This window comes from Thalassoglobus sp., from assembly GCF_048270125.1.
Classification (GTDB): domain Bacteria; phylum Planctomycetota; class Planctomycetia; order Planctomycetales; family Planctomycetaceae; genus Thalassoglobus.
The window spans coordinates 1-55,247 of sequence record NZ_JBLWTN010000037.1 but is presented as its reverse complement, the minus strand read 5'-3'; the positions used below and the strand labels follow the sequence as shown (position 1 = coordinate 55,247).

The 55,247-nt window shown below is 51.4% G+C and carries 33 protein-coding genes; 14 read left to right on the top strand and 19 right to left on the bottom strand.

From position 1 onward, the window contains the following. Positions 1-353: 353 nt before the first annotated feature. From ACN0YR_RS23425 to purM, 4 genes are all read right to left on the bottom strand, one after another. On the bottom strand, positions 354-635 hold the full coding sequence (locus ACN0YR_RS23425) for a transposase (RefSeq protein ID WP_417851637.1): 282 nt from the start codon (positions 633-635) through the stop codon (positions 354-356). A 694-nt stretch (positions 636-1,329) separates the two neighbouring features. Continuing rightward, positions 1,330-2,856 (bottom strand): RHS repeat-associated core domain-containing protein, encoded by a 1,527-nt coding sequence (locus ACN0YR_RS23420; protein WP_417851636.1) that lies wholly within the window; start codon positions 2,854-2,856, stop codon positions 1,330-1,332. A 198-nt stretch (positions 2,857-3,054) separates the two neighbouring features. Next, positions 3,055-3,555: an SRPBCC domain-containing protein gene (locus ACN0YR_RS23415; RefSeq protein ID WP_417851635.1), complete on the bottom strand. Its 501-nt coding sequence runs from the start codon at positions 3,553-3,555 to the stop codon at positions 3,055-3,057. 128 nt (positions 3,556-3,683) lie between these two features. Continuing rightward, positions 3,684-4,733, bottom strand: a complete 1,050-nt coding sequence (gene purM / locus ACN0YR_RS23410) for a phosphoribosylformylglycinamidine cyclo-ligase (RefSeq protein WP_417851634.1) — start codon at positions 4,731-4,733, stop codon at positions 3,684-3,686. Between the two features lie 397 nt (positions 4,734-5,130). Here purM and ACN0YR_RS23405 point away from each other — a divergent pair, with 397 nt between their 5' ends. The 3 genes from ACN0YR_RS23405 (at position 5,131) to ACN0YR_RS23395 (ending at position 10,118) form a co-directional block, all read left to right on the top strand. Continuing rightward, positions 5,131-6,036, top strand: coding sequence for a hypothetical protein (locus tag ACN0YR_RS23405; protein WP_417851633.1), 906 nt, complete (start codon positions 5,131-5,133; stop codon positions 6,034-6,036). Positions 6,037-6,373: 337 nt separating this feature from the next. Beyond that, positions 6,374-7,477, top strand: coding sequence for a calcium/sodium antiporter (locus ACN0YR_RS23400; protein ID WP_417851632.1), 1,104 nt, complete (start codon positions 6,374-6,376; stop codon positions 7,475-7,477). A 382-nt stretch (positions 7,478-7,859) separates the two neighbouring features. Further along, positions 7,860-10,118, top strand: coding sequence for a hypothetical protein (locus tag ACN0YR_RS23395; protein WP_417851631.1), 2,259 nt, complete (start codon positions 7,860-7,862; stop codon positions 10,116-10,118). Between the two features lie 262 nt (positions 10,119-10,380). Here the strand turns inward: ACN0YR_RS23395 and ACN0YR_RS23390 are convergent, their stop codons facing one another. Both ACN0YR_RS23390 and ACN0YR_RS23385 read right to left on the bottom strand, forming a co-directional pair. Then, positions 10,381-11,565, bottom strand: coding sequence for an FG-GAP repeat domain-containing protein (locus ACN0YR_RS23390; RefSeq protein ID WP_417851630.1), 1,185 nt, complete (start codon positions 11,563-11,565; stop codon positions 10,381-10,383). Positions 11,566-11,697: 132 nt separating this feature from the next. Further along, positions 11,698-13,545: a hypothetical protein gene (locus tag ACN0YR_RS23385; protein ID WP_417851629.1), complete on the bottom strand. Its 1,848-nt coding sequence runs from the start codon at positions 13,543-13,545 to the stop codon at positions 11,698-11,700. Between the two features lie 349 nt (positions 13,546-13,894). Between ACN0YR_RS23385 and ACN0YR_RS23380 the strand changes: the two genes are divergently transcribed. Next, a complete protein-coding gene (locus ACN0YR_RS23380) occupies positions 13,895-15,373 on the top strand; it encodes a Gfo/Idh/MocA family protein (RefSeq protein ID WP_417851628.1) in 1,479 nt (492 codons plus the stop codon). Positions 15,374-15,578: 205 nt separating this feature from the next. Here ACN0YR_RS23380 and ACN0YR_RS23375 read toward each other — a convergent pair whose 3' ends face one another. The 6 genes from ACN0YR_RS23375 to ACN0YR_RS23350 all read right to left on the bottom strand — a co-directional run bounded on the left by ACN0YR_RS23375 (position 15,579) and on the right by ACN0YR_RS23350 (position 23,820). Beyond that, positions 15,579-16,058, bottom strand: coding sequence for a hypothetical protein (locus tag ACN0YR_RS23375; protein WP_417851627.1), 480 nt, complete (start codon positions 16,056-16,058; stop codon positions 15,579-15,581). Positions 16,059-16,307: 249 nt separating this feature from the next. Beyond that, entirely contained in the window at positions 16,308-17,315 is a 1,008-nt protein-coding gene (locus ACN0YR_RS23370; protein ID WP_417851626.1) for a DUF1559 domain-containing protein, read from the bottom strand. Between the two features lie 460 nt (positions 17,316-17,775). After that, entirely contained in the window at positions 17,776-18,324 is a 549-nt protein-coding gene (locus tag ACN0YR_RS23365) for an REP-associated tyrosine transposase (RefSeq protein WP_417851625.1), read from the bottom strand. Positions 18,325-19,110: 786 nt separating this feature from the next. Next, positions 19,111-20,220, bottom strand: coding sequence for a hypothetical protein (locus ACN0YR_RS23360; protein ID WP_417851624.1), 1,110 nt, complete (start codon positions 20,218-20,220; stop codon positions 19,111-19,113). A 717-nt stretch (positions 20,221-20,937) separates the two neighbouring features. Further along, on the bottom strand, positions 20,938-22,296 hold the full coding sequence (locus tag ACN0YR_RS23355; protein ID WP_417851623.1) for a DUF1501 domain-containing protein: 1,359 nt from the start codon (positions 22,294-22,296) through the stop codon (positions 20,938-20,940). Between the two features lie 153 nt (positions 22,297-22,449). Further along, positions 22,450-23,820, bottom strand: coding sequence for an enolase C-terminal domain-like protein (locus ACN0YR_RS23350; protein ID WP_417851622.1), 1,371 nt, complete (start codon positions 23,818-23,820; stop codon positions 22,450-22,452). A 238-nt stretch (positions 23,821-24,058) separates the two neighbouring features. Between ACN0YR_RS23350 and ACN0YR_RS23345 the strand changes: the two genes are divergently transcribed. Genes ACN0YR_RS23345 through ACN0YR_RS23335 form a run of 3 tightly spaced genes read left to right on the top strand, consistent with a single transcriptional unit; the run spans position 24,059 to position 27,400 of the window. Beyond that, positions 24,059-25,117, top strand: a complete 1,059-nt coding sequence (locus ACN0YR_RS23345) for an AAA family ATPase (RefSeq protein WP_417851621.1) — start codon at positions 24,059-24,061, stop codon at positions 25,115-25,117. Between the two features lie 4 nt (positions 25,118-25,121). Continuing rightward, entirely contained in the window at positions 25,122-26,036 is a 915-nt protein-coding gene (locus ACN0YR_RS23340) for a DUF58 domain-containing protein (RefSeq protein ID WP_417851620.1), read from the top strand. Beyond that, positions 26,033-27,400 carry an ArnT family glycosyltransferase gene (locus tag ACN0YR_RS23335; protein WP_417851619.1) on the top strand — a complete coding sequence of 456 codons (1,368 nt, stop codon included), beginning with the start codon at positions 26,033-26,035 and terminating at the stop codon, positions 27,398-27,400. Before ACN0YR_RS23340 ends, ACN0YR_RS23335 begins: the two co-directional genes overlap by 4 nt. 63 nt (positions 27,401-27,463) lie before the next feature. Here ACN0YR_RS23335 and ACN0YR_RS23330 read toward each other — a convergent pair whose 3' ends face one another. The 3 genes from ACN0YR_RS23330 to ACN0YR_RS23320 form a co-directional block, all read right to left on the bottom strand. Next, complete coding sequence (locus ACN0YR_RS23330; RefSeq protein WP_417851618.1) at positions 27,464-28,084, bottom strand: 4Fe-4S dicluster domain-containing protein; 621 nt, start codon at positions 28,082-28,084, stop codon at positions 27,464-27,466. Positions 28,085-28,378: 294 nt separating this feature from the next. Then, positions 28,379-31,564: an efflux RND transporter permease subunit gene (locus ACN0YR_RS23325; protein WP_417851617.1), complete on the bottom strand. Its 3,186-nt coding sequence runs from the start codon at positions 31,562-31,564 to the stop codon at positions 28,379-28,381. Positions 31,565-31,577: 13 nt separating this feature from the next. Next, complete coding sequence (locus ACN0YR_RS23320) at positions 31,578-32,879, bottom strand: efflux RND transporter periplasmic adaptor subunit (protein ID WP_417851616.1); 1,302 nt, start codon at positions 32,877-32,879, stop codon at positions 31,578-31,580. A 485-nt stretch (positions 32,880-33,364) separates the two neighbouring features. Here ACN0YR_RS23320 and ACN0YR_RS23315 point away from each other — a divergent pair, with 485 nt between their 5' ends. Both ACN0YR_RS23315 and ACN0YR_RS23310 read left to right on the top strand, forming a co-directional pair. Next, positions 33,365-36,079, top strand: coding sequence for a tetratricopeptide repeat protein (locus ACN0YR_RS23315; RefSeq protein WP_417851615.1), 2,715 nt, complete (start codon positions 33,365-33,367; stop codon positions 36,077-36,079). Between the two features lie 423 nt (positions 36,080-36,502). Then, positions 36,503-37,399 (top strand): TIGR01777 family oxidoreductase, encoded by an 897-nt coding sequence (locus tag ACN0YR_RS23310; RefSeq protein ID WP_417851614.1) that lies wholly within the window; start codon positions 36,503-36,505, stop codon positions 37,397-37,399. 136 nt (positions 37,400-37,535) lie between these two features. Here the strand turns inward: ACN0YR_RS23310 and ACN0YR_RS23305 are convergent, their stop codons facing one another. Further along, on the bottom strand, positions 37,536-38,954 hold the full coding sequence (locus ACN0YR_RS23305) for an MFS transporter (protein ID WP_417851613.1): 1,419 nt from the start codon (positions 38,952-38,954) through the stop codon (positions 37,536-37,538). A 226-nt stretch (positions 38,955-39,180) separates the two neighbouring features. Between ACN0YR_RS23305 and ACN0YR_RS23300 the strand changes: the two genes are divergently transcribed. The 4 genes from ACN0YR_RS23300 to ACN0YR_RS23285 all read left to right on the top strand — a co-directional run bounded on the left by ACN0YR_RS23300 (position 39,181) and on the right by ACN0YR_RS23285 (position 48,030). Next, a complete protein-coding gene (locus ACN0YR_RS23300; protein ID WP_417851638.1) occupies positions 39,181-39,675 on the top strand; it encodes an EVE domain-containing protein in 495 nt (164 codons plus the stop codon). 263 nt (positions 39,676-39,938) lie between these two features. Next, positions 39,939-41,018 carry a lysylphosphatidylglycerol synthase transmembrane domain-containing protein gene (locus tag ACN0YR_RS23295; RefSeq protein WP_417851612.1) on the top strand — a complete coding sequence of 360 codons (1,080 nt, stop codon included), beginning with the start codon at positions 39,939-39,941 and terminating at the stop codon, positions 41,016-41,018. 139 nt (positions 41,019-41,157) lie between these two features. Continuing rightward, positions 41,158-44,049, top strand: a complete 2,892-nt coding sequence (locus tag ACN0YR_RS23290; RefSeq protein WP_417851611.1) for an Hsp70 family protein — start codon at positions 41,158-41,160, stop codon at positions 44,047-44,049. A 552-nt stretch (positions 44,050-44,601) separates the two neighbouring features. Further along, the gene (locus ACN0YR_RS23285) at positions 44,602-48,030 is read left to right on the top strand and encodes a hypothetical protein (RefSeq protein ID WP_417851610.1); all 3,429 of its coding nucleotides are present in this window, start codon (positions 44,602-44,604) and stop codon (positions 48,028-48,030) included. 98 nt (positions 48,031-48,128) lie between these two features. Here ACN0YR_RS23285 and ACN0YR_RS23280 read toward each other — a convergent pair whose 3' ends face one another. The 3 genes from ACN0YR_RS23280 to ACN0YR_RS23270 form a co-directional block, all read right to left on the bottom strand. Continuing rightward, complete coding sequence (locus ACN0YR_RS23280) at positions 48,129-49,883, bottom strand: glutamate mutase L (RefSeq protein ID WP_417851609.1); 1,755 nt, start codon at positions 49,881-49,883, stop codon at positions 48,129-48,131. Positions 49,884-50,040: 157 nt separating this feature from the next. Then, positions 50,041-50,403 carry a 2Fe-2S iron-sulfur cluster-binding protein gene (locus ACN0YR_RS23275; protein ID WP_417851608.1) on the bottom strand — a complete coding sequence of 121 codons (363 nt, stop codon included), beginning with the start codon at positions 50,401-50,403 and terminating at the stop codon, positions 50,041-50,043. 185 nt (positions 50,404-50,588) lie between these two features. Further along, positions 50,589-51,611: a dihydrodipicolinate synthase family protein gene (locus ACN0YR_RS23270; RefSeq protein ID WP_417851607.1), complete on the bottom strand. Its 1,023-nt coding sequence runs from the start codon at positions 51,609-51,611 to the stop codon at positions 50,589-50,591. Positions 51,612-52,123: 512 nt separating this feature from the next. On the opposite strand from ACN0YR_RS23270, the gene ACN0YR_RS23265 reads away from it, so the two are divergent. Beyond that, complete coding sequence (locus tag ACN0YR_RS23265; protein ID WP_417851606.1) at positions 52,124-54,943, top strand: 2-oxoglutarate dehydrogenase E1 component; 2,820 nt, start codon at positions 52,124-52,126, stop codon at positions 54,941-54,943. Positions 54,944-55,247 lie beyond the last annotated feature (304 nt).

Sequence of the window (55,247 nt, the reverse complement as noted above, 5' to 3'; positions counted from 1 at the left end):
GTTGATGAATTAGCGAACGTCCATTGCGCAGTTGCCACGACCACCGTTCCGCTTCGCTACACTTAGATCGTGCCACTCGATCCGCTGCAAATGGATAGAATATTACCAATGGCGGAAGAATGAGAGTCAACACGAAATTCGCCACGCCCATCCTTACGCTCCGCTCCAGTCTGAGCGTGCCACCCGCCGCACCAACTCCAAGATACGAGCGATCAATCGAGGTTCATCTTCCTTGGTCGTCGGCTCATATCGCTGCGTGCTGCGAGGTTGGCCAAGAACTTCACAAGCCCGACGCTCCGAAATCGAACACGCTTCCTGAACGTGCAAGACAGCTTCACGTCGTCGAGTCGGGCTTAGTAGTTTCCCTCCAAGGCTTCCTTTAAGATGCGCTTATCGAGTTCGGATTCAGCCAGCATCTCTTTGAGTCGACGGTTCTCAAGTTCAAGCTCCTTAAGCCGCTTGGCCTCATCCGATTTCATGCCTCCGTATTGCTTCTTCCACCGCATCCAGGTCGATTCCTTGACTTCCAGTTTCTGCAAGACTTCACCCAAAGTCTTTCCAGCTGCCAGCATCACTTCACCTTCCTGGAGAAGTTTCACAATCTGCTCAGGTTTACGTCTTCGTCGCTTCGTCATCAGAGTCTCCTTTGACCATCATCGGTCAGTTAGACTCTCATAACAAATGGATCAGAAAATGGGGAGCATGCCATAGGCAATCTCAAAAAAAGAGTAATCTCAATTCGGTCCGCACTGCGGACCCTACTGTCCCTTAGTAATTCTCCCGTGCAATCTTATTGCCATGCGACTCCCAGCCCGGTAATTTCAATCTGCGGCGATAAACGCCAATGATAGTTCGCTTGTCTCGATGCAAAATATCGACAACAGATACCAACAACCTATCAGGATCGAGCGACGAAGCTGTTATCAAATTTAGTATGATTGGCGAATTGTAGAACAAATTAGGAACCACCCATTCAATGCCTACTTTCTTCGGTTGATTCGCGAAACGGTTTGCGTCTGCGAGAGAAACACTGAATGAATCGGCGAGGTGAATTTCAGGCGTCACATCACAAACCTCGTCATCCAATCGCGTCCAAACTGAATTTGCGTAATGCGGCAGCAAGACGGATTCGAGTTTGTCTCGGCAGTCACATCTAGGCATAACGCTATCAGCCCACGCAAGAAGCATGTCTTCCTGTCGCACAGACCTCCTCCCTGGTATCGCCGAGGAAATCGTTTGAGCATGACGCCAAACCTTGTGGACTTGATCAGTAAACTCTGCTGTGGGGCCTCCATTAAATCTATCGTACATTTTTTTCACCCGCTATGGTTAAATAGGTGTCGGCAAGTCGTCAGGAATATCACCAGAATCAAAGCCAAATACGTCAGGACAATCGAAGTCAGAGCCTTGCCAATCGGTGACTTTTATATAGTCGTCAAAGTCAGGGCAGAAGTAGATGCAGCTACCGTCATCGTTTCGTATATGAATTTCGCAGTAAAAAATTGTTGCGGTGATCGCTCCTGCACAGACTTTTAAGATTGACCTTATCAAGTTCTCCATGCTAGCACGACACGCTGGGATCAACATGCAAGCGCCAATCGCAACAGTTCCTACCAAGGCAATAGCACATGGAGGAAACGCCAAACATGCTGTGATCAATGGGATTATTGGAGTTATTGGAGCTGGAGGTGGGAGTGGGATCGCATAATTCCCAGATGGGTCGGTGAAGTTCAAAGGTGACGAGGTGACTGATTGGTAGAGAGAGATGCCTGCATGGAGTCCTAAAGGGTCGCGTTGCAACCACGTCCCTAATGGACTAGCGTATGCTCGATTCCTCACATGCAACAACTCCGTCCCAGTTTCCCATCGGTATCCAGCGTAGAGAACCCTCCAGTCGTAACTGGACGAACTTCGACTGCCTAACGAAGCAGATAAGAACACTGGTGTCCCATAAGCTGAATAGGCATAACGCTCTTGAACAGTGCCGTTCGTGTTGCTGATGGCGGTGACATTCCAGTTGGCGTCTTGTATTCCGTAGAGGCGTTCATCGAGTGTGCCGTTTCCGGTAGTGTCTCGGTCTCGGAGGATGCAATCATCAATGTAGCGGAGACCCCAAATGTGTTGCTGTTCGGAGTCAGTGGAGGAATCGACACGTTCTTCGATGACCTGCCATTTGCTGGGGTCGGTGTAGTAGAGTTGGCGTGTTTCGTCGAGAACCCCGGAAGCATAGCTTTTTTGGATAGTCCGCCGTTTGGCTCCGTCGTATTCGTATTCACTGACGGTATTCGCACCATCGACGAGTTTCACTAACCGGTTCCAGGCGTCGTAGGTGGCTGTGTATGAGCTTGTGGGGTCAGCTGGTTGCGGGATGGTGGTCATATTGCCTGCTTTGGAGTAGGCAGGTGTCACCCAGCTGGGACCGGTTGTTTCTGTGATATCGGTGATTTCATTCACTTCATTGGCGGTACGAGCTTGCTCTAAGTCCCAGGTTCCATCACCGTCATCATCTTGCAGATATTTTTTCCAGTTCCCGGTTGGATCGAGCGACCAGCATTCGGCGAACGTTTCATCCGTCACTCCATCCTTCTGAGCGTTAAGAGTTCCCCGCTCCAAGTCTTTGAGGCGTTGAATGCCGTCGTTGGAATAGAGTTCATCGAAGTGTTTTGAAAGTGCATCGGCGACGGTGTTTTGCCGCCAGATCCTGTTGCTGGATCGGTCGTAGCCATACTTAATGCGATCAGCATCCGCCATCGCTCCGTAGCCGTACCAACGGTTATCTTTGACTCGACCGAATCGGTCGAATCCTGTGTAGATGTCTCCGGTATCGGGATCATTCGTGCCAGTCAGGTCTGCCATGGTCCATTTGATTTCGGGCTGAGTGAAGTAGGTCAGGCTCTTTTCGCCTGACGCAACGTGAAAGGTTGTCTAGAACCGCTATGGTTATCGTTCAGAGCGGTAAGAGCAAGGTAGATCACAGGCTGTGCCCAATATTGTTCGACAGAGTGGCAGGGAAGCCCTTCGCGGTCGCCGAATCGGCGGTAGAACGAAACTCGATCAGCCAGCTAAGAGCTCATCGATGCGGCAGTATCCCATCTCCATTGCAGCTCCCATTCCGGTCGCCAGGGCCTCATCGCGGGCCGTTGTTGATGCATACTCGATTAACGTGGTGACCGTCGTTCCCAGGTCCGTCTCCTGAAAGGTGAGGGTGACGACCATTTCCTGGCTTGCGTCGTCTGGTGAATCGCCGATCAGGTGCTTTTCGTCTTGAACGATCTTGCTATGAGTTTCGATTTCGCGAAAGTGACCGACCATTGCAATCTTAAAACCGTCTGCTTCATTGCAAAATACGTTTTCGTACTTGCCGCCGACTCGAAAGTCCATTTCGCACACAGGCATCGACCAGCCCGGCGGTCCGAGCATCCATTGACGAACCAAGTCCGCGTCGGTGAAAGGTTTCCAAACCGAGTCAACTGGCGCGTCGAAGCTTCTGACGACCTTAACCTGTGTGTCAGAATCGGAGTTCACGATGGCTGGTTTCACTCTTTTCTTCTCCATAATTGAAATTGCTCTTAAACGTTGAGAAAAGCGGCCATCCCAGAAGTTTTCGGACTGGTTCTGGTCGCTGCGCGGGTTTTAGAAGATTGCATCGAAATGAGTTGCCTGCCAGCTCTCGTGGTCGAGGGTCAGTCGGCATAGACACCGGGTTCTTTACCGGAAGTGATGCTGCCGATTTCCCAGCACTGTGAGCCGGTTTCTTCAATTCGTTTTTTGACTGCAGAGGCGGCTTCAGAACGAACGACGATTGCTAAACCGATCCCCATGTTGAAGACGCGGAACATCTCTTCTCGCTCGATTTCTCCCAGACCTTGAATCCAGTTGAAGATCGCTGGCGTCTCCCAAGCTGAGCGACGAATCGATGCCTGAAGCCCCGCTGGAACGATTCGCCCTGTGTTCTCGGCCAACCCACCACCGGTGATATGTGCGATCCCGGTCACGTTCGGTTTTACTGCTTCATCACCTAACAACGCGGCGACAAGTTTCGCATAGATCTTTGTTGGGGTCAGTAACGCTTCGCTGACGCTCATTCCGAGTTCATCAACGTGAGAATCGATCTCCAGATTGGCGACTTCGAAGACAGCTTTTCGAACCAGGCTGAAACCGTTGGAGTGCAATCCATCCGAAGCTACGCCAAGAATCACATCGCCAGATTCTATTTTCGTTCCGTCGATGAGATCCTCTTTCTCGACAACACCGACACAAAAGCCAGCCATATCCAAATCACCGGGTGAGTAGAGGTCAGGCATGATCGCTGTCTCTCCACCGAGTAAGGCAGCTCCCGCATCGACGCAACCGTCTGAAACTCCTTTGACAAGATTCGCAACGAGGTCGGGATCATCCTTCGGGAGCGCGAGGTAGTCGAGAAAGAAGAGCGGCTCCGCTCCGATACATAAACAATCGTTGACGCACATCGCGACCAGATCAATCCCCACGGTGTCGAAGCGGCCGGCCCGAATCGCGACTTTGACCTTCGTTCCGACTCCATCCGAACCGGAGACCAGTACGGGATCTTTGTACGAACGTCCTTCTCCGAGAAGTCGAAACAGGCCTGCAAAGCCCCCCGCGAGTGGCATGACCCGTGAAGATTGTGTTCGCTTCAATAAAGCTGGAATTCGAGCCATCGCTTCTGCGTAGGAATCGAGATCAACTCCAGAATCTTTGTAAGAAATCGCCATGAATTTTCATCCGAGAAGGGCTGCCGTGCGTTCGTTCAGTGTGGAGTTTACGAGGTTTTCGAGGGAGAACAACTGAGCAAATCAGAATCGCTAGAGCAAATCCGAGATTGGCCTATACGTTCTGCTTCATGGCGAGCAGTCTATGATGTCATGAAAGCGAGTTTACGGGTACGTCAAGCCTCGAAAATGCTCCTGCATGGTTTGGAGTTTTTCTCTCGGTTCCGTAAGCTTTTGTCTCACATGATCAACTGAACATGTCACGGTCCAATTCTCCTCAGAAGTAGAATTCCCAGTAACGCAGTATGCCCCGCCCTGAAATGTGGGGTCCAACCGCAGTTTCCTAATTTCCGAACTCCTTATTCCCGGACTTTCCCCTGCCCCCGGATGACGATCCCCCATGAATGACTCGAACGCTCAAACATCGTTGGATCACAAACTGGCGATGCCGATGTTTGTGGTCACGCTGCTTTGGCTGGGACTGGCCGGGATCGCGATGCATCTGCTCTCGGACATCGATGGTCGGTATGTCCATGTTTCCATTTACTGTGGAGTCGCAATTCTCGTGCTTTGGCTGGCTTATTTCGCAGAGGCCATCACGCATTGGAGAAATGGGTCAGCCCAGATGCGGCAACACCTCAAAATTTGCCTGTTCCCCCCGCTAAGGCTCGGTTGCAGAGATCACCGGACAGGAACCACTGTCTGGATTCCCGGATTCGGATGGCGGGTCGCGACCGACGATCTCGCGAACGAAATCGATTTCAAACTCAGCTATGCAATGATCGCCATGGCATTGCTCGTACTCCCCTTGCTTGGCGTCGAATACGTTTACACAGATCAGATTAAAGCCAATCGAACCTTTGGTCTCGTCGTACAGATTGCACAAGCTTTCATCTGGTTTGCTTTCGCAGTCGAATTCTTGTTGATGATTACTCTTGTCTCGAAGAAAATCCGTTTCATCAAGGAACACTGGCTCGACTTAGCGATCATCTGCCTGCCGATGATCGCGTTCATGCGTATCTTTCGGCTTGGTGGATCACTACGGTTATCGAGGCTATCAAAAACAGCGAAAGTCTTCCGGCTCCGTGGGACAGCTATGCGTGCCTGGAGAGCGATTCTCATTCTGCAAATCGTCGACCGCATCATTCACCGCGATCCACACAAACGTTTGCGAGTTTTAAAGAATCAGATCGCAGAGAAAAAGCTCGAACTGGAATCTCTTCAGGAACAAGCTGCCTTGGTCAAAAATCGGATTGCGGAACTGGAAGAAAGCGAGTCCGCCGTCGAAACTATCTCAGACTCGTAACTCTTCTGGATCGAGGTGCCTCTGTTGAGTAGTGAATGATGCACCACGTTTATGAACCGTGCGAGACGGAAGTAGACGCCCAGTGAAGCACTCGCAGTGGGCCACGACGCCCGAGTTCTCATCACTTTAAAAACATGAGCAACAATGCCTAGAGCATCTTTCGGATTGGTTTGCAGGTCCTGCCTCGTGGCGAACAGCATTTTTGCTAGAGAAATGCGTTCTTCACGGGCAAACGGTAGAGCAAACTGCTCTAACAGCTGGTAAGCGTGGCATTTACTTTTGATACAATCCTTGTGATTTTTCTACCTCGTTCATCCGTCTTTAAGGGACGCACACCGTGGTCACACTGATGCTGATGTTTGGGCTTCTTGTTCTGACGCTCGGCGCCGAACTGCTTGTCCGTAGTGCGACCAAACTGGCGAGTGCAGCTGGAATCTCACCGTTGGTGATCGGCCTGACAGTTGTCGCTTTCGGAACGAGCGCCCCCGAACTTGTTGTAAGCCTTCAATCGACATTGTCGGGGCAGCCCGATGTGGCACTCGGCAATGTGGTGGGCAGTAACATCTTAAACATCCTGTTCATCCTTGGGATCTCGGCTGTAATCGTACCGCTTGTGGTCTCGCAGCAGTTAATTCGATTTGATGTCCCGCTCATGGTGGGGCTTTCTGTTCTCGTCCTGCTACTTGCTCTGGATGGCCAGATTGGAAGGCTCGATGGACTGCTGCTCACTGCAGGATTGATCTCCTACAACTTCTGGGCCGTCTGGAAAAGTCGCCAGGAACAAGCCGTCGTTAGAGCTGAGTACGAAGCGAATCTTGGCGTTGCTGAGAAGGCTTCAGATCTTCGGGGCATTCTGCTGAACCTCGCCCTCCTCATCGCTGGGCTCGCGCTGTTGGTTCTCGGTTCACGATGGTTTGTTGAAGCAGTGACGACGATCGCTCGGAGTCTTGGTGTCTCAGAACTTGTAATCGGTTTGACCGTTGTAGCAGCGGGGACATCGCTGCCTGAAGTTGCGACATCAATCATGGCTGCGATTCGAGGAGAACGGGATATTGCGGTGGGGAATGTCGTCGGCAGCAACATCTTTAATATTCTGGGAGTCTTGGGAATCTCAAGCCTTGTTTCCGCCAATGGCATCGGCATCTCCGAAACGGCACTTCGACTCGATATCCCGGTGATGGTTGCAGTCGCCTTTGCTTGTCTCCCGATCTTCTTTACCGGACACATGATTTCCCGCTGGGAGGGTAGCTTGTTCCTGGGATATTACTTCGCCTACACCGCCTACCTGATTACGGCGGCGACAATCCCTTCCATGACACGTACATTTGGAATCGTGATGCTGGGTTTCGTCATTCCGCTTACGATCATCACGCTTGCCATTACCGTCGTCCGGACGATTCGCCAGCACGATCACTCTGAGAAAGATTCACAAAGCTCGTGAATGTGCAGAACGCTCGGGTCTTTTCACAGTGCGCTGCAATCAGCATAGCTCAATTGCGTTTGAACACTCCTGACTACGATTGTCAGTTTCAAACCAATATCAGCCATGGGGAACCAAGGGATTTCGAGGATCATCAATCATCGACAGCAGATAGAGAGTGTCTGCATACCGGCTGGACTGGAATTTCAACCGGTAAGATGCCAGACTGAACGAACGACTTTTCCTGAAGATTCATTCATGTCCAAAATGAAGAGAGGGGACATTCTTCCCTCTTCTTTGTTGCGAATACCATACAGCATCCATGATCCGTGGGTGCTGTCTTTCGCAAGACATTTCAAACACGTTCTTCATCTCAATCATCTACCGCGTTTCAGGTGCCCCCATGATTCGAAAAGTGATGCGGACTCTTTCGCTGTTCACTCTCATCTTCTCTCTGGGCTGCGGCGGTTCAAGCTCCCCTGCCCCCTCCAGCGACAACTCGAGTGACAATCAGTCAACCCCCAATTCCCCGACTGGTGAAGATGGGATGGGCGAAGGCGGAATGGACCCGGGTATGGCGGGCACCGAGATGGGAACGGAAGGTCCAGAGATGGCAGGCGAGGCAATGACCGACCCTGGAGGATCGTCAGCCGGTGAGCCAGGTGATCCCGAAATGATGATGAGCGCAGAGATGAACGAACCGGGCGCCGAAGGAGGCGTTGGTGGCGCAGATGGAATCGGCGGTCAACCTCGTAAACCGCCTCGCCCTGCGAAAACTGCAGAGTGGACGCCTGAGCAGACTACCGAAGCCATTGCTGAAGGTGATGCCAAAGTGATCGAGATCATCAACACCTTCGCACAGCAGAAAATCGGACAGGCTTCAGCGGTTGGCCAGTTCACAACGTGGATCGCAGCGCTCACGAAAGCACCTCAGGCCGGAGGTGCTGCCAATGGTGGCGAGGGTGGAAGCAGTGGAGAAGCATTCATCGAAGCTTCTGGAGAGATGGAAGGGGCTGGGATGGAGGGCTTTGGCGGAGAAGGGTTTGGAGGACAACGTGGGCCATCCGGAAAAGAAAAAATTGCACGTGCACTTCTTGACGGCCTGGCGCTAAACGGAACCAAAGGGGCGAACGATGCGGTCGAGCAAGTGTTTCAAGGGAAAATTAATCTTGGAGTCCCTCAAGACCAGTCTACGGAATGGGCGATGGTCGCACTCATGAAAAGCCTGTCGCCTGCGAACCAGTCGTCACAAGCTCTGCTCTGGAAAGCCCTCACGGTCCCCAACGCTTCCCTCCCGGAAGTTGCCACAGATCCAAAGGCCCCACCCAAAAAGAAAGAGAAATCGCTTCAGGAACGTGCCAAGGATTTGCATCTTGGATTTGCAGTTGCAGCGATGAACAGCCTGATCGGTGTGGAAGCCCCACCAGCCAACGCGAGGCAAAACAATTTCGGAATGATGGGTTCTGGGGAAATGGGAGGGTTTGAAGCATCCGGTGGAGAAATGATGGAAATGCCCGGAGGCCTCGGAGCGAATGGAAGTCCACAGGGAAACAATCAACCTCCAGCGAAGCCTCTTCAGATTCCGCATGTCTCTCTCAACCATGCTCAAGCCGAAGCTGCGGTCTCTTACTTATGGGGCGAACAGATGGTCGGATTAGCAACATCGATGCTCCAAAAGAATCCAAATTCAGCAGAAGCTCTCGTCTTCGCAGCAGCCATCCCGCTCCCGGAAACTCGCGATGCTGTGGAATCCGTACTCAAAGAAAACCAAACGAAATCACCAAGGCAGTGGCTTCAGCAACAACTCTTCCAGCAACAATTGACTGACCCGGCGATTCACGTTTTCGTTAAGTCCGCCCCGCGAGAACAACATCCCGGTGGGAACAACCGTGGTGGAGGTGGAAGTGGTGAAACTGGAGGTGGCGAAGAGTTTGCAGGATCAGGAGGCGCAGCTGGACCTGCCCGGCCAAGACCTGGACGACCAGCCAAGAAAAAAGAAGATCCAGATCCCGAAGCGATCGCCCGCCAAGAAGCAAGCTATGACTGGATGGAAGCGAGCGAACAAACGCTGATCTCACTCATGGACCGTATGTACGAAGGAGCACTCAAACCGGACGCTCAGACTTATGTCGCTTCCGATCTTCCATTTTCAATTCACAAAGGAGCAGAAGTCACGACTTCACTCCGATTTGCGCTCCCGGGTGAGTCGGGCGCTTTGCAATCAGCAGAGTCAACCATCGTAAACTATGTTCGAATAGAATCGAGCCAGATGAATCAGAGAACGGTTCAGCATTATCGAACTGCCTTACGAGATGAAGACGTGCTCACAATCCTCGGCGGCAACGGAATGTGGATGGATGGAAAAGTGAAGCCGAACAAAAAATCAGGCACTATTCGCTCTCTCGACATCCTGCTTTCTAAAAGCAACGCCCGTCCGTCTAAGTCAATGCCCAAGCAAAATGGACAAGCTGGGAACGGCTCCGGAAGTTCTGACCCTGGATCAGCGGAGACTGGAATCGCTGAGGAAAACTTCGATGGTGGCGGCGGTGGTGGTGCTGGAGGCGGTGCAAAATTCGTCGTCGAGATCCTCGTCGTCGAAATTCCAGATGGCGAAGAACCAGAAGAAGCTGAAGCCCCCAAAGTCTCCTCAGTGGCCAAGTAAGTGACCACAAGTAAGCAATCGAGCAGTTGGACCTCGATAGGACTTCAGTCCTCCACAAAACGTTTACTTTCTCGGTCTTTCCTCAATCTTGGTTCGCTTGTGAAATGCGAACCAAGTCTGATTGCATTTTTCGAATAAGAATGTGTTCACCGTTGGCCTGTGGAGACATCACTGTTTTTTGGCGGTCCTTTTACTCCCGGCGAATCACCGGGAGCAAAATGGGACAACGAAATGGAACAACGAAGGCTTAGAGCAAACTGCTTTATTTTGTTGGGTTCTCGTACCAGATCACCCCTAAATTGTCACGCTCTTCGCAGGTCACGAGATCCAAGTCTCCGTCACCGTCGAGATCGAGCATTTGGATCAAATCAAATTTGATTCCGTGTTTGGTCCCACTGATGTCAGTTGGTCTCCAGTTGCGATTCTGTACAGATTGACCAGCAGACAACCACCCGGCCCCGATTTTCTTCTCTGCATGTTCGCAGGTATAAACCAGATCGTTCTTTCCATCCAAGTCGACATCAGCAATGGCAATTCCTTTTCCGCTGCCGGTTCCTGCAGGCAAATCGACTTCATGCACAGTCCACTTCCTGCCAGAGGAATCGACTCGTTCAAACCAGGTAATTGGGCCATCCTTCACAGTCGTGGCGATGTCGATTTGTCCATCCTGATTGACGTCCCCCAATGCCAGGAACATCACCTCTCGATCGGTTCCCCCTACCGTGTGGCGCTTCCAAGCATGCACCGGCTCAGTCTCTGATTCGTTTTCTAACCAGTGCACACCACGAGTTTTTGATTTTCGGTCGCTGTAGAGAATATCCAGATCACCGTCGCCGTCCATATCGACTGTCTCGATCGACATGACCCAGCCCACATCTGCCAGTGGTTGCCATTTCCACTCTTCGAGATTGCGTGCATCACTCGGGCTCTTCAGCCAGCCAATCTTTGCTCCCGGTCCTTTGGCAGCGACGATGAGGTCAACTCCATTCTCTCCGTCAACATCCAGCGGAGCTGCAAACATCCACATCGCAACCTTTTCCGTAGCGGGGATCGATTGAGTTTGCCACATCGAAGAATCGTGGCTTCCCCAGTGCACAAAAACCGTTCGCGTTTTCCCTTCACAACAGCTGATCACATCTACGTTCCCGTCATGATCGAGATCGACAAAGACCGCATCTTCAGGCGACTTCACCTTTCCGACTGTTACCGCAGGCCATGCTTTTTTTGAAAGCTGAGTACCGGGGTGTGTCGCGACACGAATTTGCCCCCCTTCTTCCCACCCTGTCACCAAATCCGGGAGGCCGTCTCCATTGATGTCCATCACGCGGACACCATCTGCACCGCGAGAGCTTTGATCAATCGTGTGTCGTACCCATTCCGCTTGAACAGGAACCACAAACTCAGCGATGACTAACAACACCCAGCAAGAAACAGGTCGCATGAACATGAGTCCTCCTCCCGTCAGAATTTCGCCGGAGAGTTAGAGTGTCTGGCGAAACATTTCATTTATCCCAAAAAAAGCCACGTCATCTTGATGACGTGGCTTGGGATTCTCAGAGATTATTCACGAATTCAAGGACTACTGCAGATTCTCGTCTGCGAAGTTGGCTAGCAATACGCCGACTGCTTTCAGGATTCCCTGATGCAATTTGCCTGTCCCGATGATCTCGCCTTTTTCATTCACTTTCATCATCAAGCTGACTGTGTCATTTTCACCTTCCATGGTGCCAACGACTTTGTCGACCCAGTCAAATGTCAAAAAGGCTCCGGCTGCCTGCCGAGCAGGACGATCACCTTCGGCTTCGTCCGTTTTCTCTTCCCCTTTGACTTTCTTCCGCTCCGCACGACTGGCTTGTCGTCGATTCACCATTTCCCCAATCACGCTCGATTCGTCTTTGAACAGATTGTTCATTGATTTCACGAGTGGGCCAACCTGAGCTTCCATCGAAAAGACGACACTTGAACTTTTCACGTCTTTCGCAGTCCGAACAGCTTTGATCCTCTTGGAAAGCTCATCTTTGGCAGTCGCACCAAATGCCATCCAGAAAGCTTTGTCGCTGGCTGCCAGATAAATGACTCCGTGCGATTCGCCATACAGTTCGGCAAGTGCCTTAGGGGCTTTCGCTCCCAAGTCGAGCTTATGGATCTTCACACCTTCAACTTCTGCGACATCTTTCTCAACTTTCCAGCCTTCGCGAGACGCCGGGAGTTCGTCAATTGATTTCAGAATTTGCTCCTGTCCCTGGCAGCGAACACCGACCAGAAAAGTGTGAGCATCACCAGATGGGATAATATCGAGGAACGCGTCGAGAACGCCTAATTCAGCACTCTGTTGCAGGACTTCCTTCAGTAGCCCTGCAGACCGGATGCGAGATTTTTTCTCACCTTCCGAAACCGACTTGTCTTCTTCGACCTGTTCCTTCGCAACCGTCTCTGAAAGTTGATAAATCTCTTTCAAGCTGGCGACGACATCGTCACTGAACATGAAATTGACACGAGTCGCCAGTAGCGATTTCTCGACGGTTTCGACAGGTGTGAAATAGCTCGGTTCATCACGAACGCGAAGAATATCTTCTTGCAACTGTGTCTTTTCGATTGCAGAGAAGAATAACTCAGTCAGCGCGACATTCTTTTCTCGATCAAGCTTGCCGCCCAGGACAGTTTCCTGACTCTCGACAAACCACTGCTGCAACACACTCAATTGTTGCTTGAGAACCGCTTTCCTGAGTTCATAAGCCTTTTCAGTTTCGTCAGGACGTTTCTCAATTCCATCCAGTGACGTTGTTTGCATCTTTTCAAATGCAGACTTGCGGGTCTCGAGCTTGCTCTTGGAGTTATCCAGTTTCGCAAATAGCAGATAGCCCTTCTTGACCAATTCCTCATGCAATTTCGCTGGGTGCCCCATTCCTTTTGGAATGGCTTCCTTTCGCGGAAACATCACGATGTATTCCGGGTCTTTCAAGGAACGCAGCCATCCTTCATAAACAGTCCCGCTGAGTTCATAAAGGTCACGATCACGGCGATCCCTTTTCGATTCGATGCCAATCGGATCAAGATTGTCATTCAGAAACTCATCCAGATCTGCGATAGGAACAATCAGCTGAAGTTCCATTCCGTGTTTTTCACTGAAAATCGGATCAAGCCGGACTCCTTTTGCGGGGTCCACACCGTACAGAAAGATATCGATGTTCGGGAAAATGTTGTCTTGAAACGAATCATCCCGACCTGCAACCTTCGAAACGATGTGCTCCAGATCTCCGATGAGCAATTCAGAACTGCCCAGTCCTGAAATCACTCGGATTTCTTCCTCCTGAGCAGCGGCCTCACTGGGAGCAAGGCTGTTCGCTCCTAAAGCAAGCGAGAACAACGCCACAAAACAGGAGGTGGAAACATGACTAAAATATGATTGTGTGAAGAGTGGTTTCACTCCGTTCCCCTCATCGATGATTTGAAATCGCTTCTCGAAATGAGAAGCGAATGTAAAGTGTTTGAAAGATGTCGAATGTGACGATTATCACATATTTGTGAGAATAGGCAAATGCGAATTCATGAACAAGTTGGATGCAATAGGAGTTTTGTCGATCCAAATTTTGGGAGAAGGAAACACTGCTCATTCAGAAACCCTGAATTCGTCACGATCAATGAGTTTCCGCTGATAAACTCGTCAAAACTGGTTCGGATCCCGTAGAATAAATCAATGGGCTGAACGTTCCGGCTCCCCCGACCGATTCAACTCTGACGCGACAACCAAAACTTCCTCAGATCAAGGAATACCAATGTCTAATAGTACACGGCGAAGTTTTCTCAAGACGACCGCCACGGCAGCGTTGGCCACCGGTTCCCTCCCAGCACTTTCGAAGATTGCCTCAGCACAAGCAGTCAACAAAAATAGCGAAATCGGCATCGGCGTCATTGGTCTTGGCGGACGTGGGAATGCGCTCGCTCAAGGGTTCCAAAGCGCAGTTGGAGCAAACGTTGTCGCCGTCGCTGACCCGGATGAAAAGCACGCCAGCGATGCCGCGAAACGATACGAGGCTGCTTCGTACAAAGATCTCCGAAAACTCCTCGATGATCCGAACGTCGATGCCGTCGCCATCGCGACTTGCAATCACTGGCACTGCCTGGCAGCGATCTGGGCCATGGAAGCTGGCAAAGATGTCTATGTCGAGAAACCACTCTCCCACAGCCAGTGGGAAGGCCGACAAGTCGTAAACGCCGCTCGGAAGTACAACAAAATCGTCCAGCTCGGAACTCAACAACGTTCCGATCCCATGCAGGCCGAAGCGAAGAAATTCCTGCACGAAGAAAAAGCACTCGGAAACATTATCTATGCGCAAGCGAACCGGCTCGGACCACGTGCCAGCATAGGGAAACGCGACACACCATTGCCGATTCCGAAGGAAGTTGATTACGACCTTTGGCTGGGACCGGCACAAGATGAGCCGATCTATCGAAACAAGTTTCATTACGACTGGCACTGGGACTGGAACACCGGTTCGGGTGAGATGGGGAACTGGGGAGTCCACGTCCTCGACGATGTGCGCAACGTCGCCTATCAGGATTCCGTCACCACACCAAAACGAATCCTCTCTTGTGGCGGACGTGTCGTCTGGAACGATGCGGGTGACTCTCCCAACGTGCATTATGTCTACTTTGACACCGGCTCGTTCCCGACCATCATCGCGTTGAGCAATCTCAACAAAGCTCCGGGTGAGCGTGGCGGATGGAGTTCAAAAGCAGACCGCCCGATGAACGGACCAAGTTCCGGATACGTCGTCGCGTGTGAAGGAGGCTACTACCTTGGTCAACGTGGAAAAGGAGTCGCTGTCGATAAAGATGGAAAAGAGATCAAAGTCTTCAAGGGGGGCGACATCAACACCCTGCACAAGAAAAACTTCCTCGATGCCATCAAATCCCGCGACCGTGACAGCCTCAACGCTGAAGTCGAAACGGGACATATCTCAACCGGCTGGTGCAATTTGGCGAACGTCGCCTCACGCGTCGGAGGAGCCTACGATGCAGAAACCGTCCGCAGTATCGCTCCCGATTTCAAACCCTGGCACATGCTCCAGGAGAACATGCGAGAGAACCTCAAGCCATTCGGGATTACCATCAACAGCGGTGAAATCAAGATGAGCCCCATCCTCACGCACAACCCCGAAACCGAACAATTCGAAGGCGACCACGCCTACGGAGCAAATGAACTCCTCAAACGCCAATACCGTGAAGGTTACGAGGTGAAAGAAATCAGCTAAGGTCTAGAGCAGTTTGCTCTACCGTTTGCCCGTGAAGAACGCATTCCTCTAGTAAAAATGCTGTTCGCCACGAGGCAGATCCTGCAAACCAATTCGAAAGATGCCCTAGCGTCTCTTTCGAATTGATCCTCATGCTTAGAATTAAAAATAGGGAGCCCCCCTAATAGGACGGCTCCCTATTTTGTTGTTGAAACGATTCGACAGTTTACTTGGACGTCAATTGTAGATCGGCTCCTTCCAAGCCGCTTTCCGGAACAGAGACTCTCAACTCTGTTTTCACAGGATCGCTATACTTCGCAGGTAGAACCTGCTTTGGTGTTTTAGAATTGGTGCGTGCTCTTCGACCGACTGGCCGAACGGCAGCGGCGGCGGCCATTTGACCTGCGTCGAGTCCTTCAGTCGGATCGAACAGCGACAAATCCCCCCCCCATTTGGTCACATAGACTTTATTCACACCCGGCAGAGTTCCGGCGATCAACTCGTAATTTCCCTCCTCATCTGTTTTCGCGGAACTCGATTGCTCATCCGTGAAGAAGTGAACTTCCGCGTTCTGCAATGGAACACCATCGACCAAGATTTTCCCGGAGACCGGGACCATCGATGAATTCGCATTGAAACCACAACCGACCAGGACAAGAGCACAAAGCATCATTCCCCATGGCAGGTAACTTTGAAACCGCAACATTGTAATTTTCCTATTCGAATCTGATATGCAAAAATTTCATCGTGTATAAAACTGACGTTGCAGAGCGTTTAGAGCATCTTTCAAATTGCTTTGCAGGATCTACCTCGTGGCGAAAAGCATTTTTACTAGAACTGATCCTGAAACTTGAAATTGCTCTCTCAAACGTTGAGGAAAGTGGCTATTCCAGAGGTTTTCGGACTGGTTCTAGAGAGATGCGTTCTTGACGGGCACACGTTAGAGCAAACTTCTCTAGAATTCTCCAACCACTTCTCCATCGTGGATGTAATTGAGATAGCAGAACGTTTTATAGTCCATGTTCTCATTGAGAAAACGGGCTGAACCATCCCCCATGAGAAACTGTCCTCCACCGGTATGCAGGCTGTTAAACACCCAGGCATAGCTTCTGCCTAGTGAGTCATTGTTGTAGGCTGCATTCAAGTGCCAGTTTGATGAGTAGGGTGTGAACGATGCCGGATCCCGCATGTCATCTCCACTCACAACGCGACCATGTACCGAGGTATGAGTTCCAGAAAGCCCCCAGGGACCGTAGTGCTCAGAAAGTTTATACTCAGGTCCTCCGACACCCTCTCCAATCAGAACCGTTTGTGAGGTCCCATCGCGAAGATCTCGCATCCGGGCAGCACCGTTGTTCCCGAACGCACCAAGACGCGGATCTCCACTGTTTGCTCCATAGTCCGAGCTGTAATCTGTGAAATACCCAGTCGCAAAGAAGTAATTCGCCCGATTCACATCGTTGCGTGAATAGAAGGTCGTCGTTCCTGCTCCGTAGTCTGAGGTCTCAATCCCAGCTGTCGGACATTCCAACACAGTGAGTTTCGTACTGACTGCCTCTGCGTTGACGGCGTCAGTCTGCTGAACAGGATGCCCGTACGGCGAAGACATACTCGAGCAGGCATTGAAGTCGTACTGGTTATACAAGCCCGCCTGATCAATATATGGCAAGAGAAACACCCAGCCCGTGGTGTTCAAAACCCCTGGACGATTTGCACCATAGTAATTCGCATCGTCGTAGCGTCCGGAATTCAGCAGAGCCGGTGGAAAGACATTCATTGTGTCATGATAGTTGTGAAGAGCCAGTCCCCACTGCTTCAAATTGTTTTTGCATTGAGTTCGTCGTGCCGCTTCGCGAGCCTGCTGTACGGCTGGCAGCAACAGTGCCACCAGAATCGCAATAATGGCAATGACCACCAGAAGTTCGATAAGAGTAAAACCACGTGATCGGTGACGCGTAAACATTGAGAGTTCCTTCGGGGAGAAAGAGTCCGCAAGTGCGGAAAGGATTCAAGGAGGGAGCGCTTTCTTGAATCATCTGGTTGTAAAACAGGAATAAGCAAACGACATACCAATTCCAGTATCCAGCCCCGTTTTCACATTTCCACAGCGCAAGCCAGAAACAAAATCTCGCACAATTCCTGTGGTATCATTGAAACTTTCATGGACTCCACGCTTAAGAAATCCAATGTGTGAGAATGATTTCAGAGAGACTCTCACCGGTCGCCAACGCCCAGCATTTCACCACCCTGCACAAGCGATATGCTCAAGAATGTTGATGCGACGATGTCACTCAAAGTACTCGTAGGTTGGGTGGAGCGAATGAGAGTCTGCTCTGTTTGCGAGAAACGGCTTGAATCGATTCTGGCAACTCTGTTTCAAATGGAGATTAGCGGAACCCAACATTGCTGAGCGCGATGGTGGCTTACTCGAAATGTTTGAATTCGTCTCCGTACCAATCATTGGCGTTTCCCCAGTTAATGTCATAATCTCCGGCTTCAACATAGCGATGAAAAGAAGACCATTCCCAATCTCGAACGCGTGATACGAGTTGATGCTTGAGAGGATTCACGTGGATGTAGTCAACGCAACGTTTCAAGCCCGACTCATCTTTGCATGTATGTTCGAAGAAGCGTTTTTGCCAGATGCCACGTTCTCCCTTGCTTTCCCTGCTGGCTGATTTCCATTGCTCGCTCCCTCCGGCTTTCAGCCACTTCTTTGTGAATGTTGCTTTGATTCGCTTCCAGCGAGTCGAATAGTCCGTCTCACCCAATGGGAGTTCCCAGACCGCATGAATATGATCAGGTAGAAGTACAAACGCCACGTTTTTAAATTGCAATTCACCCCGCACTTCGTGAATCGATTGGCTCAGACATCTCCTTCCAAGATCGGTGGTCAAAATCGGTGCTCGACGATTCGTGACCACCGTAAAGAAATAGACTTGACCGATTCTCGACCGACGATAATTCGACATGAATTCAAAGGCTCTAAATGTTGGGTTCCGCGAATCCCTGCTGTGATCAACGCAACATTTCCTTTCTACTTCAACGTTGCATAGGATCACGTTCTTTCATTCGCTTCACCCCAACCTACGATTACTGTTTGCGTGAAAAAGCATAGAGAGGAAACCAGTAGATTTCACAGAGTTCCGCCAGGGCGTGATTCACCGATGAGGAATCCGCCCCCCGATTCGCAGCTTGAATTAACGTCCAGCGAGTCGATTCAAACCGATGTTGGAACTCGCTCGACGTCATGATGTTCCGATCTGTGAGTGAAGGTGGGCAGGCGCAGGTTGGCAGTGCTCATAGCGGACTGCGTGCCCCGGTCTCTGTGAGCCGTGCGAATGCAGTTTCAACATTCTACAATACGGAGAGGTCCATCAACAGTGACGCAGGTTGGGTGAAGCGAAGGAGAGCTTTCGGGTACTTTCAACACTGGAAACCGGCGCAGGTATGCAGGAGAAGAAAACGTCCCGCTTCAGATGGATAGAACATTACCAATGGTGGAAGAACGAGAGTCAACACGAAATTCGCCACGCCCATCCTTACGCTCCGCTCCAGTCTGAGCGTGCCACCCGTGCCGACTCGCTGGAGAAGTCGTGTTGCCCAGCAATTCCTTGGTTTCACTAGCTGAGGGACCACTACCAGAATTACTAAGAGCAACACACGAAAGTGTTCGTCAGTTCAACCGTTTACGATCTGATCGATGTCCGCGCAACGGATGGCTGGGGACTGATTGCCAGGGACAGTAGCGACTGTCCCTATTTCAGTTCTAATCTTCGAAACTGAAGACATTCTGACATAGAGAGCAATCTATCACCTATCCTCTCATTATTAGGCAAGCATCTTCCAAACAATAGCACCTGAAATGTTGGCGAAACATAATAATTAGCGATCTTGTCGTGCCAAGTAAAATGAAGATCCCTTGCTTCTATCCATCCAATAGGTAAATCAATCTCTGATATAACCGTTTCACCATCCACAGAGACACTACCACATTGTACTTTCGAAGAATAATTCATCACAAAGAAAACTTCCTTATCGTCGGTAGTTGTTTTAATTGAACTACCAAACACTTCAGAACCGTATCTTTCAACAATTAATTCAACACCAGTCGATGTCCAGTAGACATTAATTTCTGTCCCAGTTATAAAACTTTTAGCTGAAAATGCTTTGCAACGAGACACAAAATCATCGATCAATGAGTATCTAAGCACGACAGCTAAATCACCGTCACCAGTCTTTCGAAGCTTCCTTTTATAAACCCCACTCCTGCAAGACTCTTGTAGAACTCGTTCTGCGATCTCAAGAGTGAACTCGGCATCTATCAATAAAATGTTTAAAAATGACGGATTTCCATTTACTTGCACATTTAGCAATCTTACTAAATCGGAATCTATGCCATCATCTTCATGTGCAGACCCCATCTGCTGAGCAATGGATTTTATCAACAATTCATGCGTAATAAACTTATCTTTCAAGGACGACAAATATATTGCTTCGTATTCTTTGACGATCTCCTTGAGTGAGTGAACCTGTGGATGGAACATTTCTGGAACGAGTTCTCCTCTCTGTATGTGAAATAATGAAAAACTCATTGAATGAGTAATTGGATTTTCTCGGTCAATAGCGTATGGTGCCGAGACGTAAATTTCATCACTAACATTCAGAGCCTGAGTTAATCGCCACAGCAAGCCTTCTGTCCCACTACTAAAACAAATCAACGTTCTTAATTCTGCAGCAATTTGTTTTACATGAGCAGATTCCCCGTTTTTCAAACCGTTGATATTTGAGCGAAGCAGAAATACATGATCGTCCAAGTCGCGTAGTTTGCCTGCAAGCGACTTAGGAATTCTATCTTTACGTGACATTTTTCACTCTCCTTAATTGGCTTTCAGTAAGCGGCAGGGTGGCCCGACCGACTTGTTCGGTTGGATTGGGTGGCACGGCCCAGACTGGAGCGAAGCGAAAGGATGGGCGTGGCGAGCACGAAGTAGAGACTCAATCATCGACAAGGTCTCGAATAAAATGAGAGTTCACGACTCAAATAACGACAAGGCGTATTTTCGCAAGCAGTGACGTAGGTTGGGGGTGAAGTGAATGAGAGCCTGCTGTGACTGCAAGAAACGGCTTGAATCGATTCTGGTGACTCTGTTCCAAGTGGAAATTCGCGTAACCCAACATCACAGAGCATCATAACGGCTTACTCGGATTGTTTGAATTCGCCCCCATGCCAGAGACGTAGGGGGGGGAGGGAATTTGAACAACGATTTGGTGGGTTACGTTCTCGTAGTACTTTGTTCAAAGGGTATCATTTCTTTCATAAGTAAATCTCGTGTCCCACCATTAACATAGATCGACGAACTCCCCCCATTCTACTAGCTGGCATTCGTAGGTGTAAGTGGTGATGTCACCGGTCGCCTTTTGCTGAAGTATGTCTTGCCTGTGGTTGAACGACTTGACTCTCTTCTTCGCTCATATGTTGCTGAATCATTCCACGTCAACTCGGCATTCGCCACACCCATTACTCCACTACGTTTCGTGCTGGGCGTGCCACCTCCGGGAAATCACGGGACGTTGCTACAGCCTCAAATCAGTTCTCGTGGCACGACGCCGCTGGGGAGTAAGTGGACTGGGCGGCCGGAGGGGTCGATGATGGTGTCGTCGACGTTGAGGCCGAGTGCGCGGTAAACGATGGCGCAGAAGTCTTCGACTCCGACGGGGCGAGAAGTCGGGTATTCAGCGTTGGCGTTTGTGCTGCCAATCACTTGCCCGTGTCGATAACCGCCGCCGCTGAGCAGAATGCTCTGGGCCTGTGGCCAGTGATCTCGACCGGCGTTCCCGTTGATCTTTGGTGTGCGCCCGAACTCGCCAGCGGAGATAACGAGAGTGTCATCCAGCATACCGCGATCTGCAAGATCCTGAATCAGCACACCGACGGCGCGGTCATGCCGGGGCATTTTGGAATCGAGACCACGTTTGATATTACTGTGATCATCCCAGTACCCGGTATTCAACGAAACAAATCGAACGCCCGCTTCCACTAAACGCCGAGCCAACAAAGCCTGCTCGCCCCAGCCTTCACCGTAGCGGTCTCTCGTCTTCTGATCTTCAGCATCCAGGTTGAACGCCTCGCGTGTACGACCCGACATCAAAATATCGAGTGCTTGAGAGTCGACGTCATCAAGCTGATCAAAGGTTGAAAACGTATCGATCTTCCGCTTCAGCTGGTCCATCTGATTTTGTAACGCAACACGATTCATCACCCGATCTTGCGTTAAGCCGTCGCTGAGTGAAAAGCTTTTGTGATCACCGGTCGGCAATCGCCCCGCTTCGTTTCCGTAGCTGAACTCTCCGTATCGGAACGGATTCCGTGCAACACCCATCCACGCACCGCCGTGATATCCGAATCCACCATCGTTCATATTGACCGAAGTCAGCGCCCCCGGAAGGCGAGGACCGAGCAAGTGCGAAGCGACTGCCCCCATTGATGGCTGACGCGGTGCACGGTCTGACCCGTTTGCCCCCAATCGACCTGTCAACATCCAGTGAGCTGCCGCCCAGTGATCTCCATTCCCGTGCGAGAAACTTCGAATCACCGAGCATTTGTCCATCACTTTGGCTTGTTCAGGACAAAGTTCTGAGACATCTAACCCTGGAAGCGATGAGGCAATCGGCTGCCACGGGCCACGAATTTCCGCAGGAGCGAGCGGCTTCATATCGAAGGTGTCAAGCTGCGATGGGCCACCATGCTGCCAGATCATGATCACAGAACGTTTCGACTGTTGTTGAAACGTGCCTGATTCTGCAGCGGTCGCTTCATGCTTCAGCAGCCCAGACAATCCCAGTCCGAGGCCAAACGCGCTCAGCGAACCAACTTCGATAAATCGACGGCGATTCATTCCATCGCAAAGTTGCTGCCGACCTGAGCTTTCAATTCTTAGCATTGCTGTCTCAATTCCAATTGAACTGGCATTCCAACCTGGGAAGCGCACCCTGCAATTTTATCGTCAGTTGCAGGTCACTGACAATCGTAGAACTTTCTTGATATCCCGAACACTTGAAGTGTACAGCTAAAATTGAAGCATGCTCGGGCGTGACTATCCCGCGATGGGGCCTTTTTTCCTGGCAGATTCATACAACCGCTTCCACTGGTCGCTGCCGTCATTTTCAACAAGACGAGTGTCGGCACCATCTTCGAAGAATGGATAACGTTCGCGATTGGCGGCATCGAGCATAAAATTGACCTTGCCGTTGCTTGCAGTGTAGATCTTTCGACCATCGGGCCAGCTTGTTTCAATGAGGCGTTGCGGCTCGGGCCGTCTTTTCGGCTTCGGCACTTTCAACTTCTCGACAAGATCACGGTTGAGTTCGTAACCAATTCCGGGCGCATCGGGAACTCGCGCGTAACCTTCCTCGACCTGAATTGGCTGAACTAACAAATCGTCCTCGTACAATTGATGACAGTTCACCGCCGGCCAGACTGCCTGCTCCAGCGCTCCACCGAAGTGAAGCGAAAAGGCTGCGGTCATTCCAGACCCGACAAGCTGCAACCAGAACGGCATTTCTGTTTGCTCACAAAAACGTCCTCGCGAGATGACTCGCGTTGCTCCACCTCCGATTACAAACCCGTCGCAACACTTTGACCGAACGACAGTTGTTGGAGAAGGGTCTCCATAGTGCATCGCAACTTTCACATCGGTCTTTTTCGTGATTCGCTGATTGTCCCGGACCATCGATTGCGGTATGGGTGACTCGAAGATGTCGGTTTGCGGATATTCAGCGAGACGTTCCAAGATTGGCATTGCGCGGTCGGCGTCGCGCAAGGTGTCATTGAAATCCATATCAATCTTAAATGATTCGCTGACGAGTTTTGTGGCAGCGTCCATTTGGGCGAAGACATCAAACCAGGGACGCCCCTTGGTTTTATACCATCGGTATCCTGACTGCTCCGCCAACTGACATTCGCTCGCCATGTCTTCAGCGATGGTATCGATATTCCACCAGGAGAGCGGTGTCTTCTCATGCACCTTCTGTCCCATCAATGCATGCACCGGGACGCCAGCTGTTTTGCCGACGGCATCAAAAAGCGCCATTTGCAACCCGGAGCCGAGCGTATCATCCCACATCATTTCAATGGCACTTCTGCCGATCACCCGCTTCACATCGAGATCGGAAGGGACGCCCCAGTTGTAATAGAGCAGTGTTTCACCCGTTCCGGTGACTTGCGACTTGAGTTGAACCTCGCAAAATTCGGTGTATCGCCAGTGAGGAAGTTCACGATCCATATTCCGCCGAGGAGCTGGTCGATACTCCAGCTTCACCGTGGTTTGTTTCACGTCGACCACTTCATAGTGGTTTTCCGAAACCGCACTTCCTTGTGCGAGCAAATTGCTGCGGCTCAGCGATGAAAGAGCGAGAACAGATGTTGCAGCGGATTGTGCGAGGAAGCGTCTTCGGGAGGCAATCATGGTGGGATCCTTAAGGGATGGTGGGACATTGAGTTTAACTTCGCTAGATAAGTCTGCAACCACAATCACTTTTTCACCACCAAGAGTGGCGTTGGAACTGACTTCGAACAGAGGATGTGTCTGATGAAGTGTCCGGCGAAACGGGAGATTCAAGTCCGGGTGAGTTCAAAAGAGTCAGGGTCAACAGCTATGATGGTTGAGTGATTTCAGAGTCGCGAATTCAACCCAAAAACTGAATATGACCACCAGTGACCAAAGCTCACCCACCCTTGAAGACCTGAAAGAGTTGCAAGCTGCAACCGATCAGTTACGCGAGGAAATTTCGAAGGTCATCGTTGGCCAGAAAGACGTGATTGATCAGATCCTGATCTCGCTTCTTTCCGGTGGACATTCTCTTCTTGTTGGTGTGCCTGGACTGGCAAAAACAATGCTGGTCAAATCGCTGGCCGATGTGCTGGCTTTATCATTTAACCGCATTCAGTTTACTCCCGACTTGATGCCCGCTGATATCACCGGGACAGAAGTGATTCAGGAAGACCGCACCACCGGACAACGTGAGTTCCGTTTCATTCCTGGGCCAATTTTCACACAGGTCCTTCTTGCGGACGAAATCAACCGAACGCCTCCCAAGACTCAGGCGGCACTTCTGGAAGCGATGCAGGAACGGCAAGTGACCGCGAACGGTCAGCGACACTCTCTGCCCGATCCGTTCTTTGTTCTCGCAACGCAGAATCCGATCGAACAGGAGGGAACATATCCTCTCCCGGAAGCTCAACTCGATCGCTTCATGCTGGAAATCCAGGTCGACTACCCTGATGAAGAAGATGAATTCGAAATTGTACAACGGCGAACGTCTCGTCAAACCACAAGCCTGAACAAAGTGATTGATCCGCAACAACTTGTCCGCTTTCGGGAAACCATTCATAGCATGCCGATGGCAGAGCACGATGTCCGTTATGCCATCGCCCTCGTTCGCGCAACACGAACCCAAAAGAATGAAGCTCCTGATGAAATCGGCCAATACCTGAGCTGGGGAGCCGGTCCAAGAGCATCGGAATGGCTGGTCCTGGCTGCCAAGGCACATGCTGCAGTCACCGGGCGTGAACTCGCCACCGCCATGAACGTCCAAGCAATGCTCCTGCCGATCCTGCGGCATCGACTTGTGTTGAACTTCAACGCTGAGGCCGATGGACTCACCACTGCGCAGATTGTTCAAAAGCTTATCGAGATCGTCCCCGGTCCCGGTGACGAAGCGTCTCAAAATTTTCTGAAACGCTTCATCACCAAAGTTGGATAAGCGAGTGAGCGCCGACCTGCTGACCCCCGAAGCCCTCGCGCAAATGGAGACGCTCTCCCTGCGCGCCCGCTCTCTTGTCGAAAGTGTTCTCACCGGCACACATCGAGGGAATCAACGCGGCTTCTCCGTCGACTTCGCGGAACACCGTGATTACTCCCCCGGTGATGATGTTCGGTTTCTCGACTGGAAGCTGTACGGCAAACGAGACCGATTCTATGTCCGGCAATTCGAAGATGAAAACCAACTTCAGGCCTGGCTGCTCCTCGATGTAAGTGGCTCAATGCGTTACGGATCGCAATCAGCTCCGCTCAACAAATTGAACTACGCAGCCTGTCTGGCCGCAGCGATTGGCTGGATGACCTGTTATCAAAGAGACAAGGCTGCCCTGCTCTGCTTTGATGATTCAATCGAATCCATTATCGGCCCTTTGTACGGAACTGCCGGGACACAAACGCTGATCAATCAACTCGAAGCACTCCTTCAACTTCACCAAGCTGAGAAGACGAAAAGTATTGAAGACGAAAACTGGACCGGCCTTTCAAAAGCTGCCGAACGTGTTCCAGAGAAGTCAATTGTGATTCTCCTGACCGATGCATTTGGCGATTTGACATCATTCCGGCGAGGGCTGCGATTGTTGCAACTCAAGAAATGCGACGTCCGTCTCCTTCACGTACTCGACACGGCAGAAAAGACGTTTCCGTTTGAAGGCTCCGTTCTGTTTCGAGACCTCGAAGGCTCTGGCGATCAGCAAATTCAGGCTCAGGCGATTCGGACGGGCTATCTCGAAGAGTTTAATCAGTTTTTGCACGATCTCAAAAAGACGACCGGCGAAACAAACTGTCGTTATCACCAAGTCGACACTTCATCTCCTGCGGAAACGACGCTCCGCTCAATTTTACAGTCTGGAAGAAAAGCATGATTGAGCCACTTCCACAGAAAACAGCTCCAACCAGCCGGCAACCTCCGAACTGGTGCGTCGGCCTCTTTTCTTTCATTCTATGCTGGACAATTTTTGTCGGGTACTACCACTTCAAATTTGATTTGAACGGTCCCCCATCGACCTCGGGTGATGAAGTCGACTACGACTCAATCGGTTGGGAACTTGCCCACGGACGCGGATTTGTGCTGAACAGCGAAGACCCCGAGTTTAGAGAGCCGTATGATGTTGCAGCGAAAACAGCAGAGCGATTTAAACTCGAACCCCGGCCTCACTGGGAGGTCACTTATCGACCACCACTTTATCCATATGCCATCAGCTACTTGAACCGTCTTTTCGGAAGGCAGTTCTGGGCAACGAGAATCATGGATGCAGGCTTCATGGCTGGCACGCTGGCACTGATCGTGATGACGCTCTATCCCCGCTATGGTTGGCAAAGTGTCGTTGTTGCCCTCGGACTTTTCATCGTCATCGACGTCCGCACACGGCTTTACGGGCGAGCAATTCTAACGGAACCGATGTCGTTATTTTTCACATCGATCATCTGTGTCGCACTCTTGCGACTTCAACGAATGCAGCGAGCTAAACTCTCCGAAATCTTACTGTATTCAGCACTCATCGGGTTTATATTTGGTTTCTCGCTGCTCGCACGAACGATGATGATTCTCTGGGTCCCTGGAATGTGCCTGACACTTTATTGGATCATTCGGAAGCTGAAATTCAATTTTCGCCAATCAGTTCTTGCGGTCACTCTTTATCTGGTTGGAACCGGAGTGGTCCTTACTCCCTGGGCGGTCCGGAACATCAAACTAACCGAAAAGATGATGCCCCTTGGAACGCAAGGGCTTGTCCAACTCTCCGCAGGCTTTGGTGATTCGATCTGGGAATCAAAAGGAGTGTGGCCCAACATTGAAATCGAGGGTTTTTTTGATGTTGTGAAAGACCCACAGGCGTCGGAGCTTGAGTATGAAATTGCCAAAGCTGAATACAGCAAAGCGGAGGCACTCAAATGGATTCGAGCCAATCCGATGAAAGTCGTCCTGCTCACACCAATCAAGATGTATCAGGAATGCCGGCCACGAGGGATAGGCCAGTGGATCATGCTTGTACCGACACTCCTCGGAGTCTGGTCGATTAGGAGAACTCCGCTCGGCAAAGTTCTACTAGCAGTCTTTGCGATGAACCTGTTCGCAATCGCAGCCACATGGTCTGTCGAGGGCCGCTTTCTCGTCCCAGTGCTGTTCCCGATTCACATCTTTGCAACAATCGGGTTGCTCGTGGTACTCCAACCTTTTCTGAGAAAGCTTGGCGTTGGGTCAACCGGCGAAGTTCCAACACTTCAGTAAGATTCGCTGGCACTCAACTTTGAATAGTTCGCTGGCACTCAATGCTGGATGATTCGTGAGGAATCAATCCATGAAGATTCGTTGCCAGTCGTCAAAGATGCACTCCAACAGGTCGTGGCCTTCTTCTGAGGCTGTGTAGCGGACCTTGTTCTCGCCTCTGCTGGTGACTGATGCGATTGCGATCGTCTCACCATCTTCAGAGAACAACCAATCAGGCTTTGTGAACCAGTCCATGATCTCAAGCAGGTCTTCGCGACCCAGTGGGAGGAAGACTTCGCCATCCAAGCGGAGTTGGTAGCCATACTCTTCAATTTTCGGCCAGGGGAGATCCTCTTCAGATCCCTTCCAATATGGCAAGAAATTCGACTGCTCAGCTGGCTTCACATTCGGATTGTGAAGCATGTCGATGGCATTCCAGGGACAAATCGTGAGTTGGTAAACGCTGGAGCTATCACTTGGAGAGCGGTAGCACATCTGGCAACCAATACAGCGTGACGTATCGATCTGGTGGTAGCTTTGTCCAGGAATCGAGCTCGGAACTTCAAAGATGCAATCGACAGGACAAACAGTTGCGCAGGATTGGCAGCTGGTGCAGGAGTCCTTGTTGATCACGTTCAGATACCGCGTTTCTTTCTTGCGGTCGTCTTTACGTGTTGCGAAATACTCTTCAACCGAGATCGTCATCTCAGAATCTTCCTGGAATTAAATACACGACGATTGATACGAGGTCCGGCACTCACAGAAGGTGACCCCAAGTGAGTGCAACTGGCTCAAAAGGCAAGTTGAGGCGTGTGATCCTGTTCCCCACAGAATAGTGTCGGAACTCAGTTCATGCCACAGCTTTGCGTTTTCGACAGAACCAATTCCCGCACTTGAGAGCGTTTTGAGTCACCTGCCTCAATATATTGACGAGAAACACCTTCTCTGGCGAGTTTCGAGGTACAAGCTTACAAAAGCCTTGACAAAAAACAACGTAAGTCACACTGCAGAAAGGGTTTTTGTTTTCTCGTGCACGATCGCCGGTAGCTCTGCTTCCTCAACAGTTGGCTCTCCCTTTTTCATCGTTACACGCAGGATGAGCGGAATAACTATTAGAGTGATCACCGAACCGGAGAGTAAACCACCAATCACCACTCGGGCCATCGGGGCCTGAAGCTCTCCCCCTTCGCCTGTTCCCATAGCAACTGGAAGCATGCCGAGCACAGTCGTCAATGTCGTCATGACAATGGGACGGAAACGCCGGGTACTGGCCCTACGGATAATCTCCAATGCTGGAAGGTCCGGGTGGCGAGCACGCAACTGATTGGCGTAATCGATGAGAACAATCGCATTGTTCACGACCACACCTGCGAGCACAATCAGCCCGATGAACGACTGCACATTGAGCGTCGTGTCCCAGAAAACAAAGACCAGAATGACTCCGATGGCAGCCAGAGGAAGGGTGAACAGAATCAAAAGTGGATCACGGAGCGACTCAAACTGAGCAGCCATGACCATATACATCAACAGGACCGCGAGCAAAAATCCTTTAGTGAGCAGAACAAAACTTTTCTGTTGCTCTTCCCAGTCGCCGCTGATATCGACTTGAAATCCATCCGGTACCGGAACCTTGGCAATTTCGTCGCGAAGATTTCTAACGACACTCCCCAGATCACGCCCTTCTGCTGAAGCCGAAATGATGATCACACGTTGACGATCCAACCGGTCGATTGCCAGTGGGGTGTTCCCAAGCTGAAACGAGACGAGATTCCCCAGAGGCACAAGTCGTCCCGTGTCTGTCGTGACAGAAACCTGATCGAGATCTGCTTGCCGTGAGCGGTCCTCCTTATTGAATCGAACGAGGACGTTGTATTCGTCGCCATCTTCTCGGAAGACGGTCGCTTCAGTTCCGCGAAAGGTCGTTTCGAGCGTGTCTGTAATGGTCTGCACTGTGATGCCGAGATGGCTCGCCTTGGCACGGTCAATGCGAGTCATAAGTTGCGGACGATCTTTGTCCATCTGCTTTTCAACATTCACAATGCCTGTCACGTTCCTCATCGCTTGCATCACGGCATCAGCCAGTTGATTCGCGGTAGTACGATCATGACCCCGGACGAGTATCGCTAAGTTATCTTCTCCGTTGCTGTTGAACATCCTGGCCATCGGTAGTCCGCTGTAGACACGAGCGTTCACATTCATCCCGGGGATTGGCTTGAGATGTTTCATAAACCGTTTACGGATCTCTTCTGCACTCGATTCTCGCTCGTCCCGTGGGACAAGCTGCAGAATCACCCGAGCTTCATTCCAGTCTTCTCCATCATCAGCTGAATCACCGATAAAGACTGAGCTTGTGAGGGTTTCTGGAATTGCAGTTGCAACGACTTCTTCCATGATCTTTGTTTGTCGATCCAGCGTATCGACTTGAATTCCCGGAGCCATCACTCCCGTAATTCCAATTCGCCCATCATCAGTCTTAGGAAGGAAGTCCGTTCCGACGCGAGGAACGAGCCCCAGAATCGCAGCGAAGAGAATCAGCAACAGAGACGCCGTCACAGGATAAATCTTCAAAGCAAATTCGAGGAATCTTTCGTAGACGCGCTCGATGAACTGAAAGATGAATTCCGTAGAGGCATGCAACCATTTGGCGGGAGTTGCAAGCAGATGCAGAATCTTCCGCCCCCGACTTCTGTTGCTCACTGGTTCTGTAGATTTTGTTGTTTCCGACAGCAAATAAGCGGCAAGCGCGGGTGTCAGCGTGAGACTCACAAACAGAGAGCAAATCATCGCCCCGCACACGACAAAGGCCAGCTGGTGAAGCAAGACGCCAGTCATCCCATGCACAAACGCCAACGGGAGAAAGACGATGAGAGTCGTGACGGTACTTGCTGTAATTGCACTCGCGACTTCATTGGTTCCTTCAATCGCAGCTTCCTTGCGAGGGAGCCCTTCATCCCGTTTTCGAAAGATACTTTCCAGCACAACAATAGAATTATCGACCAGCATCCCGATCCCCAAGGCGAGACCACCAAAGGAGACCATATTTAGCGTAAAGCCCCAAAAGTAAATCAGGACAAACGCTCCCAGAACCGAAAGCGGCATGGAAATCCCGATGATCAACGTACTTTGAAAGCTTCGCAAAAAGAGAACCAGAACCAGCATCGCCAGCCCCATCCCCAACACGGCGGAATACTGCATATTCGAGATTGAATTGCGAATATAGTCCGACTTGTCGAGTCGGATGACGAGTTCGGCTTTGCGAAGTTCGAGGTTCAAATCGGCAACAGCTTTACGAACGTCGTCGCTCACTTGAATCGTATTGGCCCCTGCCTGTTTGAACACGTACACCATCACTCCCGCACGACCGTTCGTACGTGTCCGTTGAGTAATTCGTTCGTGACCGTCGACCACTTCCGCAACATCTTTTACGCGAATCACCGTTCCGGAGGTCCGTTGAATGACAAGGTCCCGGATCTGATCCAATGTCTGAAATTCACTTCGACTGCGAATGAGGCGATGTAGATGCCCTTCTTCGAAATCGCCAGCCGGTTTACTAACATTCCCTTCTTCGAGTGCCTGAACGACCTGATCGACACCAATTGCAAGCGACTCCAGTTTCGCGCGATCGATATCGACATGAATTTCTCGTTTGACCTCTCCCCGCATGCCAACACGAGCCACGCCATCGAGACGTTCTAACCGTGGAATAATCGCTCTCTCAGCGAACTGAGTCAGCTTTGTCACTTCCAGTTCACTGTTCAAACTTAAATAGATGATCGGCGAACCGTTGGCGTCGTAGCGACGCAGATACGGCATCTCGACATCGTCAGGAAATGCCTGCCGGATTTTATCAATCGCCTGTCGCATTTCATCGACGGAAACATCTAAATCCGCTCCCCACTTAAACTGGACACGGACACTGCTGCTCCCTTCCAGGCTACGACTGGTCAAACGCTCAAACCCGCTCACCGAACTCAAGACCTGTTCGAGTGGTCTGGTGATGAGCGTCTCCACTTCTTCTGGTCCGGCGCCCGGATAAAGCGTGGTGACTGTGACTGTGGGAAACTCAAGATCAGGCATCAAGTCGACAGAAAGCTCTGTCAACGAGACCCAACCGAGCAGCGCCATAATAATGCTTGCCATCATCGTGCTAATCGGACGATGAACTGCCAGACGAGGAAGATTCATATCACTCCTCCTTTCACTCACCAGCCAGTGGAGCACTGTCTGCAGTTGGATCAATTGCTGGATCAGCGATTAGATCAGCATCAGGATCATCAATCGAATCCGTTGTGGATTTCATTCCACTTGAAAGCGCTCGTTCATCAAGTCCCCAGGGCTGCTGCTGTTGCTCTGCAATGACCACTTGCCCAGGTTTGACGAGTCGATTCCCAAGCGTAATGACGATTTCGCCTGCTTCAACTCCCTCCAAAACTTCCGTGACCAAGCCATCACTGGAGCCGAGACGAACTTGCCGCAATTCGGTCTTTCCCTCGGAATTGACGAGATAAACGGCCTCGCGACCGTTGATTTCCAACACTGCCGACAGTGGTACAATCACACTCGACTTAGCCTGTTCCGAATTCAGCGAGACTCTCGCATACATCCCCGGCTTCAACAACGAGTTCTGATTCTTGATTTCAATTTGAGCAGAGACAGTGCGTGTTTCCTGATCCAGCACGGGAGAGATACGTTTGACCTCACCAATAAATGTCCGTTCAGGATAGGCATCGACAGTCACCATCGCTGCCTGTCCGACTGCGACTTTCCGATAGTCTTTTTCGATGATATTGACGGTCGTCTTGACCGTCTCCAGGTCAACAATTTGCATCAACGGAACATCCGGCTTAGCCAAGTCGCCAATATCGACCATTCGCGAAGCCACATATCCAGAAATCGGTGTTGAGAGACTAAAATCTTTCAGCCCGATTTCCAGGACGTTCACATCTGCTTTCGCTTCAGCGACGCGCGCCTGTTCCAGTTCGACCTGGGCCTGTGCGATTTCGTTGTTTGAGTAAGCGGTTTCGAGTTGTTCATCCGTTCCAGCTCCTCGTGAGGCAAGTCGCTCTTCACGCTCAACACTTTTTTGTGCGAATCGGTACTGAGACTCTTGAACGCGTAATTGAGCTTCCGCTGCTTTCAGAGTTGCTTTCGCTTTATCGAGTGCCTCCTGCTGTCCAGAGTCATCAATACGGCAAAGCGTTTGAGAACTGGAAACGCGGTCTCCAACATCGAAAGGGAGTTCGACAATATACCCATCCACCCGAGAGCGAATTTCTGTTTGGGCGACGGGGAGCAAGTTTCCGACGAGCTCAATGCGTTCTTCTATCATGTCCTGCTGAGCAGCGACCACTTCGACAGCGATCACCTGTTCCGGCTTTGGCTTCTCGCTCTCTGCAATCGCAGCATGAGATTGCAGGTAGATCACATACCACACGCTCCAGGCGGCAGCGATTGCACAGCAGCCGAACAGGACTCGGCCGAACCAGTTCAGGAAAACCATGGGCAGGTCTCCATAAGGTGGGAATAGGTATGATGTTTGGGGAACATCAGGTGGGGAATTCAATACATTAAAGCGGGTTCTACTGGCCCCATCAACACCAATGGAGAATGGCCTGAGTAAAAACACAAGTTCGCAAAGAACGCCATCGAACAAACTGATACTTCGGGGAAATCCGGAACATTACCGATCATCCGACTCCAAATAAATTGTGACACCGAGAAGAAGTGTCCCGTAAACCCTTACATCACAGCAAGTTGCAACACCCACCAACGTCGCAAAACTTACCTCGACACATTTTCCAATATCCGCTAGAACAACATCTCAACTTGCCAATTCCCGGCGAGTCCCTCCCCTCCCGCCCACTCCGGGCAAAACAATCACATCCAGAATTCAAATCACTACTCAATTCTTAGCCTGCTGCTTCTGCGTGAAGAAAACGGTCTGGAATCGGGTAAGGGCACGATTCGGCATTGCCGAGGTCGATTATGAAACCGACAAACAGACTCATTCTGTTTTCACTTTGTCTGACGATGGGCTGTCGGACAGCGGACACGAGCACATTCTCTCTGAAGTCACTCCCTTTCGGCTCGAAATCGTCGAAGGCAGAGATGACTGAAGAAGAGATCGAGGAGAACTCGCGCAAATTTGTCGAGAACGTCAAAAAGGAAGCTGCAAGAACTGAACAGGAATCTGAAGCGAGCATCAAGCTAGGGCAGCAGGAAATCATTGCCTGGTACCAGGACGAAAATGATCGTCACATCGCGACAGCCCGAAAACATTTCCAGAAGTCTCTCGAACTTCAGCCGACACAAAATGTTGAAGCCCATCATGGGCTGGCAGTTGTGGCTGATCTTGAAAAGAATTTCAAAGAGGCTGAGAAACAGTATCAGTACGCATTGGCTCAAGCCCCCAGCGATTCCAAAATTCTCGGCAACCTGGGATATTCCTATCTCCTTCAAAATCGACTAGCTGAAAGTGAGCGATATCTTCTTCGGTCGACTCAAGTCGACCCAACTAATACCGATGCTGTCAAACATTTAGGTGACGTCTATCTCGCTCAAGGCCGACCGGGTGAAGCGCAGGCCACGTACAGCAAGATCATGAGTTCGGAAGCGGCGCGACAACTCGCCAGTGAACAGGTCAAGCCGACCCCAGAGAAACAAGAAGAGTCGCTTCTCGGGAAATTGATGCCTGGACATCAGCAGAAATCCAACGCTGAAACCACTCCGAACCAACCAAGCATGGCAGAGTTGCAGAACAGGGCTGCCATGAGCAGAGTTCAACAACCGGCCCGTGAAGAATTCTCAGGCCTGCCCAGAATCAGTCCTGACATGCAACACCAGTCGCACAGTCAGTACGCCCCTGAGCAACAACTCAAGGATCAATTGGCTGCAATTGATCGTGAGCGATACCAGAACCACCAGGGCTCAGCGATATCGATGAACAGCTCCACCGGAGCCATCGACCAATCTTCGCTCGGATCTCAACAAACTCGCTCTCCCCAGCCGCTGAACGCCAGAGAGCAATATGCTCAAAACTTCCAGCAGCAGCCTCGTGACTCTCGTCAGGACTATAGAGGCAACGGAAACCGTTCGCAGGGAACAGCTCTGTTCATCGGTCGTGAAGGTGAAATTTCAAACCTTTCCAATCCGCAGCAGCAAGTTGCAAGACAGCAACAGCAACAAGTTGTGCGACAGTCTCCCACTCAACTTCCTCAGATCTCATCTGGGCAATTGGTCAATTCAGATTTCAATCCGCAACAACCTCCTGAGGGGAGCCGTTTTCCAACAGGCACGATCTCACAGACTCAATACCTCACTCAACAAAACGCCTCCCACGACCCGCTCCAAAAGCCGTGGAGCGGTGCCTCGACACCAGAGCAACAGAACAACGCTCAGACCAACCGCGCACAGCAGGTCGGTTACCATCCACAAAATCCCTCATCACAGCAGGGAACGCGTAACCTCGGATACGAATATCCGACCAACGACCAATCAGTTGCGACGCCATCAACTCCGGCACAAGTCTATTCAGGCCGCAGAAACGTCACTGAAACTCCCAACCGGAATTCTCCGGGAGCACCGGCATCGCCTCGGCAAGCCTCGCAGCAGTTCAGCAATCCACCGCAACAATTCAACAATTATTCTGAGCAGTTCAATAACTCGAACCAGTATCAAAAGTCTGACCAATACCAACCGTCGCAAATCAACACGAACTCACCGAAAGCGCCAAGCAGTCGAAACGCGTTTGAAGAAGCGAGTCTCGAGGCAGCACGAATGGGAATGGGACTCGGACCGGGATCGATGTTTCCCACGATGAATCAAACCGCTCCCCAGCAGCAGCCGGGAGCGAATTCACGATGGAATGGCAGCAGCTACTCCCAACCGAACCGCATCCTCCCGACAGACATGGCTCCGGTTGATCTTCAGCAGGCCTTCGACAGGCCGACTGTGAACTCCATGGGGCAACAAGTTCCAACTTCAGAAGTCACCAACAGGCCGGAACAGTTCGGGACGGCCTCTCGGTACGATGCGCATCTTCAGCAGCAAAATTATCAAACACCTGGACACCAGCAGCAACTTCTCCAACAACAAAGAAGCCAGCAGCAGCAAATGGAGCAGCAACTTGCTCAACAGAGAATGCCAGCGAATCAGCAGTTGAACCAACAGATGCAGGGAGCATGGAACCAGAGGCAGATGAGTCTTCATACGCCCGCCCCGAATGCCCCAGCCCTGCGTTCTCCGGCAGAACATGGCGGAATGCTCCCCTACGGAACAACCTCAGACAACACGCCTGAGCTTCCACAGAGGCGGCAGCAGCTTCAAGAGCAACATCAAGAACAGCAATACCAACCGTCGCAACCACAGCCGCAATCACAACAAAATTTCTCAGCTCAGCGTCCACTTAATCAAAACTTCTACGGACAGGTCCAAGATCGCACCTCCGGGGATAATCGCACGACATCAGGGGCAGCAAGCTCGAATCAGAACTTTGTCGAACCACCTCCTTACCACTCATCTTCGAATCAGGTCAATCAGTCAAATTCTTACCAGCAGCAACCGATCATCCAGAGTGGCTATCAGGAGACTCACCCAAGCCAGTACGAGCCAGCTTCAAGAAGCTACAACGCTCCGCAACCATCTTCCTATGGACGGCTCCCTGCGATTGTTCCGGGAGAAAAGCAGACGACGCTCCCGTAAGCTCTTCAGCGAGCAGCAAAGAAAGAATGGCAAACCTCACAGGACTCCGGCACAAACGTCCCGGGGTACTGACAAGTCGTTCACTTATTTCCCTCTCGCCATGGTGATTACCCTTAAACAGAGTCGCCAGATATGGATCTCGGTCTATACTTCTTCTTAGAGCAGTTGGCTCTACCGTGTATCCGTGAAGAACGCGTTTCATCAATAAAATTGCTGTCCGCCACGAGGCAGAACATTTACACCAATTCGAAAGAGGCTCTAATCAGAGTCGCCGAATGTGGATTTCGGTGTGTACCTGTATTGTGTGGCGCGCAGTCAATGAAGTCACACAAGTGAACTTCGCGAGCGTGACAGGCATGTTATCGGCAGTACAGAATTTCGGTTCATCTGATTCAGAGATCGGAATCGAGAGGAACAGAGACAATGAAGATATTTATCACAGGTGCCAGTGGACTGCTGGGACGAAAGCTCGTTCCAATGCTCGAAAACAGCGGTCATCAGGTCATCAAAATGACTCGCAGCGAACCGACTGACGCGAATGAAATTCAATGGGACCCTCTTGCAGAATCGATGGAGGAATCGTTGCTGAAAGGTTGCGATGTCCTCGTTCATCTTGCAGGCGAAAACATTGGTGAAGGCCGTTGGACCGAGGCCAAAAAACGTCGTATCCGCGAGAGTCGAATCCAATCGACCGACTTACTCGCCCGCACAATCGCCAACATGGACGATACTCCACAAGCGATGATTGTCGCTTCAGCAATCGGCTTTTACGGTGACCGTGGAGATGATGTCCTGACTGAATCCGCAGCGGCTGGAACCGGCTTTCTTCCAGAGGTCTGCAAGGATTGGGAGGTCGCAGCCAAGCCAGCACGTGATGCTGGCATCCGTACTGTTCACGTTCGCACCGGGCTTGTCCTGTCGAAAGATGGGGGAGCACTTCAGGCGATGCTCACCCCCTTCAAGTTGTGCGTCGGCGGAATCATGGGGGATGGAAAACAATACTGGAGCTGGATCTCGCTGGAAGATATCGCCCGATTGTTTCACTTTGCCATTGAAAATGAAAACATCTCCGGTCCTGTCAATGGGACCGCTCCGAACTCCTGCACCAACCGTGAGTTCACGAAAACCTTAGGGAAAGTCCTTTCACGCCCGACCATTTTCCCGATGCCAAAATTTGCAGTCAAACTTGTTCTCGGCGAGATGGGCGAAGCTCTCATTCTCCCCAGCGCGAAGGCAGTCCCGGAAGTCGCAACGACACACGGATTTCAGTTCAATCATCCGAATCTTGAAGAGGCACTTAAGGCGGCTCTTAAGAAATAACGAGGCTGCACTGCTCGTTTTCTGCACCCACAAACGAGAGCGTTTGCAATGCTTGTCGTGCCCGCGAAGTTCACTTTCATGACTTCATAGACTGTTCGCCACGAGGTAGAACCTGCAAACCAATTCGAAAGATGCTCTAGCTTGCCTGCTTTTCATCTTCTGATTTCTTTTCTCCAGAGACAGCTGTCCGCAGCATCAAGAAGAGCAGGCCGCTCACCAGCATCACGCCCGCTCCGGTCCAGTAAGGTCCGAACGGGTATGTCTCTTCAATCGTCAATCCAACCATTGGGCCAAGGATACGAGCGAGTGACGACAAGCTCTGGCCGACACCAAGGACTTCTCCCTGTTGATCATCGGATGCTAATCGAGACAACAGCGACTGCAGCGACGGTGTGACAAAAGAAAAGCCTATGACGCTCAGCGGTAACACCCAGTAGAGTGCAGCTGTTGAGTCCCAGGATCCTGACAGACCAATCAGTGCCAGACCGATGGTCATGAGAACCGCACCGCTAACGGCCATCTTGTATTCACCAAGTTTGGGAACCAGTCGACGGACCAATACTCCCTGACTTAGTGTCAGCACGAATCCAATATAGGCAAATACATAGAAGTTGTATCGAGGAGCCATCCCCATGCGGCGTGTCAACAATGACAACGCACTCTCAAACTGTGCGAAAGCAAATGTTGAGATGAAAATCCCGATCAAAATAATCGCGATCGTTTTTATCCCCATCAATTGAGTGAACTGACCGACGTTTAACCAATTTCTCGCTACAGACTTCGACTCTGGAGTCAATGACTCCGGCAGTATGAAGAAGGCAAAAATCAGAGCAATCGCTGAAAGAACCGCAGCAACGTATCCCGGCGCGGCACTTGGGGTCGGATTCACTTCGACGTCGGGGTCGGACATCACATTCCGCAGCAAGGCTTCATCGTCACCTGTCAACGGAGCGATCTCCTTGATCTCGACGACGACATCATCAATCGAACCACCCTCTTCATATCGCTGAAGAACGGCAAATTGATCATTCGACAGGTTTACAACCGGGTCAGCTGAGACGAAACCGGCACCAATGAGGGGACCGAACGTGAACCCGATCCCAAACGCGGCTCCAATGAGTGCCATTCCCTTCGCACGATCCTCTGGACCTGTGACATCCGCGATATACGCTTGAGCGGTTGCAATTGTCGCACCGCCGATCCCGGCTCCAATTCTTGTGATGAACAGCCAAGTCAGGGCGCTCATTCCCAAGAGAGTCCCCTCGCTACCGAGCGAAGTTGCATATCCAAACAACGCATAGGAAATCGTTGACCCTAACAGACCGACAATCAGCACCGGTCGACGTCCAATGCGATCGGAAATGCGGCCCCAGATCGGAGCAAAAATGAACTGCATTGCTGAGAAAGAGGCCATCAACAGGCCGAGTTGCAATCCGCTGGCCTGAAAATGTCGCCCATATCGTGGCAACAACGGCATGACGATCCCGAACCCGAGCAGGTCGATAAAGACCGTCACGAAAACCAGAAACAAACCTGCTTTACGAGTTTTAGACACGGTTGCACATCTTTGCAGCTAAAGAAAAACTGGGAAGTGTGACACGATAGAGAGATCAACAGAAGATGTCGATTGTGCCCGAACAAATGATGTCACAACTTCAACGACTTTTGTCGGAGAGTTCAAGTGTTCAGCTAAGCTTGGCGTGCCGACATCGATGGCCTACATTCCGTAAACGTCTGTTGCAATGTCAACAAATCCTCTCAACGGCTACGAAAGTCTGGCGATGGCGAAAAAAGCTTCAAATAAGAAACAATACTGGTTGTTTAAATCAGAGCCGAGTTCCTACTCGATTGACGATCTCGAAAAAGACAAAAACCAGACCACCTGCTGGGATGGCGTTCGCAATTATCAGGCGCGGAACCTGCTTCGAGACGACATCAAAGTCGGTGATCAGGTCTTCTTCTACCACAGCAACGCCAAGCCCATGGCAATCGTTGGGACCGCTGAAGTCGTTAAAGCGGGCTACCCTGACCATACCGCCTTCGATAAAAACGACCATCACTATGATGAAAAAAGCGACCCCGAGAACCCTACATGGTATATGGTGGATATCAAACTCATTCAAAAATTTGATAAACCTGTCACCAGAGACGAACTCAAAGCAGAAGTGAAAATCGCCGAAATGATGCTGCTTCAACGTGGTTCGCGCCTGTCCGTTCAACCGGTCACTGCGGCACACTGGAAGCACATCCACAAACTCGCGGGTGCGAAAGCTTAGAGCATTTTCAATGCTTTCCTTGTCCGCGAAGTACGTTTCCACAAGTCCACACGCTGTTGCCACGAGACAGAACTGTGAAGACGAATTTTAGATTTGCTCCAGAGCGATCGCCAGAGTATAGCTCAAGACATTTTGAGATCAGTCTTGTGAAATTGCAGTTTGCGACGAGGCAAAACGCGAACGCGATGTCGAAAAGTGATATAAGTACAAGTTGCGAAATTTTGTGATTCCAGTTCGATGACCACTTCAAGGGTTCCCATGCAATGACCGGCAAGACGCCGTTTTACAAGACGAAAACATTCACGCTGACAGTCGGAATCCTGATTGCAGTCGTCTGCATGTGGCTGGCAGCCCGTCCACTGTTCGATAACGAAGACGCCTGGAATCAGGTCGTCAACGCTTTTCAGCAGGCGGACTATCGCTCCCTGCCACTCATCTGGGGAACGTTGATCGTCTTCTACTGGCTCAAAGCCTGGCGCTGGCGAATCATGCTCGCTCCCGTGGGTAATTATCGCCCGGTCAAAGATCTGCTACCGCCGATCATGATCGGCTTTTCGTTGAACAACGTGTTGCCTGCCAGAATCGGAGAAGTCGCTCGCTGCTTTGTCTTTTCGAAACAACAGAAGGTTCCTTTTTCAGTAGCTGTCTCAAGCCTCGTTCTCGAACGCTTCTTTGATCTCATCGCGGTGCTGTTCTATCTCGGCATCGGCTTGGTTTTCATCGAAGGAGTCGATCCGAAAATCCAGCAACAGGCCTGGGTTCTGGCCGGACTCTCCGTGATCGGCGTGTTCACTGGCCTGGCTTACGTGATGTTCACAGCTCCGTTTGTGGCCTTCGTGGAAAAAGTCGCGCACTCGCTGCGCATCATTCCTCACGGACTGACGGACAAAGTCTGCCGGCTTCTTGAAAAAGGGGCGCAGGGAATGTCCGCACTCAAGAGTGCTCGGCTGGTTTTCTTTATGCTGGGGATTTCCCTCGTCAAATGGGGCCTGAACTGTTTACTGATTGGCCTCTCCTTATGGAGCTTCGGACTCCCGACGAATCCGACAATTGCCATGGTGCTGACCGGTGTCGTCGCGATTGGTGTCGCGTTGTTCCCTTCACCCGGATATTTCGGAGTCATGCAACTCTGTTTCGCTGCTGTGCTTCTGCTGTTCGTTCAAGGTGAAAAAGGAGAAGCTGCCATCTTTGCCTCATCGATTTACTACCACATGACGCAATATGTCCCGGTCACGATCGTTGGGTTGATCTACTTCGTCAAATCCGGCCTGACGCTTCACGAGGTCGAAGAGAAGAAAGAAGAACGCGATTTGGTCAAAGCTGCAGCTCCTGAGATCGCCTGATTCTTTGGCGGAGACCTCAAATATCCGACAAACCGTCCACCAATGAAACTGTTCACCCGTGAAGTCTCCAATTCAAACTGCTATTCTCCGCCGCTTGGCAATTCCGCCAAACGTTTGAGACCTGACCAGTTTGAAATCAATGACTGCTGAACCCCAAGTAGAGACCTCCGCCGAAAGCCGCTTTGTCGTTGGAATTGACCTCGGCACGACCAACTCCGCCCTTTGTTTTGTTGACACCCAGCAAGACAACTGGCAGGTCGAAACCTTTGCTGTGCCACAACTTGTGGCTCCGGGGCAGGTCGAATCCCGCGAAACGCTGCCATCGTTTCACTATCAGGCTGCTCAGGACGAATTCAGCGAAAACTCGCTCTCGATGCCATGGGACGACAGCAACGCATCTGAAGTCGTTGGTCTGTTTGCTCGTGAGCAAGGCAAGCTTGTACCCGGTCGAGTCATTGAATCCGCAAAATCGTGGCTGTGCCATGCGGGTGTTGATCGAACTTCTCCCCTGCTTCCCTGGCACGGCTCCTCTGAAGTCGAAATGCTCTCACCGGTTGAAGTCAGTTCAAAGTATCTGAGCCATCTTCGAGATGCCTGGAACGCCGCTCATCCCGATGCTCCACTTGAAGCACAGGATGTCGTTGTCACGCTGCCCGCATCGTTTGATGAAGTCGCCCGGGAACTGACTGTCGAAGCAGCCAGAAAAGCGGGCCTCAACCGCGTTCTCCTCATTGAAGAGCCACAAGCCGCCTTCTACGCCTGGATCAATTCCAATAGTGAAAACTGGGCCGAACTCGTTTCTCCCGGCCAAACGATTTTAGTCTGCGACATCGGCGGCGGAACATCCGACTTCACATTGATTCGCGTGCGCAGCGACGAAGATGATAAAGTTCAGTTCCATCGCGTCGCTGTCGGAGATCACCTTATCCTCGGAGGAGACAACCTCGATCTTGCTCTGGCTCAACATGTCGAACAGAAACTCGATCAGGCAGGCAAGCTCTCGCCCCGTCAGTGGGGAAGTTTGATTCGCATTTGCCGACACGCCAAAGAAACCCTCCTCAGTCCCGACGCTCCCGAATCTTACTCCATCTCACTTTCCGGTGGTGGATCGAAATTGATCGGCGATGGACTGCAATGTGAACTGAAGCGAGACGAAGTCCATAATCTCTTGCTCTCCGGGTTCTTCCCCGAAGCAGACCTCCATGAAAAGCCGCAACAAGTTCGCTCCGGTTTTCAGGAGTTCGGACTCCCTTACGCCGCCGACGCTGGGATTACCCGTTACCTGGCATCCTTTCTTTCCGACCATGTTCAAGAAGATGCTGACCAACAGTTCGGAGCGACTCGCCCCGATGTTGTTCTGTTCAATGGTGGAGCATTTCTTTCACCGCTCATTCAAGAGCGAATCGTTCATCAAATCAAGACATGGTTCCGGGGCGACGACAGCGACTGGGCTCCTAACATTTTAGAGAACGAACGCCACGACCTCGCGGTCTCGCGCGGAGCGGCATACTACGGCATGGTGCGACGGGGCAAAGGTGTCCGCATCGCAGCTGGGCTACCTCGAACATACTATCTAGGAGTTGGTGTCGAAGAAGATGGCGAAGCTCAGCTTCAGGCACTGACACTGATGCCAGCAGGTGCGGAACCCGGTTTCGAAGCAGAACTCGACGATTTTGAATTCGACTTGCGAGTCGCTTCTCCGGTTGAGTTTCCTCTCTTCTATTCCAGCACACGGCTCACCGACTCTCCTGGTGAACTGATCGAAATTGAGCGCGAGCAAATGTCGGCGCTCCCGCCGATTCGAACAGTACTCCGTTCACGAAAAGAAAAGGAAGCAGTCACGATCCCGGTAGTCGTGCATGCCAAGCTGAACGAAATCGGGACTTTGCAACTCTGGTGCAGCGAAGAGGAAGGCAGCCGCTCCTGGCAATTGCAGTTCGATGTCCGCTCCGCCACTCAAACCGATCTGGAAGGCCATACCGGCGAAGGTGAGGCAGCAGGAGTTCTGGATCAGCAAGTCCTCGATGCCGCAGCGATTGTCATTCAGAATTCATTCGGTCGCAAAGCAGCTGAAAAGCCAAGCGGGATCGCAAAACGTCTCGCCCGAACATTGCAGATGTCGAAGGAAGACTGGCCTCCGTCACTGCTCCGAAAAATGTGGGACGAACTGATGGAGTGCGAAGCTTCCCGCACCCTGAGTGCAGACCACGAATCCCGTTGGCTTAACCTGCTGGGCTACTCGTTGCGCCCCGGCTTCGGTGTCGCCATGGATGACTGGCGCGTGATGGAAGTTTGGAAAGGGCTCAAGGGAAAACTCAATTTCACCGGCTCCACTTCGCTCACCGAATGGTGGATTCTCTGGCGGCGTATCGCTGGCGGCCTGCCAACAGGACAACAAATCGCTCTCGCGCTGCCTGTGGTGACAAACATGCGAGATAAAGTCAAAAAGTATCAGCGTGCCCTCGAACTCGAAGCGGAGCTGGATGAAGCTGACAAGAAAAAACGCCCCGGAAAAAGGAACAAAAGACGACTCCTCGGACGTGGGAATACTCACGAAGTTTCCGAATCGTGGAGAATGATCGGCTCCTTCGAACGCTTGCCACTGAAGATGAAAATTGAAGCGGGTGATCTCGCCCTGGCAACATTGGAGGAACACGACAGCAAGGCGATAGAACCGGCGCTGCTGTGGACCATTGGTCGACTCGGAGCGCGTCAACCGTTTTACGGTCCACTCAATGGAGTTGTTCCTATTGAGGTGGTTGAAAACTGGATCAACCAGCTGATGATCCCGAGAAAAACAACAACCGAACGACGCTTTGCCGTCATGCAGCTCGCACGTAAAACTGGCGACCGCTACCGCGACATCGACGATTCATTGCGAGATAAAATCGTTGTCTGGCTCACCGAACAGAAATCGACGACGCACTTCATTGAGCTCGTACAATCGGGTGGTCAACTCGGCAGCCGTGAAGAAGAAATGGCCTTCGGAGAGTCGCTTCCCGTCGGACTGGGACTTAGAAAATCAATCTAAAGCTGTTTTGAAATAGATCTACGCGAACAGTCTCGTTGCATGCAACCGTTGAAATTGCGAACGACAACTTCGAACAACGACTTCAACGGTTGCAGCGTGCTCTTCATAGCCACGCTGTCGGGCAAACTGCGCTAAAAAATTCTAAAGCATCTTTCGAATTGGTTTGCAGGATCTGCCTCGTGGTGAACAACTTTTTTACTAGAATCAGTCTGAAAACCTCTGGAATAGATGCTTTCCTCAACGTTTGAGAGAGCGATTTCAAGTTTCAGGATCAGTTCTAGGTAACTGTGTTCTTCACGGGCACACGGTAGAGCAAGCTGCTCTAATTCATGAGGCTGGGGCAAATTCGGGTCTCTCGCAATTTCTCATTCAATACTCGTTTGCCTTCTCGGCAAACGATTTGCAAAGATACAGTCGTCGTCCTTTTCGGTTCGATTCCAAACCGGACTTGTCGGCACAAGCTTACACTCGTAAGATCGTTTCCTGAGATACAAATCTGTACTCTGCATTCCAATTGAATTCATTCAACTTTTCATAAAGATGGAAATGAAGATGTCACTGCACTCCATCGGCCCATACGCCTTCCTGTGCCTGATCCTTTGCATCCTTGGATGTGGTGGCGGCGGTGACTCCTCCGATCCATATGGTCGTGAAGATGCCCCACCACCTACGGCCGATTCACCTGGAGGAGGCGGAGGCAGCACTGGCGGATCAGTAAGCAAGTTCGATTCAGCTAAAGCGAACGAATACATCCGCAGTACAGCCGAATACCTGAACGGGATGAGCAACGAATATGAGAGCCTTGCCGGGAGCGGAGAACAGCAAGTCGAACTGAAGCGAACCGAGCAACTCTATCAGCTCATGAGTCCGCTTTCTCAAAAAGCACTGGCGCTTCCAAGTCCGGATGTGAGCGAAGCTCAAAAGCTGAAATCGAGTTCACTGGAAAGTCTCCTTGAAGCGATCAAGCGTGCTCAAATCGCAGAGCTCCACTTCGCGAGGAAATACGACACGAGTGGATTTGGATTCATGTCATTCGGTGCAAATCGGGGACATGAAATCAGTCACGGGATAAGCATCGCCAAGAAGTTTCTCATTCACTTTCAGAAAAATTTACCAGTCGCTGAGAAACTCACGACAGGCGCACCACCAACAATCGGTGGACCTCCTGCGACAAACCGCTCCTTCGGCTACCTTCACAGTGTGAAACTCGACCCCGCAGAATATCGAAGCGTCCATGATCGCACGGGATCAGCGGAAATGATCCCCTGGCGATTACGAGTCGATGAACCTGTTCAACCGTATGAAATTGACGAAGCGACCGTTGTCGAAATCGATGCTCCGTCAGCGGAAGTGGCAGGCACACCTTTCTACACTCCGATGAAAGTCCTCCATCCGCTGATGCCGTCGCTCCATGTAGGGCTCGGACTCAACGAACTCCCCTCACACAACCGGCAGATCTGGAGTCTGGAACCTAAACAGCGTCGCGGGATCGTCAAAAAAATTCAGTTGCAGAAAAGCCAACTCATGGCTTTGAGTGCCGATGGATTGCTCTTTGCTGCACGACCGGAAAACACCTCGATCATCGGCCTGTTTGACGTCAAAAAAGGAACTGCGATCGGACAAATCGACAAAGAGTTCGCCCCCGGTGAAACCGGCTCACTCTTTTTCGCAGCGGATAATCGACTGGTCTATTATGACCGTTCAGAGCTCTCAGTCTGGACGACCCCGGACTTAAAGCTGGAACGAACGATTGAGATACCGACCTCACCAATCAGCCGCTCGTGGAACCCCGGACATCCATTTGCGATCAGCCCGGGTGGCCGTTACTTCGCAGCCCCTGGAAATCAAAATTTCCAGAACGATATTCGTTTTTATGATCTCACCACTGGCGAGACAGCCGCTCAGATTTCATTGTCGGGGATTGGTACGATCCGATTTATCGCGACCAGTTTTTCTCTTGATGGAAAAAAACTGGCGGTCCTTCTCGAAGGTCCGTGGAACACCTGGATTCAAGTCTGGGAAGTCGCTTCTGGTCAGCTTCTCGCCTCTTATACCAAAGATGCTCAACTCAGCCGTGCCGTGGATGGAGACACCAAATACCAAGGCCCCGCAGTGGACTGGTTCCCCGATGGACGTCGCATCCTGCTCTATGGGAAAGGAATCTTTGACACACAAACCGGACAGGGAACCCGCCTGATCTCTTCCACAGTTCGCTATCGAGTCAAACCGATCGGTGGCGATAAAATTGGCGTCTTGCAGAAGAAGCAGTTTGTCGCATTCGACCTCAACGAAATTCCAGCAAACCCAACTCGCTGGGAAGCGGAACGAATCAAGACAGAAGTGGTCGCGGCGGACAATCCATTTGCGACCGTCACCGAGGGAGACAAACCTTCTGCTTTGAAGATGAAACGAGAGAACTCAAAACTGATCGAGCCAGTCACCGAAGCGACCTGGAACGTCACCCCCGATCCTGCAGAAATCGCTGCGACTCCTGCTGTGAAGATCGATGGACTCCCCGCTGAAAACTTACACCATGCTGTGATCACTCGAAACCGCATGAGCGCTGTGCTGGGGTATACCGATAAACCGACGAGAATCTGGAACGGAGAAGTACGAGATTCCGACTCGATGAAAAGCTGGGTCTTTGCTTGCCCACTGAATGGATCGGGAACGAAGAACCGCTTTGATTTCTCCTTCCCCTCTGGCTTCATGGCTGCCTCACCCACCGGGGAGAAAGTCCTCACTCGAGACTTCGACGGATTCAATCGATTTGACATCTGGAATACGAACGAGAAAAAACACATCGCCGGCTTCATCCCCTACGGTCAGGGCCGCAGTGATGGCGGAGCCCCAATTCTCTGGGCGGACTTCATTGATGAAGACCGCGTGTTGACCGCCACAGCAGGTCAGATTTCCTGCTGGAATGTTTCCACACATGAATCGCTCTACGAAATTCCCATACAATCTTTAAACTCCTGGCCAGTCTTCAGCCCGAACGGGAAATATCTCGCCGTACTTGGAAAGCAATCCTTATCGCTCATCAACACCGAGAGCGGAAAAATTGAAGGCTACCTGCCTTCCTTAGGCTTGAATGGTGACCTCACTTCAATCGCATTCAATGCACAGGGAGACAAAATTGCGATCAACAGTTCACCGAATGGTGGCGGTGAAATCGCAATTCTCGGCGTTGACTCCGGAGTGGTTGAAACGACGTTTCCAATCCCGCTCTCCGGGAGCCAACTGACCTGGCCGCAGGCAGGCTTCTTGCTTGTCGATGGCGGTTACTGCGTCTCAATTGAAAAGCGGGCCGTCGCCTGGATCTACCAGCTTAACGGAGTTCGCGTGCAATCCGGTCCCGGCGAAATGCAGTTCTACTTGTCGCAAGAGAAATACCGCGAACCGATGACTCTTCAATCGCAAAGTCTGCCGACGACGGAAACGATCAATGCTCTGGCAACCAAAGATCCGCCGAACGAAATTGCCCTTTCTTCTGGCGGGACCATCGCAATGGATATTCAAGTTCTGGTTCCTCCGGGAAGCAGTAACTTTGCCGCTGATGTAAAAGAATCGCTGCGGTCGAAATTTGCCGAAAACAACATCACCGTGGATTCGGCTGCCAAGCTGAAACTGGTTGTCCGTGGAAGCCAGGGGAAAACGGGTGGCGGCATCAGCATTGGAAGAATTGGCCCGTCGTTCAGCGATCGTTCAGACATCGACGAAGAAAGAGTCACCTGGACGCTTTCAATTATTCAAGACAATCAGACTCTCTGGCAGCGATCCATCTCTGCAAACAATACAGGTGGCGTTGACCTCGACGAGGGAGTGACGGGACAAGCTGCCATCAATCAGGCCAATCAGCAACTCAACGCCAAGATGTGGGAGAAGGCAACTTCAATTCTGTTGAATTTCAACGTCCCCAAATACGTCTTCGGGCCAGAATCCGGAAAAGGACTCGGCAGCACTCAACTCGGAGCAAAGTAACTTCGTCGCATCACCACTTTCCCCAAAGCAAGCTGGGTCAGCGACGAGCCCATTGCTTTGCACCAATGATTCGACGCCCCACGTACCTGGCCGCTAAATCAGACTGGCCAGATCGGGCGTCCACGTCCATCAAGAATCAGTCCGACTGTTCCACCACGAACAGTCGCTTCGAGACTCTTACCAGCTCCGTTTCCAAGATCAAAGCCACGCGTCGGATTGAGTTCGACCTTCGCCGTATGATCCAGTCCCAGTTCGAACACCACGTAATCACCAACTGTGATCTCGCCTGACTCGTTCAAACTTTCACCAGTAATCCGGTAGCTGAAGCACTTTTTGCCCGGCTTTCCAGTCCCCTTCGGAGCAATGACTGTCCCCAGTTGGATCAGGCAATCTCGCTCAAAGACTTCAATCGCTGCCTGCGGATGAACGGACGCTAACACACCCAAGTGCGGCATCATGAAGATGCTATCCTTCGCGAGCTCCGTGATCCCCTCTGGCTCGAAGGCGTCAATCATCATCTGCGCGGTCTGTGACATTCGAGGAGCATGAGAAAGGACTCCTCCTGAGGCGACGAGCAGATTCAATTTCAGATTATTGACAATCGAACGCCCTCCCCCTTCCTGAGAGAACGTATCACCAACAGTCCGCTGCTGCTGAATCCCTTTGAGAGTTGTCGCAAATTCCTTGTGCTGTAAATACGCCAACCGCAATGCTTCGCGGGCGACCGCTTGTTCAAACTCAAGAGCCTCTGCCGATTGCGGAATTGTCGTCGGGCGAATCATCTTGTTTTTCACTCGATTCCGCAGCTCACGTTCATCCATCGCCTGCCCTACCCAGCGGAGGACATTCTCCATCCCCGTTTCTGAACAGACATTCGAGATGGAATAGCTCATCCCTAAATTCGCACTCACCGTTCGGTTGAAGACTGGCTTGCCGTCAGCTCCGTCGAACACGCTGAATACATCCGTGGTCGCTCCTCCAATATCGACGCCAACGCAATTGATCCCTTTTGCTTTGGCGATCTGCTGCAAGATATTCCCCACCGCTCCCGGAGTGGGCATGATTGGAGCATCGGTCAGTTTCATCAGTCGCTCATAGCCGGGTGCATGAGCCATCACATGTTCGAGGAACAGGTCGTGAATTTTATCTCGAGCTGGCTCCAGATTTTCGAATTCCAAGGTCGGCCGCACATTGTCAACAATTGAGAGTGCGATTGATTCGTCAAAGGTTTCCTTAACCTTCGGCGCCGCTTCTTTGTTTCCAGCAAAGATGATCGGCATCTGATAGGTATTGCCAAAGCGTGGCTTAGGTTTCGCCGGTGCAATCAGTTCCGCAATCTGAACAACATGCTTCTCGGTCCCGCCATCGGTCCCGCCAGCCATCACAACCATGTCTGGACGCAGTTCACGGATTCGCTGAATCTGCTCATGTGGGCGACGCCGATCGTTCGACGCAATCAGGTCGAGCACAATAGCTCCCGCTCCCAGAGCAGCCCGTTCCGCACTGGCAGCCGACATCTCACGGACCACACCTGTCACCAGAACCTGCAGGCCACCTCCGGCACTCGAAGTTGAGATATAGATATCGCAACCTTCATTTTCAGTCGCAGGCCGAATGATGTTGCCATCGTCGTCAACCAGTCGCCGACCCGCCAGTTCACCGACTTCGGTGGCAGCATTCATGACGCCGACTGTGACATCCGCGACCGGCTCTTCAACCGTCGTTGGAGCTTCGCCACGATGAGTTTGCCTGTAAACTCCGTCGACTTTTTGAATGAGAATTGCTTTCGTCGTCGTGCTTCCGCAGTCGGTCGCAAGAATGACATTGATCTCATCAGGGTTCAGTTGAGCCATGTGGAATAACAATCTACGAAATGTGAACGAACGACGCGAATTCAGCGCAGATATTCAAATCATCGTAGAAAGGAAGACTCAGCGCGCGAAGCCAGATCGATTTCGCACATCAAGATTCGTAGTAAGATTCACTGTTTCGCTGCAAAAGAATCAGCGATTACACCCAGAACTCTTCGCCGCTCCAGTTCATCGGCGGAGTCGATTCCACTTCGCAGTCACCCATCACGCGGGTCTGACATGCGAGGGTCATCTCATCTTCGTGCCCGATTCGAGCGAACAACCACATCGGGTTCAGCAGCAGCAAGACTTTTTCCCACCACTTTTTACGTTTCAGGTTTTCTCCCCCTGAAACAATGCGAACTCGGCAACTGCCACACATGCCGTTGCCATGACAATTGAGAACCTGGTGAATGCCTTCGTGCATCGAAACACCGTTTTTGTGGGCTTCACGGCGAAGATTCGCTCCTTCTGGGACGACGATTTTCTTCTTTTTCAGATTCGTGAATGTAACGGTGGGCATGACTCGAAACCAATCCCTCAACATAAACAAAAGCACTGATGACAAATAGATACGCAGAGATACTAGTTTGCCATTCGAAGAGTTTCCAGCCGATTTGAAAGCGTTCTACGACTTAGGAATCCCGTTTCGCTGTCCACATCAAGTCGACAGCGAAAAGGTCTCACACAGCTAAGGATTCCACTCGTTTAAGAGATCAACCCGCGTCGTTTTAACTCGGAAACAACGGTCCCGACAATCTCATTCACATCGGGAGCACCTGACTGCCCGGATGGAAGTGGACATCCGCCCACCGGCTGATCGGTAAACCCGTGTTCAGACAACATACACTGCAAGGTTCGGCTGAGTGTCGAAAGGTCCGCGAGTTGTTCATCGGAAAGTGGTTGCCGTCCACGCCCCATCTGAAACCCACGCAGTTCAACAGCTGCTCGGAACCCATCGGGGAACTCTGCTTGATAGATCATGGTGTCGAAGAGTGTGACCAGATCGTACTGAATCTTTCTTGCCTGTTCGATTTGTCCAGAGAGGGTTAAATCGTACAGTTTGCGAGTCACTTCTGGCACAACCCCACTCGAAGCGTTCGTTCCGCCATCGCATCCGACCAGAAGCATCGGCATCAGCGCGGCATCCCAACCAGTCAGGAAGCTGAACTCAGGCCGATTCGGACGAACCGCCTGAATCATCCTGATCATATGTGGAATTTCCCCCGAAGAGTCCTTAATGGCGACAATTCGTTCGCATTCTTCACTGAGCCGCTGCACAGTCGGGACATCAATCGGGCTGGCAAACATCGGAATGTTGTAGAGCGTGACATCAATCGGCGTGTTGCGACCAATCTCCCGAAAGTACGCATAAACAGACGCAGGGCTGAGCTTGTAATAGAACGGAGCTACAATCGCGACTGCGCGGACCCCCAAGCTGGCGTAGTATTCGCAAGCCTTTAAAGTTTCCCGAACGTTCGCCTCTGCGGCTCCTGCCAGAATCGGCACTCGACCACGAGTTTGGTCAGCGATGATCGCGACGATCCGCTTTCGCTCTTCCAGGGTGAAGCGCGTGAACTCGCCAGTCGAACCGTTCGGATACAATCCGTGAACGCCCCGCTCGATCAACCAGTCGACGTACTTACGCAATTCCCCTTCGTTGATCTCCTGATTGGAGTCATAAGGAACCAGATTTGGGGTAAAAATCCCTGCAAGTCGCTGTTGAGCCATGGCAACGGGTCGTATTGAGTGACGTTGGATTCGAAATAAACAGACAATAGTCAGCAAGATAAGCTACTCGATCAGGTCGATCGAGCAAACGCAAACAGATGCTGCGGATTTTTTTGTAACAGTAATTTTCAGCAATGAGAGAGGATCATGGTGATGGAACGAGCATCGTGATGCTCTGAACTCTATGAAAAATGCTCGCCGTCCCCTAAACGATGGTGAACAACCAGCCCAGTTTCTGACTCTCCTTCAGCGACAGATCGTCTCACTCTTCGAAAGGTCGTCTTCTGGTCTTCGGATCAACTTCAAGATTCTCTTCGACAAATTTTTCGTTCTCGGAATTCCCCGAAGAATCGCAAAAAAGTGAAGTTGTCCCTTCCCCATCGCACACTTTGACTGAAACTGGTAATTTCAGTCTGTTTTCTATCTGTCGGCATTGAAATCCGGCTCGCTGAGGCATAAATCTCAAGATAGACTTATGTTTCATCCCTTGTGCACATTTTGGAGCACTCATCGTGTCTTCCCCAGTGATTCCGCTCAACAGCCAAAACCTTGTATTTGTTGAGCAACTTTTCTCAAGTTACCTCATTGACCGAGATTCCGTCTCGCCAGAGTGGAGAGAATATTTCGACACTGTCAAGAATGGAGACTCCCGCCTCACTAGTGGATGGAGCCCTGAAAGCCCCTTCCCTGCCCGAAGCATGTTTAATCCCCCCGGAGCCAGAACGCCCACGCTCGGGCATGAGGCCCCGGCAAGTCGCCTCGATGAAGCATCACGACAGGAACGATTGGATCAGTTGATCCGAAATTACCGTGTGCGCGGGCATATTCTTGCATCAATCGATCCTCTCGGTTCCACTCGCTCAAGCCCGGCAGAACTTGATCCAGCCTTCTACAATTTTCAGGAAAGCGATTTTGACCGAGATGTTTCGACCTCCTGGGTGGGGGGACCAGCAACACGAACTCTTCGTGGGATTATCAACTGGTTAAAGCAAACCTACTGTCGCAGTATCGGTGTGCAGTTCATGCACATCGACAGTCTCCAGGTTCGGCACTGGCTTGCTCAGCGAATGGAGGAGTCGGGCAACCGCATCAAACTCGCACGCGATGAACAAATCCGCATCTTGCAGCGACTCTCCGACGCCGTCGTCTTTGAAGAGTTTCTCGCCAAGAAATTCGTCGGAGCAAAAAGCTTCTCTCTCGAAGGAGCCGAAAGTTTGATCCCGCTGCTCGACATGGCTATCGAGAAAGCAGGCAACGAAGGTGTCCGGGAAATCGTCATCGGCATGGCCCATCGTGGGCGTCTCAATGTTCTCGCGAACATTATGAAGAAGTCTCCACGAACCATCTTTCGCGAATTCGACGATGCCGACCCCGAACTCTACATCGGTCGTGGTGATGTGAAGTATCACCTTGGTCACAGTGCAAACTGGGAAACTTCGCGTGGAAATTCAGTCCATCTCTCCCTCTGCTTCAATCCGTCTCATCTTGAATTTGTGAACACTGTGGCCCTGGGCCGTATGCGTTCCAAAATGGATCGCTATCGCGATTTCAAACGAGAACGGGGAGCAACGATTCTGATCCACGGCGATGCAGCCTTTGCCGGAGAAGGAATCGTTCAGGAGACCCTCAACCTGAGCGAACTGGCCGGTTACCGCACCGGCGGAACGATTCACATTATCGTCAACAACCAGGTCGGCTTCACGACGACACCCAAAGAGGGACGTTCGACCACTTACGCGACCGATGTCGCGAAGATGTTGCAAATCCCGATCTTCCACGTCAACGGGGAAGATCCGGAAGCCGTCGCACAGGTCGTGACCCTCGCGCTCGACTTCCGCAAGAAATTCAAACGGGATGTCGTCATCGATATGTACTGCTATCGTCGACGCGGTCATAACGAAGGAGACGAACCGGCATTCACCCAACCGGTGATGTACAAGGAAATCCGTAAACACGCGACCGTTTACGAAGGCTATCTGGAAAGACTGCTTAACCTGCGCGGCATCACTCGTGATGAAGCACAGCGGATCGAAAAAGAACGTCGCGAACGTCTCGAAAACGAACTCAGCGAAGCTCGCCGTGACGATTTCATTCGCTGCGTAGACCACTGGGGCGGAGTTTGGGGAGGTTACCAGGGTGGTCCAGCCGAGGAAGCGGACAATCCTGTCACCGGAGTCAAACGAGAAAAGCTGACGGAATTACTGAATCAAGTCACGCGACTCCCGGAAGATTTCAAACCACATCCAAAAGCCAAGCGTCTTCTCGAATCACGACAGGCGATGGCTCGTGGTGAAGAACCTCTCGACTGGGGCGGCGCGGAGATCATGGCGCTGGCGTCACTCCTCGATGAAGAACGGCCACTCCGAATGAGCGGACAAGACGTTCGTCGCGGAACCTTCAGCCATCGGCACGCGGTCCTGTACGACAATGACACCGGAAAATCCTTTATCACGCTCAAAAACATTATTGATGAACGTGGTTACGTGAATATCCATAACAGCCCGCTTTCTGAAGCTGGGGTTCTTGGTTTTGAGTATGGCTACAGTCTTGACTGCCCAGAAGGCCTGACCATCTGGGAAGCTCAGTTCGGCGATTTTGTCAATGCCGCACAAGTGATCATCGACCAGTTTATTGCCAGTGCGGAAGATAAATGGAATCGCTTGTCTAGCCTTGTGATGCTTTTGCCTCATGGCTTCGAAGGCCAGGGTCCAGAGCACTCCAGCGCGCGAATCGAACGCTTCCTGAACTTGGCAGCAGAAGACAACATTCAGGTTTGCCAGCCAACAACGCCTGCTCAGATGTTCCATCTTTTGCGTCGACAGGTCTTACGTCGCTGGAAGAAGCCGCTCGTCGTGATGACACCGAAAAGCTTACTGCGCCACAAAGAGTGTGTTTCGACCCTTGAAGACTGTGCAGAAGGCCGTTTTCAGGAGATTCTCCCCGATCAACTCGACCTCAAGACTGAAGAAGTCAAGCAAATTTTGTTGTGTACCGGAAAGGTCTACTACGAACTGATTCAACGTCGCGAAGAACTCGGCATCCGCCATTCAATGATCGTCCGCGTCGAACAGTTGTACCCTTTTCCAACTCTGCAGCTGGAAAAACTTCTCGCAGATTTCCCGGCAGAGATCCCCGTGAACTGGGTTCAGGAAGAACCGTCCAACATGGGCGCCTGGGGCTTTTTGCGCATTCGCTTCGGAGAGAAATTCCTCGGCAAGTTCCCCTTCGAAAGAATCAGCCGCCCCGCCTCTGCCAGTCCCGCAACAGGCTCATCGGCCACTCACAAAATGGAGCAGGACAAACTGCTGACAACCGCATTCGAGTTGGAGTAAGCGTCTCTTCTCTACTGCATTCGCAACACGTCCGCAGCCTGCCGCAAAACCAATGTCCCACTGCTGGCTCGTCCAGCAGTGGGACACCATTGCGCCATTAAGTATTGCACACATGAAACGTCGATTCCCCCGGAATTGACCGTTGATGATCTGCTCGCTTCCGGTGTCATAATCTCTGCCGACGTACTCGCTTGGCGTCAAATTTGAGTCGCAGTATATCGGGGCGAGTGGCACGACCCAGAACGGAACGGAGTGAAGTGATGGGCGTGGCGAGCGCGGGGGTGAGGTTGATGAATTAGTGAAC

Coding starts and splice junctions, on each gene's coding strand:
- ACN0YR_RS23425 (WP_417851637.1), bottom strand. CDS start 635: ATGACGAAGCGACGAAGACGTAAACCTGAGCAGATTGTGAAACTTCTC.
- ACN0YR_RS23420 (WP_417851636.1), bottom strand. CDS start 2,856: ATGGCAGACCTGACTGGCACGAATGATCCCGATACCGGAGACATCTAC.
- ACN0YR_RS23415 (WP_417851635.1), bottom strand. CDS start 3,555: ATGGAGAAGAAAAGAGTGAAACCAGCCATCGTGAACTCCGATTCTGAC.
- purM (WP_417851634.1), bottom strand. CDS start 4,733: ATGGCGATTTCTTACAAAGATTCTGGAGTTGATCTCGATTCCTACGCA.
- ACN0YR_RS23405 (WP_417851633.1), top strand. CDS start 5,131: ATGAATGACTCGAACGCTCAAACATCGTTGGATCACAAACTGGCGATG.
- ACN0YR_RS23395 (WP_417851631.1), top strand. CDS start 7,860: ATGATTCGAAAAGTGATGCGGACTCTTTCGCTGTTCACTCTCATCTTC.
- ACN0YR_RS23390 (WP_417851630.1), bottom strand. CDS start 11,565: ATGTTCATGCGACCTGTTTCTTGCTGGGTGTTGTTAGTCATCGCTGAG.
- ACN0YR_RS23380 (WP_417851628.1), top strand. CDS start 13,895: ATGTCTAATAGTACACGGCGAAGTTTTCTCAAGACGACCGCCACGGCA.
- ACN0YR_RS23375 (WP_417851627.1), bottom strand. CDS start 16,058: ATGTTGCGGTTTCAAAGTTACCTGCCATGGGGAATGATGCTTTGTGCT.
- ACN0YR_RS23370 (WP_417851626.1), bottom strand. CDS start 17,315: ATGTTTACGCGTCACCGATCACGTGGTTTTACTCTTATCGAACTTCTG.
- ACN0YR_RS23365 (WP_417851625.1), bottom strand. CDS start 18,324: ATGTCGAATTATCGTCGGTCGAGAATCGGTCAAGTCTATTTCTTTACG.
- ACN0YR_RS23360 (WP_417851624.1), bottom strand. CDS start 20,220: ATGTCACGTAAAGATAGAATTCCTAAGTCGCTTGCAGGCAAACTACGC.
- ACN0YR_RS23355 (WP_417851623.1), bottom strand. CDS start 22,296: ATGCTAAGAATTGAAAGCTCAGGTCGGCAGCAACTTTGCGATGGAATG.
- ACN0YR_RS23350 (WP_417851622.1), bottom strand. CDS start 23,820: ATGATTGCCTCCCGAAGACGCTTCCTCGCACAATCCGCTGCAACATCT.
- ACN0YR_RS23345 (WP_417851621.1), top strand. CDS start 24,059: ATGACCACCAGTGACCAAAGCTCACCCACCCTTGAAGACCTGAAAGAG.
- ACN0YR_RS23335 (WP_417851619.1), top strand. CDS start 26,033: ATGATTGAGCCACTTCCACAGAAAACAGCTCCAACCAGCCGGCAACCT.
- ACN0YR_RS23330 (WP_417851618.1), bottom strand. CDS start 28,084: ATGACGATCTCGGTTGAAGAGTATTTCGCAACACGTAAAGACGACCGC.
- ACN0YR_RS23325 (WP_417851617.1), bottom strand. CDS start 31,564: ATGAATCTTCCTCGTCTGGCAGTTCATCGTCCGATTAGCACGATGATG.
- ACN0YR_RS23320 (WP_417851616.1), bottom strand. CDS start 32,879: ATGGTTTTCCTGAACTGGTTCGGCCGAGTCCTGTTCGGCTGCTGTGCA.
- ACN0YR_RS23315 (WP_417851615.1), top strand. CDS start 33,365: ATGAAACCGACAAACAGACTCATTCTGTTTTCACTTTGTCTGACGATG.
- ACN0YR_RS23310 (WP_417851614.1), top strand. CDS start 36,503: ATGAAGATATTTATCACAGGTGCCAGTGGACTGCTGGGACGAAAGCTC.
- ACN0YR_RS23300 (WP_417851638.1), top strand. CDS start 39,181: ATGGCGAAAAAAGCTTCAAATAAGAAACAATACTGGTTGTTTAAATCA.
- ACN0YR_RS23295 (WP_417851612.1), top strand. CDS start 39,939: ATGACCGGCAAGACGCCGTTTTACAAGACGAAAACATTCACGCTGACA.
- ACN0YR_RS23290 (WP_417851611.1), top strand. CDS start 41,158: ATGACTGCTGAACCCCAAGTAGAGACCTCCGCCGAAAGCCGCTTTGTC.
- ACN0YR_RS23285 (WP_417851610.1), top strand. CDS start 44,602: ATGTCACTGCACTCCATCGGCCCATACGCCTTCCTGTGCCTGATCCTT.
- ACN0YR_RS23280 (WP_417851609.1), bottom strand. CDS start 49,883: ATGGCTCAACTGAACCCTGATGAGATCAATGTCATTCTTGCGACCGAC.
- ACN0YR_RS23275 (WP_417851608.1), bottom strand. CDS start 50,403: ATGCCCACCGTTACATTCACGAATCTGAAAAAGAAGAAAATCGTCGTC.
- ACN0YR_RS23270 (WP_417851607.1), bottom strand. CDS start 51,611: ATGGCTCAACAGCGACTTGCAGGGATTTTTACCCCAAATCTGGTTCCT.